Here is a 57,671-nt window from a genome sequence, read left to right on the forward strand (position 1 = left end):
CGGGTGATCATCCGGGCGGCGCGTGTGGGCTCGTATCGGGTCGTGGTCGGAGCCGCGGACGCTTCCGGCGAGATCACGGATACGTTCCTGGTGACCATTGAGGATCACGCGATCCACCATGCTCCCCGGTTCGAATCCATCTCGAACCTCACCGTGGATCAGGGCGCGAGGGCGAGCGAAACGCTCGTAGCGACGGACGCCGACGGCGACGATCTTCGAATCGAGCTCGTTCGCGGCCCGCGCTATGTCGGGCTCGGTTCGCCGCGGTACACGCCGGGGAGGGCGGAGCGCGACATCGGCGCAACCCCGGGAGGCATGGACGTGAGCGGCACGGCGCTCGTCCGGTGCACCGATGGGCTTATCGAAACCCAGGACTCGCTGCAGGTGGTCGTCAACGACGTCAACTTCGCTCCGAGGTTCGAGTGGCGTCCCAGCTCGGAATCGTGCGCGGCGCAGGGCGAGAACGGCTGGGTCGACCTTCCGTTCTTCGATGCCGACGGGGACTCCATGGCCCTGAGTACGGAGGGCCTTCCGCCGTGGGCTCGCGCGGAATGCTTCACGTTTCCCCGCATTCCGTTGGGCTACGTGTCCCTGTATCTGCAGCCGCAGCGTGCGGACAGCCTGGGCCGATATCCGGTACGGGTGCGGATCCTCGACCCGGCCGGTCGGTCTGCCGAAGCCTCCGTAACGATCGTGCTGGAGCCGCCTGGAAGTTGCGGCGGAAATGAGCCTCCGGTCTGTCCGATCTGCGCATCGTCCCCGTTGCCACCGACCGCGGTGGTGGGGGGCCCCTACAAGGGCGTGGCCGGAGTCCCGATTTCGTTCGACGGCAGGCAGTCGCATTCGGACGGCGCGATCCAATACCGCTGGGATTTCGGAGACGGTGCGAAGGCATCAGGTCCCAACCCCACCCATGTGTACTCGAGCGGCGGGGACTTCCGTGTCCTGTTGAGTGTTTGGAATCCGGGAGGCGTGAGCAGCGATTCGGCTCTGGTTCGGGTGGCCGCCGGGTACCCGGTGCGTGCCTTCCTGAGCCCGGCGGGCCGGCCGCTCGTGTCCGTTGCCGGCAACGAGCGATTCCCCGTCTTCGTCGAATCCCCCGAGAGCACGTATACCGCGCAGGAGATCGATCCGGCCTCCATCGTCGTCGGACGATCCGAGACGTTCCCGGGAGCAGGTGTCGTGAACGGGCGCGACGCCCGTCTGGGTGATTCGGACAAGAACGGCGTGCCGGATCTCGAAGTCGCCTTGTCGGGCGATGCGCTGCGCTCCTTGGTCGCATCCGCAAGCGGGAGGAGCGAACTGGACCTGAACGTCGAGGGACGGCTCACGGGCGGGGGTCACCTGGTTGGCAGCCTGCGGCTGACCGCTCTGGGGACGCCGGCGAAGTCCGGTCGCGCGGTCGTCGGGCCCAACCCGATGAATCCCGCGGGCACGTTCTACTTCGACGTGCCCCGGAGCGGGCCTGTGAGCGTTCGAATCTACGAGGTGGGCGGGCGGCTCGTGCGCACCCTGGTGGATGCCACCGTGCCGGCCGGTCCGATGACGGTTTCGTTCAACGGCCGCGACGGGAAGGGACGGGAGCTGGCGACCGGGATCTACTTCTATCGTATCGAAACAACGGGAGGGCGCCAGGTAGGACGGATTTCACTTCTCAAGTGAGATAAGGCGGCCCCGAACGGCAGAGGGTCAGCGCTCCCAGACGGGAGCCCAGTCGTCGGTGCGGATCAGGGTGCCGGCGACGATGCCGAGCACCAATCCTGAGCCGGCGCCGGCCGCCCCGTAGATGACCGTGGCGACCCATTGATCCCGGCCATTCTCCTCGGAGGTGCTGATCAGCGCTCCGATGCCGGCGCCCAGGACCAGCCCCAGGAACGCTCCGGCGAGCGTGTGGCCGTGACTGCCGGAGCGGCGGTCGAGACCCTCGATCGCCTTGAACTCCAGACGGGATTCGTGACGCAGCCGCCTGTCAGATGCGAGATACAGCGTCTCCGGCGTGGCCGCGAGGAAGCGGGCGCGGAAGGAATCGTCGGAGCGCAGTCGGACGCGGATGGGATCGCCGCGCTGGAGGTCCATGAACGGGGAAGAGGTTCGGAGCACGGTCTCCGGGTCCTCGGCCCGTGCGAGGGTCGCGAGACCACAAAAGAGAACGAGCCCCAATCCGGCGCAGATCAGGGCTCGCGTCCAAACGAATATGGGCACCGCTACCGGGCGACCTTGACGGGATACGCCTCCAGCGCGCCCTTGAGGATTTCCATCGCCTTCCGCAGCGCGCCCTCCTCGAGCACGTACGCGAAGCGGATCTCGTTCTTGCCCCGGCCGGGCGTGGCGTAGAAGCCGTCGCCGGGCGCGACCATGACGGTCGCCTTGTCCTTCCGGTAATTCTGAAGTAACCAGATCACGAACTCCTCGGCGTCCGGAACGGGGAGCTCGGCCATCAGGTAGAAGGCGCCCTCGGGCTTGCGCGCGAACGCGCCGGGGATGTGCGACAGCCCCTCCATCACCAGGTCGCGGCGCTTCTTGAACTCGGCCACGACGCCGTCCGTGTAGGACTTCGGCACCTGGTCGATCACGGCGGCGGCGTACTGCCCGATGCTCGGCGGGGACAGGCGCGCCTGCGCGAACTTCAAGCAGGCGTCGCGCACGCCGGCATTCTTGGAGACCAGCGTCCCCACGCGGGCCCCGCACATGTTGAGCCGCTTGGAGATCGAATCCACCAGCACCACGCGTTCCGCGGCCTTGGCGCGCGTCATCGGCGACTCGTGCCGGGCGCCGTCGTAGATGAACTCGCGATAGGCCTCGTCGGTGATGATCCAGAGGTCGTGCTTCATCGCGAGGTCGACGATGGCGTCGATCTCGGCCGCGGTGTAGGCCGTGCCGGTCGGGTTCGACGGCGCGCAGATCAGGATGCCGCGGGTCTTGGGCCCGATGGCCCGCTCGATCGCCTCGACCGGCGGCAGGTGGTAGCCGGTGCGGCCGTCGCAGGGGATCGGCTTCACGCCGACGCCTGCGACCAGCGCCATGGTCGCGTAGTTCGTGTAGAACGGCTCGAAGACGATGCACTCTTCACCCGGCTCGAAGAGCGCCCAGAACGCGAACTGGAGCGCCTCACTCCCGCCCACGGTGGTAAGCACCTCGGCCGGGGAGACGTCGAGTCCGACGCTCTTGTAGTAGCGCGACATCCCTTCGCGGAATTCGGGAATGCCGGGCGACGGTGCGTACGGCACGTACTTCCCGGGGTAGTTCCGGATCCGCTCCATCACGATCTCCGGCGTGGGGAGATCGGGCTGGCCGATGTTCAGCTGGTAGACTTTCACGCCCTGGCGCGTGGCCTCCTCCGCGTACGGCGCGAGCCGCCGGATGGGGGAAGCCTGCGCGTCGCGGCCCCGTGTCGAAATCTTCATGTCCGCCCTCCTCGTTTCGTCCGCCCAGCGCCCGCGCGCGCCTTGGTCTTGGTTCGCTTGCTCTTGGACCGTTCGCCGGCCGCGCCGCCGGCCCCTTCGAGGATCGCGGCGATCAGCGCCGCCGTCTGCTCCAGATCGGTCGCGTGGACCAGCGATCCGACGCCTCCCGTCCGTCGCGCGGGGATCGCGATGACCGCGGTCGGGACGCCGCTCCGGGCCGCGCGCACGGCGCGGGCGTCGCTTCCCTCCCCCTCGCGGATCAGGTACTGGAGCGGGACGCGCGCGGCGCGCGCCGCCTTGCGGACCCGCTCCAGCATCTCCGGGTGCGCCAGGAATCCCTGCTCCTTGAGCGTGACGCAGGGTCCCTTGCCGAGCGAGAAGCCGCTGGTCTCCTTGGGCTCACCCAGGTGCGCCACGTCCACGACGACCGCCATCTCGGGGTCGATCCCGAAGGTGCCGGTCGTGGCGCCGCGGGCGCCCAGGTCCGATTGCGCCGTGAAGACCGCATGCACATCGTAACGCACCCGCCGGGCGCGCGTGAGGGCGTGGACCAGCGCGGCGCAGCCGGCACGGTCGTCGAGGTTGGCCGAGCACCAGTAGTCGCCGAGGCGCGCTGGCCGGTCGTCGATGGCGGCCACGTCGCCCACGTCGAGCGGGCGGCTCCCATTCGCGCGCGTCGCGCGACGCCCGGCGGCCCTGCCGACTCCGGTCTCGACCAGAAGCTGGTCCATCTCGGGGTCGGCGCCCTCCTTCCGGTCCCAGCTCACGATCGCGGCGCGGCCGTCCTCGAAGCGGAGCGGCGCGCCCACCAGCTCGGCCGGCCTCCGGCCGCCCAGGATCGACAGGCGCGCCTGTCCCGTCTCGCCGTCGAGCCTCGTGACGATGATCCCGGGCGCGTCCATGTGCGCGGCGAGCAGGAGCCGCGGCCCCTCGCCGGCGCGGTGCAGATGCAGATTCCCGATCGCGTCCTCCTCCCACGTTCCGGCGCCGCGCAACAGGCGCCGCAGCACGGAGCGGACCGCGGACTCACGGCCCGGAGGTCCATAGGCGGCGAGCAGCGGCTGGAGCAGGGAATCCAGGGCCGCGGCGGATTTCAGGGAAGCGGGGCTCATGATTCCGACCACTCCTTTCCGATCGCGCGCAGGGCGTGCCAGACGAGCTCCACCGTGCGCCGGGCGTCGCGCACGTCGAGGTATGCGGCGGGCGCATGGATGTAACGGCAGGGAACCGAGACGACCGCCGAGGGAACGCCGGCCCCGGAGAGCGCGATCCTTCCCGCGTCGGTGCCGCCGATGCCGGGCCGCTTCCACTGGGTCGGGATGCGCCGCTCCGCCGCCGTGCGGCGAAGCAGGTCGACCAGCCGCGCGTCGGCCATGAGGCTCCGGTCGTGCACGGTCAGCGTGGGTCCACCCCCCATGCGCGGGGCGCTCTCCTCGGGGCCGGCGCCGGGCGTCTCGCCGGACGCGGTGCCTTCGAGCACGATCGCCAAGTCGGGCGCGACCCGGCGCGCCGCGGCCGTGGCGCCGCGCAGGCCGACCTCCTCCTGGACCGACCAGACCGCGGTCACCGGGACCGGGGGCCGCTCCTGGACCAGGCTCGCGAGCACCGCGCACCCCGCGCGGTCGTCGAAGGCCTTCCCCTTGCGAACCGACCCCCAGGCCTCGTAGGTGGTGTCGAACACGGCGGTGTCGCCGATCGCGACGTGCCGCATCGCGTCCTCGCGCGACGAGGCGCCGATGTCGATGTAGAGGTCGTCGGCCGCGATGACCTTGTCCTCCTCGGTATGCGACACCAGATGGGGGGGCAGGATTCCGGTCACGCCGCGAACGCCGGCGCCGCCCACCCGGAACACCTGTCCCACGAGGACGCGCGGGTCGATGCCGCCCGCGCGCCGGAAGCGGAGGCGGCCTTCCTTCTCGATGGCGGTGATCATGAAGCCCACTTCGTCCATGTGGGCGCAGAGCATCACGTGGGGAAGACGTCCCTTCCGGGCCGAGCCGTTCGTCCGCGCGTTTCCGTTCCGGACGCCGGCGCCCTCGACCCCGATGCGCGCGACGAGGCTGCCCATCGCGTCCACCTCGAGCGTGTCCACCCGGTCGCGCACGGCGGCCGCGACGATCTCGCGCACGCGATGCTCGTCGCCGCTCACGCCGGCCGCGTTGGAGAGCGATTCCAGGAAGTCCTCGCGGAAGGCCGGGGCCGCGCCGCGAGCGCCGTTCGCGCTCACTTGAGCACCTCGGTCACGCTCCAGTCGGACGCCAATCCGGCGACGTAGCCGGCGAGGAGACGCGCGCACGCGTCCACATCGCGAGGCTCCACCGTCTCGACGCCGCTGTGCATGTAGCGGCAGGGAATGCCGAGCACCGCGGTGGGGATCCCCTCCCGCGCGATCTGGATGTCCATGGCGTCGGTGCCCGACGAGGCGGGATAGGCCTCGACGTGATAGGGGATCTTGAGCGAGCGCGCCGTGGCGCGGAGCCCCTCGAAGACGCGAGGATGCACGTTCGAGCCCACGGTGAGGCCGGGGCCGCCGCCGAGCGGGATCGTGTCCGCCTCGCGGGCGCCGAGCATGTCGCCGTGGCTCACGTCGATCGCGATGCCGAGCCTCGGGTCCACGCGCTCGGTCGCGGTGCGGGCGCCCAGGAACACGGTGCCGAACTCCTCTTCGATGGTGGCCACGCCGACCACGTCCCATTCCGGGCGGCGGTCGCGCAGCAGCTCGAGCGTCCGGATCACGACGACGACGCCCGCGCGGTCGTCCATGCCGGGGGAAGCGATCCTCCCGTTCAGGAGATCCACGGGCGGCTGGCGCAGCGTGACCATGGTGCCGATCGGGACGCGCCGCCGCACCTCGGCCTCGGGGCGTCCCGTATCCAGGTAGAGCTCGTGCAGCGGCACCACCTTCTCCGACTCGCCGCGCGCCTGGAGATGGGGCGGCTTGGTTCCGAAGAGCGCCGGCATCGGCGGCTTGGAGTGCACCATCACCTCCTTGCCGGGCAGCGTGCGCGGATCGAAGCCGCCGACCGAGGTGACGCGGAGAAAACCCCCCTTCTCGATCCGCTTCACGAGGAACCCGATCCGGTCCATGTGGGCGGCGAGAAGCGCGCGCGGCCGCGGCGTTTCGCCCGTGCCGTCGATCCACCCGTAGACGTTCCCGATCGGATCGCGCGTCACGCGATCGGCGAACTGGCCGAAGACGCGCGCGATCTCCGGGGCGGCGGCGTGCTCGTGTCCGGGAACGCCGGGGAGCGACGTGATGTGCCGGAGCCAGTCGGCCGTGGATCCGTGGCGCACATCGATCGCGGTGGGCATAGAAGCCAGAATTTAGTCCACCCCTCCCATGCAGGCAACGTAAACTCCGCGCCCACATGGACCGTCTGCGGATCGCCGTGGCGCTCCCGCATCTCGGGGTCTACGGCGGCGTCCGCCGTTTCCTCGAGCTGGGCCGGGTCTGGTCGGAGCGGGGGCACGAGGTCGCCCTGGCCACGCCCCCCGGCGCGCGGGAGGCCGCCCCGTGGCTTCCGTTTCCGGGCCGCGTCACCTCGCTGGAGGCGCTGCCGGCCGAGCGCTGGGACGTCCTCCTCTCGCCCGACCCGCGGCTCTTTCAGGAAGTCCGGCTACCGGGCGCCTTGCGCGTCTTCTACGCGGTGCTCGAATGGGCGCCCGGCGCGATCCACGCGTGGCGTGGCGCCGACCTCGTGCTCGCCAATTCCGAGGGGATGGCGCGCCACCTCCGCCGCAGGCGCGTCCGCGCCGTGCACGCGCCGGGGGGCGTGAACTTCGCGACGTTCCATCCTCCCGCGGAGGATCCGCGACCGAGGGGTCCCGTGGACGAGCCGGTGCGGGCGCTGGTCTACGGGAGGCTCTCGCGGCGGCGCAAGGGGACGCTGGCCGCGGCGCAGGCCGTGGACCGCGCGGCGCGGCGGACCGGCGTGCGCGTGTCGCTCACGCTCTTCGACGCGCCCCCCTCGGGAGCCGCCCCGCCGAGCGAGCCGCTGCCGATTTCGGTGCCGCACCGCTGGGTCCTCCACCCCTCCCAGGAGACGCTGGTCGCGCTGTACGGCGAGGCCGATCTCTTCGTGAGCGCGGAGCGCCGCGCGGGGTGGTGCAACACGGCGGCGGAAGCGATGGCCTGCGGCGCGGCGGTGGTCTGCACGCGGAGCGGCACGCTCGACTTCGCGCGACACGGCGACACGGCTCTCGTCTCGCGATTTCCGTGGAGCTGGACGCTGGCGCGTCACGCCGAGGCCCTGCTGCGCGATCCGGAGCGGCGCGGGGCGATCGCCGCGCGCGGGCGGGCGCGCATCGCGGAGTTTCCCTGGGAGCGCACCGCGGCGATCATCGAGACGGCGATTCTGGACCGCCTGGGCACCGGCCGCGGACATCGTGACGGAGCCCCGGAGGAGGGACGATGAGCGTCGGACGACGGCTGGCGATGGGATCGGGGATGGCGGTCGTGATCCTCTCGGCCTATCCGAGGCGTCTCGCGGCGGAGCGCGCCGCCCGCGCCCTCGTGCGCGAAGGCCTCCTTGCCTGTGCCACGGTGACGCCCGGGGCGCGCGCCTTCTATCGCTGGAAGGGGAAGGACCGAGCCGCATCGACCACGCTCCTCTGGGGAAAGACGACCCGCGCCAAGGCAAGTGCCGCGGTGCGCGCCATCCACGAGAGTCATCCCGACGAGGTGCCGGAGATCCTGATCCTTCCGGTCGTGGGCGGACACGAACCCTACCTCGCCTGGGTTGAGAGCGAGGTGAAGGGGCCATGACCCCCGCGCGCAGGCCGCCTCCCGCCCGCCCGGTTCGACGCGGGCGCGACGAGGCCGGAGAGCTTCTCTTCCACAACGGACGCCTCGTCGACGCGCGACGTGCCGCCCGGCTTCCCGCGCCCGGACACGCGCGTCCGCTCCCGCGCGGCGGCGGAGAAGCCGTCTGGGTGCGGGGCGGCAGGATCGAGGCGGTCGGAACCTACGGCGCGCTCCGACGGCGCGCGGGCCGCTCGGCGCGCGGCATCGATCTCCGGGGCGGCACGCTCACTCCCGGCTTCACCGACGCCCACATCCATCTCATCACCTGGCGGCGCGCGCTGGACGAGCCGTGGCTGGAGGCGCAGACGCCCGAGGCGGTCGAGCGGGCGGTGGCGGCGCGCCTCGCCGAGGCCGGGGCACAGGAATGGATCCTGGTGCGCGGCTGGGTGCCTCGGGAGTGGCCCGCGGAGCGCCGGCGGCGCGCGATGCTCGACCGGCTCGCGCCCGGCCGCCCGCTCGTGCTCCAGGCGGTGGACGGGCACTCGGTCTGGGCGAATGGGGAGGCGCTGACCCGCGCCGGGATCGACGGAAGCACGCCCGATCCCTCCGGCGGGCGGATCGAGCGGGACGCCTCGGGAGGTCTCACCGGCATCCTCGTCGAGGCCGCCGACCGCCCGGTGCGCTCGGCGGTCGTGCATGGAGAGGACCCGGCCGTGACGCTGGGGCGGGCCCTGGCGCGCGCCCGCGCGCTCGGCATCACCAGCGCGCACGACTTCGACCGCTCGGCCACCTGGCGCGCGGCCCAGGATCTGGAGCGCAAGGGTTCGCTCGGGTTCCGGCTCCTGCTTTCGATCCCGCTCATCGCGCTCGACCAGGCGCTCGCGCTGGGTCTCCGGAGCGGCTTCGGGACCGAGCGCCTCCGGATCGGTCCCGTGAAGATGTTCGCCGACGGAACGCTGGGGTCGGCGACGGCGCTCCTCGAGGCGCCCTACGAGGGGTCGACCGATGCGGGGATCGAGGTCACCGATGCCGGCGCGCTGGCCGAGGGCTGCCGGCGGGCCGCCGAGGGCGGCCTCTCCGTCGCCATTCACGCGATCGGAGACCGGGCGGTCCGGCACGCGCTGGACGCCATCGAGACTCCCCTGAACGCCGGCCTCAGCTACCCGCTGCCGCCCCGGATCGAGCACGTCCAGCTCTTGCGATTCGAAGATCTTTCGAGATTTCGTTCCAGCGGTACTCTAGCTTCGGTCCAGCCCATCCACCAGGTGACCGACCGCACCGTCGCACGCGCCAAGTGGGGTGAGCGGACCGGACGTTCGTATGCCTACCGAGCGCTTCTCGGCGCCGGCGCCCCGCTCCTCTTCGGCTCGGACGCGCCGTTCGACCGCGCGGGGCCGCTGCTCGCGATCCAGGCCGCGCTCTCGCGGCGCGAGGCGGGGGAGGCGGACGCGATGTCGTATCATCCGGAGCAGCGGCTCCGGCTGACCCAGGCGCTCCGCGCGCACCTCGAGTCGTCGCACCTGGCCGCGGGGTGGGCGACGCCGCTCGGGAGGATCGAGGCCGGCTACGGAGCCGACCTGGTCCGTTTCGACCAGGATTTATGGTCCGTTCCGACCGATTCCTGGCACCAGGCGAGGGTCACCGGTGTTTGGGTGGGCGGAAGGCCGGAACCTATCGAAAAAATGTAGTTTTACGCGTCTCTCTTCTTGTCCCGGGACATCGTGCGCTGGTAGAATGTTTCTCGCGTCTCCCACCAGTCGTCGTCTCGCCGGGCGGACTCATCCGAAGGCCGCTCTTGAATGAAAACTGAACGTCTCGTCGGGCTCATCTCAGCGCTGCTTCTCGTCGTCGTCGCCGCACGTCCCGCTGCCGCGCAGTACTACGCCTTCGGCAAGAACAAGGTGCAGTACGAATCCTTCCAGTGGCACACGCTCCAGGGCGCCCACGTCGAGATCTACTACTACCCGGAGGAAGAGCCGCTCGCCCGGCTCGCTCTGGTGCTGGCCGAGCAGAGCTACGAGGACCTGACGAAGAAGTTCCAGCACGAGGTCGACCGGCCCGTGCCGATGATCGTCTTCGCCTCCCACCACCACTTCGAGCAGAACAACGTAAGTCCTTTCGTCATGCCCGAAGGCGTCCAGGGCTTCACGGAATACCTGAAGGGCCGCGTGGTCCTGCCCTACACCGGCTCCTACGCCGAATTCCGGCACGTGATCCATCACGAGATGGTGCACGTCTTCCAGTTCTCGATTCTCGACGAGGTCTACAAGAAGCACCGGAAGAGCACCTACCTCGTCCCGCCGCTCTGGTTCTCGGAGGGGCTCGCCGAGTACTGGTCGACCGAGTGGGACGCGCAGGGGACGATGGTCCTCTCCGACATGGTCCTCGAGGGACAGCTTCCGACGATCAACGAGCTCTGGCGCTACAACGGCACCTTCACGATCTACAAGCTGGGACAGTCGATCTGCCAGTACATCGGGGAGACGTACGGGCAGGACGCGCTTCGCCGCCTCTACACCGACGCCTACAAGGACGACCGCTTCGAGAAGCTGATCGGCCGGGTCACTGGCACTTCGGTGCAGAAGGTCTCCGAAGACTGGATCTACGCGATGAAGCGCCGCTACTACCCCGAGGTGAAGGATCACGTCTCGCTCGCTTCGGCCGCCGAGGAGCGCGCCGTCTCGCAGGGGGTCAACCTCAAGCCGGTGGCGGTGCCCGACTCGACGATCCTGGGCGGCTACCGCTACCTCTTCATGTCCGCCCGGAGCGGCTACACGAACATCTACTCGGCTTCGTGGAAGGGGCGCGAGCGCGACGTGAAGTCGGTCGTGCGCGGCCAGCGGACGGCGCAGTTCGAGTCGTTCCACCCCTTCCAGAGCCGGATCGACGCCAACCGGAAGGGCGAGCTGGCCTTCGTCTCCAAGTGGAACGAGGGGGACGCCCTCTTCGTGATGGATCTCGCCACGAAGAAGGTGACGATCAAGAAGCGCTTCGAGGGACTGACGACGCTGGCCTCGCCCGCGTGGTCGCCCGACGGCTCCGCCATCGCGTTCGCCGGGATCACGCCCTCGGGACAATCCGATCTGTATCTCTTCCGTCCGGCCACGGGCGAGCTGCAGCGGCTGACCCATGACGATTACGCCGACGCCGACCCCACCTGGTCGCCCGACGGCAAGACGATCGCGTTCGCCTCGGACCGCACCCGCTACGGCAAGGACGGGCACCAGAACCTGTTCCTCCTCGACGTGGCGAGCGGCGGCGTCCGCTACCTGACCTGCGGCCCCTGGATCGACCAGTCGCCGCGGTGGTCGCCCGACGGGAAGCGGATCGCGTTCGCGTCCGACCGCGACGGCGGCTTCAACCTGTACGCCGTCGACCCGCAGGGAAACGGCGCGCGCCTGACGAAGCTCCTCGGCACCGCGCTCGACCCGGCGTGGACGCCCGACGGCCGTTCGCTTCTCTTCACCGGCTTCCGGAAGCAGGGATTCGGGATCTACCAGCTCCCGGTCGAACCTGCCGCCCTTCCGGGCCCGTCCGCTCCGACGGCGTCGGCGCGCCCCTCGGCCCCGGGGACGTCCGCGAGCCTCGCTCCGGGCGCCATGGTGGCCGCCAATCCCGCTCCCGCGGCCTCCGGCGGCACGGATGCCTCGGCCAAGGCGGATCCCAAGTCCGCGGCCTCTGACGATCCAAAGCCCGCGGTCTCCGCCGACCCGAAGCCCGCGGCCGTGGCGGCCACGACGCCGGCCGCGCCGGCCGATTCCTTCCAGCTCGTGATGGAATCCGCCCCGCCGCAGTGGGGCTGGGACGAGACGCTGGCCCAGGCGACGCAGAAGCCCTCGACCTACGAGCCGCACTACGGGCTGGACCTGGTTTCGGGCGGCCTCTCCTTCACGCCCAGCGAGAACGGCGGCGAAGGGTTCGTGGGAGCCTTCAGCGACCTCCTCGGCAACCGCACCTTCGTCTTCCAGGTGGGGAACACGGCGGAGACGGCGGGGGACATCCTCTCGCGCATGAACGCGGGGGCCTGGTACATCAACCGCCAGCACCGCTGGAACTACGGCGTCGGGATCTTCCACCTCGCCGCCAACTACCGCGACGCCCTCGATCTCGACTACTTCGAGCGGAGGGCCGGCGGCTCGCTGGTCGCCTCCTATCCCTTCTCCCGGTTCAGCCGGGTCGAAGGGACGGCCGAAGCGTTCTACGATCAGAAGGAGCGCGAGGACGGCTCGATGCGCGAAGGGTTCCTCACGAGCCACTCGATCTCGCTCATCCGCGACAACACCCTCTGGTTCGCGACCGGCCCGCGCGACGGCTCCCGCTACAACCTGACCGGCTCGCTCACCACCAACTGGCGCACCGGCCACGCCGAGAACCTGACGCTGAGCGCAGACTACCGGCGCTACCTGCGCGTGAGCCAGTGGACGACGCTGGCGATGCGGGTGCAGGGGCGGGAATCGAACGGGGCCGACCCCGAGCGCTTCGTGATGGGCGGCACGCATTCGCTCCGCGGCTACGGCCGGCGCAGCATCTTCGGAACGAGGATGTACCTGGCCAATCTGGAGTACCGGTTCCCCCTCTTCGATCGCCTCGTGCTGGGGGCTCCGATCCGCGGCCTCGAGCTGCCGGGCGTGGAGGGCGCCGTGTTCGCCGACGCCGGGAACGCGTGGGAGAAGTTCGAGCCGTTCCCGAGCCCGAAGGGCTCCATGGGTTTGAGCCTTCGCATGAGCCTGGGCGGGTATATGGTTCTTCGCTATGACCTCGCCCGCCGCACCGATTTCAAGACCGTCCGACCGGGTTGGGAGAAGGAGTTCTATCTCGGGTTCGACTTCTGACCCGCGCGCGGCCCAGGGAAGGGCGTCCCGGCTCCGCCTCGTTCTCGTCCTTCTGACGCTCCCCGTCGCGCTCGCCGCGGCGGGGAGCGCGCGCGCCGGCTCCACGCTGCTTCCGGAGAGCGCCCGCCCCGATTCCGCGGTCGCGTCGCTCCGCGTCTCGACGAAGCCCGAGGGCCTCGTCGTGCTCGTGGACGGCGTGCGGGTGGGGCGCGCCCCGGTGGGGCCGCTCTGGGTGCCCGCCAAGGCCATCCTCGTCCAGGCCCTCTCCGACGACCCGCGCCGCTTCGAGCCGGGACGCGACACCCAGCTGGTGACGCCCAAGGCGGGGGACGCCCTCGCCGTCACGATCGACCTACGCCCCTCGGTGCTGCTGCGCACCGAGCCCGAACCGGCCGACCTCTTCCTGCGCTCGGGGGGGGATTCGCTCCTCGGAACGACGCCGCTGCGCCTGCTCCCGTCGCGCCTCGAGGGGCGCGAATTCCGGATCGCCGCCCCCGAGCATGCCGACACCCTCCTCGCCGGCGACGCGCTGCTCGCCCTCGCTCCCTCGGGCGGGCCCGCGAGCGTGCGCTTGAGGCGGGTCGCGCCGCATATCCTTCCGGCGGCGCCCAAGGCTCCCCCCGTCTTCCGGCGCCGGTGGTTCCAGCTCGCGATGATCGGAACGGGCGCGGCCCTGACCGGCACGTCGGCGGCGCTCCGGCACCGCGCGGACCAGTGGTACGAGCGTTATCTCCAGTCGTCCGACTCGCGCGAGATCCCGGGGCTCTACGACCGGACCGTGCACTACGACCGTCTCGCGGGGGGGACGCTGGCGTCGGGACAGGTGCTGCTCACCGCGGGAATCTTCCTGCTCGTGACGAGCGCCCATCGGTGACCCGCCCCCGCATTCCAGCCGCGGCGCTCGCCTTCGCGCTGCTCGCGGCCGCGCTCGGCGCCGGCGGCGGATGCGCCCTGCGGGACCGCTCCAATCCGCTCGACCCGAAGAACCGGAGCGGCACGCACGGCCTGCTCGGCGGCTTCAACGCGGTGGCGGGGGACAACGTGGTCCTCCTGCGCTGGACCCCGGTCGCGCAAGCGGGCGTCGAGGGCTATCGCGTCGATCGCTGGCGGCCGGGTGAGCCGCCCCAGCCGCTTCCGGGAGCGTTCTATCCGCCCTACACCACTTCGGCCGAGGACCTCTCGGCGCGGAACGACTCCGCCTACGTCTATCGGGTCGTGGCCCGGTTCGCCTCCGGGGACAGCGTCGCCAGCCTTCCCGACAGCGCGACGCCGGGCACGCGCCGCATCATGGTGCTCGTGGCCGATCTTCCCGGCGTCGCCGGGCTCGCGCCGGACGCGCGGGACATCGTCTACGACGACGTCGCCTCCGAGCCCTACGACGAGATCGACCTCGATTCCACGCGCGGCGTCTTCTGGCTCAGCCAGTACGACCGGGGCGTCATCGCCAGCCGCCGCTTCGAGTCGCTGAGCGGCGGCATCGAGTTCCAGTCCTACCATCCGACCGACATCGCGATCACGACGCAGCGCCCCACGATCTGGGCCGCCCAGCCCGAGCTGTCCCAGGTCTCCCGGCTGCTCGCGGGCGACAGCACGGGGAGCGCGATCTCCGGGGTGGGGCCGGCCCGAGCCGTGGAGTCGAACAGCGCGAACGCGACGCTCTGGATTGGGGCCGACGACGGCGGCCTCTACCACGCGAGCGCGGCGACGCTCGACACGCTCCAGTCCTGGCGCTTCTCCGGGCGGGTGGGCCCGATCGCGGTGGACGTCGCCTCGGACGAGGCCTGGGTCGCGGTCCGCTCGAGCGATCTCTTCGATCTCTACCTCGTCACCGCCGGAAATCCCGTGCCGCTGCGGCTGCGGACGGGACTGCTCAACGTGACCGACATCGAGGTGGAGGCGGCGACCCGAACGGCGTGGGTCAGCGAGCGCGGCGCGCCGCTCGCCGGAAACGGGCGGCTCTCGCGCATTGACCGCGACGGGACGGTGCTCGCGAGGCTCATCGGCATCGAGCCGTACGCGCTCGCGGTCGAGCCTCGGTCGAGCGAGGTCTGGGTGACCGACATCCGCTCCGACCGCCTGATCGAGGTGTCCCCGGCCGGAGCGATCCTCCGGCGCTCGCCCCCGATGGGGGTTCCCTACGGCGTGCGCGTCTACCGCCCGTAATCCCGTGGCACACCGGTTGCAGCGTGGCTCTCACGACGCCGGCCCGGAAGGGATCGAGCCGGCCTCGGAAATGGGAAGCATCTACCGGTCGCTCAACCGGATAGCGATGGCGGCGCGCACCGCGCGAACGAGGTGCAAGCCGTCGCTCGATGTCGCTTCTGGCCATGCACTGGTGGCGAATCGTGCACTCTGCATCATTCAGGAGGATGAGGAGAATGCCACGCACCCGCCAGAAACTCGCCACGCTGGACGCCGTCGAAGAAATCGCGCGGCGGGTCCCCGGCTACAAGGGATACCAGGAGCTGTCGCAGCGCCGCGAGGACGACCGGCGATTCCGGAGCAGCATCGCCGAGCACCTCGCCGGTGAGGCGCATCGCCTGGAGCGGATCGAGAGCCATCAGTTCCGTGACGACTTCTCCGACCTGCTGGAAGAGGTGGACGCCGGCGCGCGCAAGCTGGAGTTCCTGGCCGACGCCATCGCCATGCCCTCTCCCGCGCAGAAGGGAACCTTCTCCGACGAGGCCGCGGAGGGCGCGGGGGCCATCGACCGGCAGATCCTGGACGAGCTGGACCGCCTCCACCGGCTGGTGCACGAGCTGGAGAAGGCCTACGTTCATGACGAGCGCTTCGAGATGAACCTGGCGGAGCTCCGCGGACTCACGGAGTCGATCGCCGACCTGATCGAGCAGCGGAACATGGCGCTGACCCGCTGACGCGGCGCCACGCTCCATCGAGGCGCGGCCCGGCCTCGCGCGGTTCGAGGCTCCCCGATTGCCGTACGGGGAGCCTCCTTGTATTCTCGACCCACCGTCTCCCATCGCCCGGTCCGAGGAACGCTCCTTCTTGACCCGTCGCCTCTACTACGAAGATTCCCGACGCGACCAGTTCGAAGCCGTCGTCCTGAGCGCGCGCCCCGACGAGGGGGGAACGCGCGTGGTCCTGGACGCGACCGCGTTCTACCCGGGCGGCGGCGGCCAGCCCTCCGACCGGGGGGTGCTGGGCGGCCGCGCCGTCCTGGAGGTCGGGCTCGAGGGCGACGAGCTCTGGCACCGCGTCGAGGGACCGCTGGAATCGGGCGCGCGCGTCCAAGGCCGGCTGGACTGGGCTCGCCGCTTCGACCACATGCAGCAGCACACCGGTCAGCACATCCTCTCCCGCGCCTTCGTCGAGGTGGCCCGGGCCGACACGCGCTCCTTCCACCTGGGCGAGGCGGTCGTGACCATCGACGTGGACCATCCCGGCCCGGACGCCGCCCTCCTCCGCAAGGTCGAGGATCGCGCCAACGCCATCGTGTGGGAGGACCGGCCGGTCGCGACCCACGTCGTCTCCCTCGATCGCGCGCGGGAATTTCCGCTGCGCAAGGCGCCGGATGTGGAAGGAGAGGTGCGCGTCGTCGAGGTGGAGGGATTCGACTGGTCGGCGTGCGGCGGGACCCACGTCGCGCGCTCGGGGCAGGTCGGGATGATCGCCCTCCTCGGCACGGAGAAGTACAAGAACGGGACCCGCGTCGCCTTCGCCTGCGGGGGCCGCGCGCTGGAGCGGCTCCGGGAGGCATCGGGCGTCCTGCGCGGGCTCTGTCTCGAATTCACGGCGGGAGAAGCGGATCTTCCGCGCGCCATCGCGCGTCTCAAGGGGGAGGTCCGCCGCCTCGAATCGCGCCTGAAGCCGCTCCTCGCCGAGTCGCTGGTCCGGGAAGCCGAGACCTTGCTGGCCGAAGCCGAGCGGGGTAGCGCGGGCCCGGTGGTCGCCCGGTATTTCCCCGACCGGGACCCCTCCGAGCTCGCGGGGATCGCGGCGCACGTCGCCGGCCGGGGCGGAATCGCGCTGCTCGCGGCGGGACGCGACATCGCGCGGGCGCACTTTTCGGCTCCGAAAGGTACAATATCCGTAGGCGCCCTCTTCGCCGACCTCTCCAACGCCTTCGGCGCGAAGGGGGGCGGGCGCCCCGAGGCGGCGCAGGGAGCGATCCCCGCCGACCGCGCGGAAGAGGCGATTGACGCGGCGCGCCGGGCCGCACTGGCCGGAACGAACCAGGGGTGAATGGATGACCCGACATCACGATCGGCGCGCCGGATCCGTCGTTCACGGCGGGACGCTTTCGCGCGCCGCCGCTCTGCTCCTTCTTCTCGCCCTGGCCTCCTCGCCCCCCGCGGCGCGAGCGCAGTCCTTCGGCCAGAACAAGGTCCAGTACAAGGACTTCCATTGGAAGGTGCTCCGCACGGAGCACTTCGACGTCTATCACTACCAGGGGACCGAGCGCGCGGTGCAAGACGCCGCCGTCATGGCCGAGCGCGGCTACCAGCGCTTGAGCCGCGTCCTCCAGCACCAGATCAAGGCGCGCGTCCCGCTCGTCCTCTACGCTTCGCACACCGACTTCGAGCAGACCAACATCACGCCGGAGCTCCTCGGGATCGGCACCGGCGGCGTCACCGAGTTCCTGAAGCGGCGCGTCTTCCTTCCGTTCACCGGCTCCTACGCCGAGCTGGACCACGTTCTCACGCACGAGCTGGTGCACGCGTTCCAGGTGGACATCCTCTTCGGCGACCGGCCGGGAATCGTGGGGAACCCCTTTGCCAGCGTGCCCCCCGGCTGGTTCATGGAGGGGATGGCGGAATACCTGTCGGTGGGCGAGATCGACACGAACACGCAGTCCTGGCTGCGGGACGCCTCCCTCGAGGGCTATCTCATCCCGATCAGCACGCTGGCCTACGTGGGCGACATCCGCGTCTACCGTTTCGGACAGTCGATCTTCGAGTTCATCGCCGACACCTACGGGATCCAGAAGATCGGCGACATCCTGAAGCGGACCCGGCGCATGGGGAGCATGGAGCGGGCCCTCGAGGCCTCCACCGGCCTCACCGTCGACGTCCTCTCCAAGAAGTGGCAGGAGTCGGTCCGCAAGCAGTACCTGCCGCAGATCGCCGACTACGACAAGGCGGACGCGATCGCCTCGAAGCTCACCGACGCCCAGCACGACCGGTCCAACTTCAACGTCGCGGTGGGCGTCTCGCCCTCGGGGATGCAGATGGTCTACATCTCCGACAAGAGCATGTACAACAACGTCTATCTCGCCTCCGCGCTCGACGGGAAGAACTTCAAGAAGCTGGTCGAGGGAGAGCGCACGCCCTCCTTCGAGACGCTCCGTTTCTTCAACACGTCGATCGCCTGGTCGCCCGACGAGAAGATGATCGCCCTTCCCGCGAAAGTGGGCGGCGAGGACGCGATCTACCTGATCGAGGTTCCCTCCGGACACGTGAAGCGGAAGCTCAAGTTCGGGCTCGACGCGATCTACTCCCCGACCTGGTCGCCGGACGGAAAGCAGATCGCCTTCGTGGGGATCGACCACGGCTGGTCGCACCTGATCGTGTCGGACACCAACGGCAAGAATCGCCGGGAGCTGATCAGCGGGCCGTACTCGGTCCGCGAGCCGGTGTGGTCCCCCGACGGGACGAAGATCGCCTACGCGACCGACCAGGGGGAGGGGACCGACGTCTCGCGGCTCATCTTCGGCAAGCTCCGCCTGGCGACCTTCGACGTGGCGACGCATCAGGTCACGGTGCTCCCGCGGCAGAGCGGATCCAACTTCTCGCCGCAGTGGCTGCCCGACGGCAAGTCGCTCCTCTTCGTGTCCGATCGCGCCGGGATTCCGAACATCTATCGCTACGATCTCGTCACGGGCGACTCCTTCCGTCTCTCGAACCTGCTCACGGGGGTCTCCGGCGTCGTGGCCGACGCGCCCTGCATCTCGCTCTCGGCCGACGGCAAGCGGCTCCTCTTCACCTCCTTCACGCGCGGCGGGTGGGACATCTACTCGGTGCGTGACGTGCGCAAGTTCCTCGCTCCCGCCACCGGCGTTCTGGCCGAGCGCTCCATGCCGCTCGCCCCGCTCGCCCCGCTCGGCCGGGTCGAAGCCGCGGCCGGCGTCACCGAGGCGTCGAGCTCCGATCCGGACGGCGATCGCGATCCCGCCGTCCCGCCACCGGCTCCCGCCGACTCGGCCGCGGCGCGCATGGCCGCATCGCGCCCGCCGTCGCTGCCGGGACCGGCGCCCAGTCTCCACGACACGGTGACCGCCGGCGGCATCCAGCCGGCCGTGGCGCTTCGCGATACCTCGGCCGTCGCCGACACGACCCTCGCCATGTACGTGCAGCAGGTCTACCGCGAGCCGCTGACCGACAGCACGACGTTCCTGCGTCTGCCGTACAAGGCCCGGTTCTCGCGCGACTACATCTCGGGCGGGGCGCTCTTCGCCTCGAATGTCGGCTTCGCGGGGTCGAGCGTCATCTCCTTCAGCGACGTGCTCGGGAATCACAACGTCCTCGCCGTGCTGAACCTGTACGGCGACCTGACGCAGTCGGACATCTACCTGGCCTACACCAATCTCGCGAAGCGCACGAACTACGGCTTCGCGGTCTTCCAGTACCGGAACGACCTGCTGCTCCTCTCGGCGCCCTCCAGCGACGACGTGGAGAGCCAGATCTATCGCGGGGGCGCGGTCTTCTTCTCGCGGCCGTTCAACCGCTTCCGGCGAATCGAGTACGGGGTCGAGGCGGCGGTGCTGAACGAGCGGGTGCTCCGCTACAACTACGACCTGGGGCAGATCTCGACGCTGGCGAACAACGGGGACTTCTTCTACGTCGCGCCGAACATCGGACTGGTGGCGGACAACGCGCTCTACGGCACCACCGGGCCGATCAACGGCGGGCGCTCCCGCTACACGGTGGAGTACGCCCTGGGCGACGTGCACTACACGACCGGTCTCATGGACTGGCGGCGCTACACGAACATCCACCAGAACTTCTCGATCGCGCAGCGCTTCATCGCCGGCGCCTCGACCGGGCGCGACCCGCAGCTCTTCCGCTTCGGCGGGGCGTTCACCTACCGCGGCGTGGACTACGGCGACCTGGTGGGCACGCGCGTGCTCCTGGGGAACCTCGAGTTCCGCTTCCCGCTGATCGAGCAGCTCCGCCTGGGATGGCCGCTCGCGATCAACCTGGGCGGCATCAACGGCGTCCTCTTCACCGACGCCGCGACCGCCTGGGAGGACGGGCACGAGCCGGTCTTCTTCTCGAACGTGGGCGGGCTCCGCACCAAGGACCTGCACCTCGCGTTCGGGTTCGGGGCGCGCGTCAACCTGGGCTACTTCATCCTCCGCTACGACTACGCGCGGGAGCACAAGCTCGATGGCGGCATCGGCAAGCCCCGGCACTTCGTGACCTTCGGCGCCGAGTTCTAGCCCCGGCGCCGTGGGGCACGCATGGGACGTCGCGCTCTTCCGCGCGGTCCATCTCGGGTGGCATCAGGCCTGGCTCGACCCGATCCTGCGGGCCCTCTCCAGCCCCGGCGTGTTCAAGATTCCGCTCCTCGTCCTCCTCGGCGCGGCGTTTCTGCTGCGCGGCCGGCGCGGAAGGCTGGGGGTCCTGGTCCTGGCGCTGGCGATCGCCTGCTCCGACCAGCTCTCCTCCAAGGTGCTGAAGCCGATCGTCGGCCGCACCCGTCCCTCGGTGGAGATCGCCGACGCGAGGCCGCTCTTCGGCGTGCGGCACAGCCGCTCCTTCCCGTCGTCGCACGCCGTGAACTTCTTCACCGCGGCGCCGATCGTGGGGTACGTGTTCCCGGAAGCCCGGGTCGCGGCGTACGTGGTGGCGGGGGCGGTTTCCTTCTCGCGCGTTTACGTGGGGGACCACTGGCCGTCGGACGTCCTGGCCGGCGCGGCGCTCGGCCTCCTGCTGGGGTTCACCTGGCGGAAAGCGCTGAGGCGGCTGGAGCGGACCCTCAGCGCGCGGGCGGAGCCAGCCGGAGCAGCATCCAGTGGCGCCCCGTCGTCCCACGGTCCCGGCGATGGGAGTAGAACCGCTCCGGCAGGCACGCGGTACACTCGGACGCGATCGCGATCCGGGCGGGAGGAACCCCCGCCCCGGTCAGGGACGCGGCGATCGCTCCCGGCAGATCGAGGGCGAAGCCGCCGCTCGCATGGGGTTGAATGAGGAACGCCGGGAAGCGACCGGCCGTCTCGGGACCCACGGGGTAGCAGCAGGCATGGATGCACGGACCGATCACGACGTGAAGCGATTCCGGCGGGGAGCCGCTCCGCTCCAGGGCGAGCGCCGCGCGCACGGCGATGCCGTCGAGCGTGCCGCGCCAGCCCGAGTGCACCAGCGCGCCGCGCGCTCCATCCTCCGCGACCAGGGCCACCGCCGCGCAGTCGGCCACGCTGACCGCGGCCCAGGGATCCCCGGCCGCGAGCAGGATGCCGTCCGCCCGCGGGAGGAGGTCGCCCGCGGCCGCCTCCGCGAGATCGGTGCCGTGCACCTGGCGCACCCGCACCGGCTCCCGCGCGTCCATGCCGAGGGCGCCGCGGATCCGCCGGACGTTTTCGAGCACCGACTCCTCGCGGTCGCCGACCCGGAGGCCGACGTTGAGCTCGGCGTAGGGCCCGCGGCTCACGCCGCCGACGCGTGTCGTCATGACGAGCGCCGCTCCGGCGGGGAGCGCCCCCGGCGGCGCCGTCCAGAAGACCGGGTCGGTCCCGGCGCCCTTCGCGCGCTCGATCGCTTCCGTTTCCATCCCCGTCACTCTGCCGTCCTCCGCGCGCTGGCGCAAGCGGGTTGCGTCGCGATGCTGGCCCTGGCGGGATGCGGCAAGGCTCCGGTCTCGCTCACCGGCGGTCCCTCCGGCTCGGGGGATAAGGCGCGCGCGCTCTTCCTCCAGGAATTCGCCAGGACGGAGGCGGCCTCGCGGGGATCGGGAGCGATCTCGCTCAAGCGCGGGGGCGCCAGCGAGGGATCGATGGACGTGCGCTGGGCCACCGAGGCGGACAGCCTCGTCGTCGTGGGCTACGTCGGCCCCATCCGCGCGCTGGACGCTTCCTACCTGGGGGACTCGCTCTACGTGGCGCTTCGCCCGATGGATCTCGGTCTTGCCGGGCAGGTCCTGGGCGAGGACGGGCTCGGGCCGCACGGGCTCCGGTTCCTCGCGCGCCCCTGGGACTTCAGTCCCGGCTGGATCCGCGCCGCCATCGAGCACGGAACGGTGGAGCCCTGGGGGGACGGATGGCGGGTGGCGGGTGTGTTCGTGGGCGAGGCGACGAATCCCTTCGGCCTCGAGCTGAGCGCGAAGGGGGAGCCGCGGCGGCTCCGGATCGGCGGCGCCGGCGGGCGCGGTACGCTCGTCACCATCCGCTACGGCGATCCGAAGAGCTATCGCGGCGGGACGCTGCCGCGCTCGGTGGAATGGGAGCGCGGCCCCGCGGTGGTGCGGCTGGACATCGACGAATACGCGCGTCCGGGCCCATCCAGGCTGCGCCACCTGCCTCCGGCCGATCCCGAGTGGACGATGCTCTCCCTGGACGATCCGCGGAGCCGCGCCCTGCTCCGCCGCTTTCTCGGGATCGGCGAAGAGGGCATGGACGGAGCGGAGCCTTGAGCGCGCGTCGCGGGCTGGCCGCCTCGGCGGCGGGACTCCTGGTGCTGGCGCTCGTCGTGCTGCCGCGCGCGCTCCGGGGAGCGGACGCGGCCGAGGAGGAGGTCCGCGCCTCCTTCCGCCGGGTGCTCGCCGCGCCCGAGGCCAAGGCGCTGATGGCGATCGAGCGCAGCGATCCGTTCGGCGGCGAGCCCTCGCGCGAGAACGGATCGGTCTGGATCCTTCCCGGGCGCGGCCTCCGGTACCGCTCCGCCGCGAGCGGCGGCCAGGAGATCGTCATCGACCGGCAGAAGGAGCTCTTCCTCCTCTATAGCCCCTCGGAGCGCACTGTCTATCGGGCGCCCTATGCGCGCGCTCCGGCGCGCCTCCGCCGCCTGGTCGCCGAGCCGGAGCAGTTCCTTCGCGCGCGTCTCGACGCCCGCGCGGAGGCTCGGGCCGTCCGCGGTCGCATGCGGGACGGCTACCGCCTGCACGGCGGCTCGCTCGGCGATTCGCTCCCCGAGGTCTCGGTGTGGATGTCGCGCGACCGGGGTACGGGACTGCCGCACTGGGTCTCGATCGCTTCGCCCACCGACACCGTCTGGATCGAGTTCCGGAACTGGAATCTCGCGTCCCGGGCGCGCCCGGCCGACCTCGCCCTCTCGGCTCCTCCCGGCACCCAGGAGGCGCCGCTCGACCCCCGCGAGCTGCTCGAGCGCGGGGGAGGATCGGGCGAATCCCGTTGACGCTGGTTCGCGGCCGCTGGTAGGGTCCGGCCGTGACCGCAGAAGGTCGCGCCTCCCAGCGGGTTAACGCCGCACGATCAGGACTTCGATGATCGCGGGCTTCTTCCAATTCTCCCCCGAGCGGGGGCGGCCGGAACGGAACGCCGCTCGGTTGGAGGAGGCGCTCCGATCCACGAGGACCGATCTCCTCGTCTGTCCCGAGCTGGCCACCACCGGATATCTCTACTTCGACAAGGAAGCGCTGCGCGCGGTGGCCGAGCCCGTTCCGTCGGGCCCGACCGTGACGCGCCTCGCCGCGGCCGCGCGCGAGACCGGACGCGCGATCGTGTTCGGCATCGCCGAGCGCGCGGAGACGAAGATCTACAACAGCGCGGTGGCGATCCAACCCGAGGGTCCGGTCGTGTGCTACCGGAAAGCGCACCTCTTCGACACCGAGAAGGAGGTCTTCGACCGCGCGGGCGCTTCGCCGCGACACGCCCGGGCGGCCGGCGCCGACGTGGGGATCATGATCTGCTTCGACTGGCGCTTTCCCGAGATGGCCCGCGTCCTGGCGCTGGAAGGGGCGGAGGTGATCGCGCACCCCGCGAATCTCGTCCATCCCTATTGCCAGGAGGCGATGATCACGCGCTCCCTCGAGAACCGGGTCTTCACGATCACGGCGAGCCGCACGGGGAGTGAGACCGTGGAGGGGGCCACGCTCACGTTCACGGGGCGGAGCCAGATCGTCTCGCCCCGGGGCGAGCGCCTCGCGGCGGCGGGTCCCGAGGAGGAGTGCGTCCGCACCGCGGAGATCGACCCGCTCCTTGCGCGCGACAAGAGGGTGACGCCGCGGAACGATCTGTTCGCCGACCGGCGGCCGGAGCTCTATCGCGCTCTCGACCGCCCGGAGCGCGCGTCGTGAGCCGCCGGCTGATCGCCTACATCGCCATCGTGTCCGGCCTTGGCGCCGTCGTGCTCGCGCTCTCGCTCCATGCGCTCGCGGCGGTCGGCTGGATGCAGGTCGGCGTGTGGGTCCTGGTCAGCCTGCTCGCCGAGAGCCTCTGGATTCCGACGCTCACCGGCAAGGCGATGGAGAGCATGGCCTCGGCCGTCGACCTGAGCCTCCTCGTGCTGCTGGGCTTCATGCCGTCGGTCTGGATCGTCGCCGTCGCCTTCGCGCTCGCGAACCTCTTCTTCTCGGGACGGAAGTGGTACAAGGCGGTCTTCAACGCGGGGCAGAACGTGCTCTCGCTCGCCGCGGCCGGACTGGTGTTCGAGGCGCTCGGGGGCGCGCCGCTCGTGCGCGCGGGCGGGCTCCCGGCCTTCCACGGGATCGCCCTGATCGTTCCCTGGGCCACGGCGACGATCGTCTACTTCCTCGTGAACACCCTGTTCGTCTCGGGCGCGGTCGCGCTCTCGAGCGGGCGGCGACTCCTGAACACCTGGCGCGAGGAGTACCTCTATCCCATCTCGCTCCTCGGATCGGCGGCGCTCTTCTTCCTCTCGCCCCTCGTGGTGGTGTCGTACCTGGCGCTCGGCTTCTTCGGGCTCATCTTCTTCTTCGTGCCGCTCCTCCTGATCAAGGAGGCGGGCGCGCGCTACATCGCCCTCGAGAAGGCCAAGGACGAGCTGGTCTCCTCGGAGCGCCTCGCCGCGAAGGGGGAAATGGCGGCGGAGATCGCGCACGAGCTGAACAACTATCTCGCCGCGATCTCCGGGCGGGCGCAGCTCCTGCTGATGGGCATCGGGAAGCAGCCGGTGGAGAAGACCGAGGAGAGCGCGCGGATCATCGCCGAGCAGGCGCGCAACATGGGCGTGCTCGTGAAGGGGCTCCTCGATTTCTCGCACAAGGAGATCCGGAAGCAGCCGACCCGCCTGAACGACCTCGTGCGGCGCACGGTGGAGTTCATCGTCCCGCAGAACAAGTACGAGCGGATCGCGTTCGACCTGGACCTGGCGCCCGACCTGCCCGAGGCGTCGCTGGATCCCGGTCAGATCCAGCAGGTGCTGATGAACCTCTTCTCGAACGCGGCCGACTCGATGAACGCCGCCGGCCGCGGCGACCCGCGCATCACGGTCCGGACGCGCGTCCTCCGGGAGGAGATCCGCCTCGTCGTGGAGGACACCGGGCCGGGCATCGCCGCCGAGGTCATCAACAAGCTGTTCGAGCCCTCGGTGACGACCAAGCCGGAGGGGCACGGCTTCGGCCTCTCCACCTGCTACCGGATCATCTCGAACCACGGCGGGAGGATCACGGCGGAGAACGGGCCGCGCGGCGCCGTGTTCACGCTGACGATCCCGCTCGAGCGGAAGCGCCTGGCGGCCTAGCGCCGTCGCGGCCGCCGCGCGGCGGCGCTAGGCGTCCTTCAGCGATCGGCGGCCGCCACGATCAGCACCCCCGCGAGGGCGCCGAGGAGATCAGCTCCCAGGTCCTTCCGGCTCGCCCCCCGTCCCAGGCGCCGCGGCTTCAGGGTCGCGTCGTACAGCTCCTTCGCCACGCCGATCACCGCCGTCCCGGCGACCGATTCCAGCCGCGAGCGCCCCTCGACGCGAAGCGACGCCGCGATCGCGAGCGATGCCGCGAAATGGACCTGTCGGTCGGGCGCGGCCCACGATCCCTCGCGCGAGCAGGGGATCAGGAAGGGGTCGGCCGCGGCCGGCGCCGCGCCGGCGACCGCGGCGATCGCGCCGAAGGCCAGGGCGGCGAGGAGACGCGGAGGGCCGGGGAGTCGGAGCGCGCGCATGGGGCGAGCCTAGCGGCTCCCCGCGCGGGCCGCAACGCCCGCGCGCTCTGGTACCATCGAGAGCGCCATGACTCCTCGTCCCCTCGATCCGAGCCGGGTGCCTCCGCCCGTCCGCGACCTGATCCTCCGCCTCCAGGGGGAGGGGAATCGCGCGTGCCTGGTGGGGGGATGCGTGCGGGATCTCATCCGCGGAACCCCGGTGCTCGACTGGGACGTGGGGACCGGCGCCGTTCCCGAGCGCGTGCTGGCGCTCTTCCCCGAAGCGATCCCGACGGGGCTGAAGCACGGGACGGTCACCGTGCCGCTCCCGAGCGGTCCCTGCGAGGTGACCACCTTTCGCATCGAATCCGGCTATTCGGACGCGCGGAGGCCCGACCGGGTCACGTTCACCGGCGACGTGGAGCGGGATCTCGCGCGCCGCGATTTCACGGTGAACGCCATCGCGTGGGACCCGATCGCGCGGGCGGAGTGGGATCCGTTCGGCGGCCGCGACGATCTCGCGCGGCGGATCCTGCGCGCCGTGGGGGATCCCGCGACGCGCTTTCGCGAGGACGGGCTCCGGCCGGTGCGCGCCGCGCGCTTCGCGGCCACGCTCGAATTCGAGGTCGAGCCGGAGACCTTCGCCGCGCTCGCCGTGGCGCGGGACCAGGTCGCGCGCGTCGCGGCCGAGCGGATCCGCGAAGAGCTTCTGAAGATGCTGCAGGCGCGCGAGCCGTCGCGCGGCTTCGAGGTGCTGCGCCGCGCGGGCCTCCTCGAGATCGTCCTTCCCGAGCTGGCCGCCTGCGTGGCCGTGCCGCAGAACCGGTACCACGCCTACGACGTCTACTTCCACACGCTCTACTCGACCGACGCCGCGCCCCCGGCCAAGCCCGCGGTGCGCCTGGCGGCGCTCTTCCACGACGTGGGCAAGCCCGCCACGCGCGCCGAGAAGGAGAACGGCGACGCCACCTTCTACAACCACCAGTTCGAGAGCGCGCGGCTGACCGAGGCGGCGATGGCCCGGCTCCGCTTCTCCCGGGATCTCACCGACCGGGTGGTGCATCTCGTGAAGAACCACATGTTCGACTACCGGCCGGAGTGGACCGACGCCACGGTGCGCCGCTTCGTCCGCACGGTCGGCATCGAGAACGTGGCCGACCTCTTCGACCTCCGGATCGCGGACAACCTGGGAAACGGGCTGAAGACCGGCTTCCCGCACTACCTGGGGGAGCTCACCGAGCGGATCGGGAGGGTGGTCGAGGCGCAGGAGGCCCTCTCGGTGCGGGATCTCAAGGTGGACGGCGCCGACGTGATGCGCGAGCTCGGGCTTCCGCCCGGTCCCGAGGTGGGGCGCATCCTGGACCGGCTGCTCGAGGAGGTGACCGAAGACCCCTCCCTGAACGAGCGGAAGCGGCTCCTGCGCCGCCTGTCCCAGGGCATGGCGATTGACACGGCGGGCCCTCCCGCCTAGACTGGCGCGTCCGCAAGGAACGGGCCCCCATGAAACTAGGAGTGAATTGACCCGAACGAGCCAGAGTCCCGCGCGGCCGAACCCCGAAGAACCCACGCTCGCCTCGATCCGAGAGCCGATCGCCGAGGCGTTCGAGCGCTTTCAGGAGCGGCTCGACGACGCCTTTCTCTGCGACGTCTCCCTGGTGGGCGCGGTCGGCGCGCACCTCCACCGTGCCTTCGGGAAGCGCTTCCGTCCCACGCTCCTCCTGCTCGCCACGCGCGGCTTCGGCGCGGTCAGCGACGAGTCGGTGCTGGGCGCGGTGGTCGTGGAGCTGATCCACACGGCCACCCTGATCCACGACGACAGCGTCGACAAGAGCCTGGTCCGCCGCGGCCTGCCCACGGTGAACAGCGCCTGGAACAACGACGTCGCGATCCTCATGGGCGACTATCTCTATTCCAAGGCGTTCTCCATCCTGGTCAAGAACCGCATGTACGAGGCGATGGATCTCCTGGCCGAGGCGACGCATCGGATGAGCCAGGGCGAGTTGCGGCAGATCGAGCAGAAGAACCGTCTCGACCTGACCGAGGCGGAGTACATGCGCGTCATCGAAGAGAAGACCGCCTGCCTCATCTCGGCCGGCTGCGAGTTCGGAGCCTTCTCGGGCGGCGCTGACCCCGAGGCGCGCCAGGCGATGTTCCGCTACGGCCGCGCCGTCGGCCTCGCGTTCCAGATCACTGACGACATCTTCGACTACCTGGGCTCCGAGAACGTGATGGGGAAGGCGATGGGGAGCGACCTCGAGGGGGGGAAGATCACGCTGCCGCTCATCACCGCGCTCCGGAACGCTTCCGATCCGGCGCGGCGCGAGATGCGCGCGATGATCCAGAACCGCGAGTTCCGGAACGGCCACTGGGGCGACGTGGTCCGCTTCGTCACCGAGAACGGAGGCGTCGAAGTCAGCGAGGAGCGCTCCTCCGCGCTGGCGCGCGAGGCCGAAGCCGAGCTGGACCATGTGAAGGACGACGTCGCCCGCACGGCGCTGACCGACGCGGTCCGCTACGCCGTGACGCGCCGCCGGTGAAGCAGCCCGAGCCCGAGCCTGCGCCGCGCGACGCGCAGCGGCACTCCGATTCCCAGGCCCTCGCGCGCACGGCCGCCCGACTCACGCTGACCAAGCGCGCCGAGGACGTGATGATCCTCGACCTGCGCGAGCTGGACGGCGTCTGCGACTTCTTCGTGCTGGCGACGGGAAGCTCCGAAGTCCAGGTGCGCGCCATCGCCGACGCGGTGGACGACGGGCTCCGCGCCGACGGGATGAAGCCCTGGCACGTCGAGGGCTACGAGGCGCGCCGCTGGATCCTCCTCGACTACGTGGACGTCGTCGTGCACGTCTTCCATGCCAAGGCCCGCGAATACTATCTCCTCGACAAGCTCTGGGGTGACGCCCGACGTGAACTCGTGGCCGATTGAAGCCTACCTGACCGAGCGCCTCGCGGCCGCGGTCGGGAAGGCGGGGTTCACGCTGCCCGAGGGGACCGCGGTCGAGGTCGAGGTGCCGCGCGAGGGGAGCCACGGCGACTGGGCGTCGGCGGTGGCGCTCTCCCTGGCCAAGGCCTCCCGGCGTCCGCCGCGCGAGGTGGCGAACGCGATCGTGGCCGCGCTGGACGTCGAGGGGGGCGTGCTCGACAAGGTCGAGCTCGCCGGGCCCGGCTTCATCAATTTCCGCCTCGCCGCTCCGTGGCTCCAGGACGCGGTGCGCCGGATCCTCGGCGACCCCGCCGGCTACGGCGCCTCGGAGTCGGGGCGCGGAGAGCGGATCCTCGTCGAATACGTCAGCGCCAATCCCACCGGCCCGCTCAACATCGTGAGCGCGCGCGCCGCCTCCTTCGGCGACTCCCTGATCCGCATCCTGAACGCGGCGGGCTACCGCGCCGACGGGGAGTTCTACGTGAACGACTCGGGGCTCCAGGCCGAGCTCTTCGGGGCCTCGGTGCGCACGCGCTACTGCGAGGCGCGGGGGCTGCCCGCGCCGGAGATCCCGGAGGAGGGCTACGCGGGCGGCTACGTCGCCGAGGTGGCCGCGCGGCTGGAGGAGGCCCCGGCGTCGGAATGGCTGAAGCTTCCGGAGCGGGAGCAGCGCGCCGCCTTCGGCGCCGCCGCGATCGATCTCATGGTCGCGCGGCAGAGGGCGCAGCTCGAGCAGTTCGGCGTGCGGATGGAGCGGTGGTTCCGGGAATCGGAGCTCCACCGGGAGGGGCGCGTCCTGGCCGAGCTGGAGCGGCTCCGCGCGAGCGGGCACGTCTACGAGAAGGACGGCGCCGTCTGGTTCCGGTCCACTTCGTTCGGCGATCAGGAGGACCGGGTGATCGTCCGCTCGAACGGCATCCCGACCTATTTCCTCCCGGACATCGCCTACCACGACGACAAGCTCTCGCGGGGCTATTCGCGCGCCATCGATTTGTGGGGGCCCGACCACCACGGCCACATCCAGCGGATGAAGGCGGCGCTCCAGTCGCTGGGGTACGGCCCCGAGCGCTTCGACGTGATCACGCTCCAGTGGGTGAAGCTGATGCGCGGCGGCGAGGTCGTGAAGATGTCCAAGCGCGCCGGCGAGTTCGTCACCATGGAGGAGCTGGTCGAGGAGGTCGGCGTGGACGCCGCGCGCTTCTTCTTCCTCATGCGGCGGGCCGAGAGCCCGATGGATTTCGACCTGGAGCTGGCGGTCAAGCGGAGCGAGGAGAATCCGGTCTACTACGTCCAGTACGCGCACGCCCGGATCTTCCACGTGCTCGAGTACGCCCAGCACCAGGGCGTGCCCGAGCCCGACGTCGCCCAGGCCCGCCTCGAGCTCCTGTGCGAGCCCGAGACCGAGGCGCTCCTCCGCGCGCTCGCCTCTTTTCCCTCGCTGCTGGCCGCCGCGGCCCGGACCCGGGAGCCTCACCGGGTTCCGCAGTACCTGAAGGAGCTGGCGGCGAAATTCCATGCGTTCTACCACTTCCATCGCGTGGTCGGGACCGATCCCGACACGACCGCGGCGCGCCTGCTCCTCACCCGGGCGACGGGCGCCGTGCTGAAGCGCGGGCTCTCCCTGATGGGCGTGAGCGCGCCGGAGGCGATGTAGTGGGCATCGCGGTCGTCGGCTCGCTGGGTCTCGACACGATCCAGACACCCAAGGGCAGGGTGGAGGAGGTGCTCGGCGGCTCGGCCGCCTACTTCGCGCTGGCGGCCCGGCATTTCGCGCCGGTGCACCTCGTGGCCGTCGTGGGCTCCGACTTCCCGGCCGAGGCCCGCGCGGCGCTCACCCTGCCGGACCTGGACCTCTCCGGCCTCGAGATCGCCCCCGGGCGCACCTTCCGGTGGGAAGGGGTCTACAGCGAGGACATGAACACGCGGCGCACGGTGCGCACCGAGCTCAACGTCTTCGAGCACTTCCGGCCCGAGCTGCCCGCCGCCGTGCGGCAGCTGCGCGACGTCTTCCTCGCCAACATCGATCCGGTCCTCCAGCGCGACGTCCTGGCGCAGTTCACGAGCCCGCGCCTCGTCCTGGCCGACACCATGAACTACTGGATCGCGAACAAGCGCGACGAGCTCCTCGAGACGCTGAAGCGCGTCCGCATCCTCCTGATCAACGAGGAGGAGGCGCGCGAGCTCACGGGCGAGTCGCTCACCCACAAGGCCGCGCGCGCGATCCTCGCGCTCGGGCCCGAGACGGTGGTGGTCAAGATGGGGGAGCACGGCGCCTTTCTCCAGAGCCGGGGGGAGTACTTCGCCTGTCCGGCGTTTCCCCTGGAGACGGTGGTGGACCCGACCGGCGCGGGGGACACGTTCGCCGGCGGCTTCATGGGCGCGCTCACGCGGATGGGACGGCTCACCGAGGCCAATCTCCGACGCGCCGTGGTCTACGGCTGCGTGCTCGCGTCGTACGCCGTCGAGGAGTTCAGCGTCGGCGCGCTCCTGCGCGTGGAGCGCGGCGAAGTGCTGCGCCGCGCCGAGGCGATCACGGCGATGACACGCGTCAGCCTGGACAACACGGCGCGCGTCCTGCGGTGACCTCCGGGCCGCGCGCGACCCGGCCCGAAGCGCCGGAGAACGCCCGCTCCGACGCCGACGGCGCCTCGACGCCGCCCGCGCGCGTCGCGCTCCGCGCTCCCTGCTTCCGCTCCCGCGCCCGACACGCGTTAGCTCTTTATACGGACGGTGCGCGCTGGCACACTCGTTGCGGTTCGCCAATCCCTTGCACCGCCGAAACCAACGAACGCGAGGACCACCGATGCACGTGATCACGTCGCTTCCGTCCTCCACGGCATTCGCTCGCTCGCGCTCCATCGCCGCGCGCGTCGCCTGGTTCGTCGTCCCGTCGTTCCTGGCCGCGCTCCCGGTGCTGCTCGCGCTCTTCGGCGGCCCCGAGGTGAAGCAGACGCGGCCCGACCTGCTGGGCGTCGTGGTCTGGTTCGTGCTCCTCGTCGTGGCCGAGTCGCACCCCGTCCCGCTGCCGCGCGGCGGCACCATCACGATCGCCTCGGTGCTCGACGTGGGCGCCATCCTGCTGTTCGGTCCGTGGGTGGCGGGCGCGCTCGATCTCCTCACCGCCATCCCGGCGCAGCTCTTCCTCCTGCGCGAGCGGCCCGCGGCCGCCATGCTCAACGGAGGCATCTACGCCTCGACCACCATTCTGGCCGGATCGGCGTATCTCGCGGCGGGCGGCGCCCTGGGCGCGCCGCGGCTCCACGATTTCCTCCCGATCCTGATCGCGGGAGCCCTCTACTACGCGGTCAACACGGGGTGGGTGAGCCTCCTCGTCGGCGCGAACACGCAGGAGTCGCCCCGGACCATCTGGCGGCAGCAGTTCCGGGACGGGCTCCTCCAGCACGCGCTGGCGATCGGGTTCGGGCTCCTCTTCGCGCAGGTGCGGGTCGTGGCCGGCATCCCGGGCGTGCTCCTCCTCACGGTCCCGCTCTTCCTGGCCCGCTACGCGCTCCGGCTCTACGCCGACCTGCGCGAGGACCTGGTCGGATTCGTGCGGGCGCTCTCCACGGCGCTGGATGCGGTCGACCCCTACACGCACCGCCACTCGGTGCGGGTCGCGGGCTATTCGGTGCGCGTGGCGCGCCACCTCGCGCTTCCCGAATCGGAAGTCGAGATGATCCACTACGCGGCGCTGGTGCACGACATCGGGAAGATCGCGCAGCGCCCCGACGTCATCCGCAAGCCGACCCCGCTCACCGAGGAGGAGCGGCTGCTCATGATGCGCCACCCCGAGGCGGGGGCGAAGATCGTGGAGCAGATCCGCGCGCTCCGCTCCGCGGCCGAGATGGTGCGCACGCATCACTGGCGGCCCGACGGGCAGGGGTATCCGTCGGGGCTCACCGAGGCGGAAGTGCCGCTGGGGGCCCGCATCATTCACGTGTGCGACGCGTTCGACGCGATGACCTCGGACCGCTCCTACCGCCGCGGCCTTCCGGTCGCGTGCGCGCTGGCCGAGCTCTCGGCCAAGGCGGGGACCGAATTCGACGAGGAGATCGTGGCCGCGCTCGTGCAGCTCCACGAGGGGGGCGCGCTCGAGGGGGTGCGCGAGGCGGGGGAGCACGCCGACGAGATCTTCCTTCCCGAAGCCGAGCCCGAGCCTCGATGAGCCGCTACGAGGACGCCGGCGTCAACATCCGGAAGGGAGAGGAAGCGGTCGCGCGCATCCGGGACCTCTGCCGCTCCACCTTCGGTCCCGGGGTTCTGGGCGACGTGGGGCTCTTCGCGGGCGCGTACCGGGTTCCGGGGATGCCCGGACAGGTGCTGCTCTCCAGCATCGACGGGGTCGGCACCAAGCTCAAGGTCGCGATCCTCTGCGACCGCCACGACACGGTCGGGTACGACCTCGTCTGCCACTCCGCAAACGACATCCTCGTGCACGGCGCCACGCCGCTCTTCTTCCTCGACTACATCGCCATGGGGGCTCTCGATCCGGTCCGTGTCGAGCGCCTCGTCCAGGGCCTCGCGCGCGGATGCCGCGAGGTCGGCTGCGCCCTGATCGGCGGGGAGACGGCTGAGATGCCGGGGCTCTACGCGGCGGGCGACTACGACCTCGCGGGGGCGATCGTCGGCATCGCCGCCGAGCGCGACCTGGTTCGCGGCGAGGGGATCGCGCCGGGGGACGTCGTGCTCGGCCTGCCGAGCGCGGGCCTCCATACGAACGGCTACTCGCTCGCGCGGAAGATCCTCTTCGAGACGCTGCACCTCCGCGCGGGAGACCGCTTTCCGGGCGCCGAGGAGTCGGTGGGAGAGCTGCTGCTCGCGCCGCACCTCTACTACGGCACCGACGTGAGGATCGCGCGCGCCGCGGGGACGGTGCGCGGGATGGCGCACGTCACCGGCGGCGGCATTCCGGGAAACCTGGTCCGCATCCTCCCCGAGGGGGCCCGCGCGGAGATCAAGCTCGGATCGTGGACCGTGCCGCACGTCTTCCGCGCGCTCGTCGAAGCGGGAGGGGTCCCCGATGCCGAAGCGTACGAAGTGTGGAACATGGGGCTGGGGCTGCTGCTCGTGGTCCCGGAGGCCGATGCGAACGCGATCGAGCGGGCGCTCGCGCGCGAGCACCGCGCCTGCCGGCGTGTCGGCTCCATCGCCGCCGGCCCGCGCGAGGTGCGCCTGATTTCGTAGGCTTCGGATCCGAGAGGGAGCGGGTGGAGGGGAGCGTGGTGGAACCTATCCAAGTCGAGGCGGACCGGCCCCTGCCGCTTCCCGCGCTCGCGCCCGGCGGACCCGGGCCCTACGCCGCCGCCCTCGGGATCGTCGGCTCGAGCGCGGCGCTCCGCGCCCTCTGCGAGCGGATCGCCGCGCACGCGCGGAGCAGCGCGACCGTGCTCATCCGCGGCGAGACCGGCTCGGGCAAGGAGCTCGTGGCCCGCGCCCTCCACCGCTTGAGCCCGCGCGCCGGACGCGCCTTCCTGCCGCACAACTTCGCCTCCATTCCCGACTCGCTCGTGGAGAGCGAGCTCTTCGGGCACGCGCGCGGAGCGTTCACCGGGGCGCACGCCGACCGGCCGGGGCTGTTCGAGCTGGCGGACGGCGGCACCCTTTTCCTCGACGAGATCGGCGACGCGAGCCCATCGGTCCAGAGCCGGCTGCTCCGCGTCCTCCAGGAAGGGGAAGTGCGGCGGGTGGGGGACGGGAGGTCGCGCCGCGTGGACGTGCGGATCGTCGCCGCCACGCACCGCGATCTCGCGGCCGAAGCGCGCGCCGGCCGCTTCCGCGCCGATCTCTACTACCGGCTGCACGTCCTGGCGCTGGACGTGCCGCCGCTTCGCGATCGCCGCTCGGACGTGCCGGCCCTGGCGGCGCACATCTTGGAGTCCCTCGCGCGCCGCGACGCGCTCGCCGTCCGCGGCGTCCATCCGGCCGCGCTCGAGCTCCTGCTCGCCCACGACTGGCCGGGAAACGTGCGCGAGCTGGAGGCGGTGCTGACCCGCGCCGCCCACGGCGCCGGCTCCGGCGGCGTGATCGGGCCCGAGGCGCTCGGTCCCGAGATCGGCCAGCGCCCCCTCCTGGTGCGCGAGCGGCACGCCACGCTGCGCGGCCGCACGCTCGCGTACGAAGCGGAGCTGATCCGCACCGCGCTCGACGCGCATCGCGGGAACCGCTCGCGGGCCGCGCGCTCGCTCGGTCTCACGCGGCAGGGACTGTGGAAGAAGATGCGCCGGCTCGGGGTGCGCGCGAACGGAGATCCGATCGAAGCGGCCGATTGACCTTGATTTCGCCGGTCGCATTTCTATACTCGCGCGACATCGTCGTTTCCCTTTCGTCCGCCGCCAGCTCGCACCGCGCGGCGGGCGCTCCTCGGGAGGAAACCCTTGGCCAAGCGTCCCCTGCGGATCGGCGTGATCGGGGCCGGCCTCGTCACGCAGATCAATCATCTCCCGGCGCTCAAGAAGCGCCGCGACGCCGAAGTGGTCGCGGTCTGCGACGACGACGGGGAAAAGGCCCGCATGGTCGCGCGGCACTTCGGCATCGCCCGCACGCTCACCGACTACGAGACGCTGCTCCGGAGCGACGAGGTCGAGGCGGTGATCGTCGCGACCCCGAACCATCTGCACGCGCCGATGGTGCTGGCCGCGATGGGCTACGGCAAGCACGTCCTCTGCGAGAAGCCGCCGGCCCGCACCGCCGCCGAGGCGGAGCAGATGGCGGAGGCCGCGCGCCGCTCCGGCTGCATCCTGATGTACGCGATGAACAATCGGTTCCGCACCGACGTCCAGCTCCTCCGGGGCTACATGGAGCGGCGCGAATTCGGCACCATCTTCTACGCGAAGACCGGCTGGCTGCGGCGGCGCACGGCGCAGCGCGGCCCCGCGTGGTACCAGAACAAGCGCAGCTCGGGAGGCGGCGTCCTCATGGACCTCGGCGTCCAGATGCTCGATCTCTCCCTGTGGCTCCTGGGGAATCCCCAGGTGGCGTCCGTCACGGCCACCAAGTACGTGACCGATCCGCGCGAGGACGTCGAGGACACGGTCGCGGCGTTCCTGGTGCTGGACAGCGGGGCGGCGCTGACGCTCGAGGTGAGCTGGGCGCTCCTGCTGGAGAAGAACTTCCCCTATCTGAACCTGTTCGGCACGCACGGCGCGGCCCTCCTGAACCCCTTCCGGGTGCACAAGGAGCTGGGGGGGAACCTCCTCGACGTGACGCCGCCCCTGGAGTCGAAGAACGTCTACAAACAGTCGTACGAAGCGGAGCTCGACCACTTCATCCGATGCGTCACGCAGGGCGAGCGGCCCGTGGGCACGCCCGAAGAAGGTCTCCAGCTCATGCGGGTCATCGACGCCATCTACCAGTCCGCTGAGAGCCGCCGCGAGGTCCGCCTCCATTAGATCGGCGCGCGCGCCCCTGGCCGCGGCCGCGTCGGGCATCCTCGCCAGCCTCGCCTTCCCCTCGGCATCGCTCTGGCCGCTGATCTTCGTCGCGCTGGTGCCGCTGTTCCTGGTGCTGGCTACGGGCTCGCCCGGGCCGCGCGATCCCGAACCCGCCTCCCGCGGCGTGCGCTGGGCGCCGTGGCTCATGGGGACCGTCTTCTACGCGCTCACGTTCTGGTGGATCGTCCGCCTGCCGGTCGCGGCGATGACGCATCCCTGGCTCATCTACCCGGGCCTGCTCGCGCTGGGACTCTACCTCGGCCTCTACGTCGCGCTCTTCGGCTGGCTGGTGCGCTTCGTGCGGCGCCGGCTCGGCTGGCCGGTGCTCGCGCTGGCGCCGTTCGCCTGGTGCGTGGCGGAGTGGCTCAAGTCCTCGGGAGAGCTGGGGTGTCCCTGGGGGAACTTGGGAACCGCGCTCGCCGAGCATCCGGCCTGGATCCAGGGCGCCTCCATCGCCGGGGCTCCGGGGCTCTCCTTCTGGGTCGTCTCGGTAAACGCGCTGGTCGCGGCCATCCTCCTCGCGCGCCGCTGGTCCTCGCGGATCGGGCTCGCGATGATCCTCACGGCCGCCGTCGGCGTCCCCGTGTTCTGGGGAGCCGCGCGGCTCAAGACGCAGCCCCCGCCGCCGCTGGTGCAGGTCGCCATCGTGCAGCCGAACGTGGGGAGCCATGAGAAGTGGGTCCCGGCGCTTCAAGACTCGGTCACCGCGCGCGTGGAGCGGCTCACGCGCGAGGCGGCGGCGGCCGTCCCGGCGCCGACCGTCATCCTCTGGCCCGAGACGGCGCTTCCGTACTACGTGCGGGTGGAGCCGCTCAAGCTGCAGCGGCTGATCGCCCTCGCGAAGGAGGTGAAGCGCCCCATCCTGGCCGGCTATCCCGACGCGAAGCTGAACGCGCAGGGTGACGTGCTCACCTACAACGCGGCGGGCCTCGTCCTGCCGGCGGGGGCGATCGTCGGGCAGTACGAGAAGATCCACCTCGTTCCCTTCGGAGAGCGCATCCCGTTCCAGGGCTTCTTTCCGTTCCTGGGATCGATCGACCTGGGCCAGGCGGAGTGGACGCCGGGAACGCGCCCGTTCGTCTTCCGCCGCGCGGGACCGGCGTTCGGCGTGCTCATCTGCTTCGAGTCGATCTTCCCGGATCACACCCGCCGCTATGCGCTCGAGGGGGCGCAGTACCTGGTCAACATCACGAACGACGAGTGGTTCGGGCGGACGGCCGGGCCGATCCAGCACGCCGACCTGGCGATCCTCCGTTCGGTCGAGCTGGGGATGGGTCTCGCGCGCGCGGCGAACACCGGCGTCTCGATGCTCATCGATCCCTACGGTCGCGTCGAGGCGCGCACGCCGCTCTTCGCCGAGGCGGTGCTGGCCGGCACCGTGAAGACCGGGATCGGGCCCACGACCTTCACGCGCTGGGGCGATTGGATCTCGATGCTCTCGCTCGCGGTGACGCTGATCTTGGTCGCGGTCGCGTGGTTCCGGGGCGTTGACAGGCGGACCAGGCTCCGGTAGGGTGGGGCTTCAGGTGGGGCGCGCGAGCGCATCCGCCTCCGACGGCACGCCAAGTCCAGAGGAACGGCAAGCGACAGTGCCCGGCTCGCCCGAGTCCGAAGCCACGAAACCGAAATCGACGTCCCGCGCGCGACGGCCGCTCCATCCCGGCGCGGGGCTCTTCGTCTGCGCGGCCCTGGGCGTGGGCTTCTCGCTCACGCCGTCGCCCGCCCTGCTCGCCGCCGGAGCGGCCCTTCTCCTGATCGCCGCCATGCGCACCGAGCGCCGGCCGCTCCGCGCCGAGGCGCCGCTCCTCCTCCTCGCGCTCGTCCTGTTCGCGGCGCATCTCCTCCTGGCCGGCCGGCCGCCGCGCGAGGCGCTTCTTCCCTCGGGGCTGATCGCCCTTCGCCTCTTGGCCCTGGTGTATCTGACGCGGTGGGCGGCCCGCGCCGTCCTTCCGCGGGCGGCCCGCTGGCTCTTCGGCCGCGGCGGCATCGCGCGGCCGCGACCGCTGGCGCTCCTGATCGAGAGCGGGCGGATGACCCTGGCGCTCCTGCCGCTCGCGCTCGCCGAGGCGGAGCGGCAGCACACGGCGCTCCGGGCCCGCGCGATCCGTCCGGGACGCGGCCTGGGCGGCCGGGCGCGCTACCTCGCCGCGTGGCTTCTTCCGTACCTGGGGACGATGCTCCGCGTCGGCGACAGCTACGGCGAGGCGCTGCACGCGCGCGGCTACGCGCTCGGGGCGCGGCGCCGGGGATCGACTTCGTACCGGTGGGGCGCTCCCGAGGCGGCGGGCGCCCTCCTGTCCGCGGCGGCGGCCGCCTGGCTCGTCCGTGCTCGATGAACGGAAGGAGCGGGAGGAAACGCTCCGGATCGGGGTGGAATACGACGGGACCGCGTTCAGCGGCTGGCAGCGCCAGCCCCGGGCGCGGACCGTTCAGGGGGAGCTGGAGAAGGCCGTGGAGCGGATCGTGGGCGCCAAGGTCACGGTGAACGGGGCGGGGAGAACCGACGCGGGGTGCCACGCCGCGGGGCAGGTGGCTTCCTTCACGGCGGTCACGAGGCTCGCCCCGGAGCGGCTCCGCATGGCGATGAACGCGCACCTGCCTCCCGACGTCCGGGTGGTCGAGGCGGCGTTCGCGCCGAGGGGCTTCCACGCGCGCTTCCGCGCCATGCGCCGGAGCTATCGCTACCTCATCGTTCCGGAGCCGGCGGCGATCCGAAGGCGGCTGGCCTGGGCGCGCCGGATGCGCGCCGGGGCCGCGGAGCTGAACGAGGCGGTCGCGCCGCTCCTGGGGGAGCACGACTTCACGACCTTTTCGCGGCAGGGCGGGGACGAGACGTCGCCGGTCTGCCGCGTGACCCGCGCGGTGTGGAGCGGTTCCAAGGGCGCCCTCCGCTTCGACATCGAGGCGGACCGGTTCCTGTACACTATGGTACGCCGCATCGTATCGACCGCGATCGCCGCCGCCGAGCAGGGCGGCGGGCCGGCCGCCGTTCGAACGGCGCTCGAATCGAGGCGCCGGCGTCTGGGGGCGCCGCCGGCCCCGGCGCACGGCCTCTATCTCATGCGGGTCCGCTATCCCGGACTCGGATGGCTTCCGAAGGAGCGAATGCATGTCGTCGCTTGAAGCGGCGCCGCGGGCCGCGAAACCCCGGGGCCGCTGGCCGATTTCCACGCTGGGCGCGGGAGTGCTCTTCGGCGCGCTCCTGCTCGCCGCGCTCGTGCTCGCGACGCAGCGGCCCAAGGACCGCGCCGCCGAGACGGACGGCAAGCCGCTGTACGGAGGGCCGGGGAACGAGGTGAACCTGGCCGCCGCGGCGGGCTCCGACTCGGTCGGCGCCGCGCCCGCCTCGCTCGACACCTCCCGGCGCACGGCGATCGTCGCGGCCGCCGAGAAGGTCGGCCCCTCCGTGGTCACGCTGAGCGTGGTCCAGACCCAGGTGGTCCAGACCTCCCCCATCCCCTTCGGCGACGATTTCTTCGAGCCCTTCTTCCGCGACATGATCCCGCAGTATCGCTACCGCGAGCAGATCCCCAGCATGGGCTCGGGCTTCATCATCTCGTCGAACGGCTACGTGCTCACGAACGAGCACGTCGTGCGCAACGCCGAGAAGATCACGGTGATCCTCCCCGACGGGCGCCGGTTCGAGGGCAAGGTGCTCGGAAGCCATCCGCAGTACGACCTCGCCGTGGTGAAGATCGAGGGGAAGGACCTGCCCGTCGCCAAGCTCGGGACCTCGAGCGATCTCATGGTGGGCGAGTGGGCGCTGGCCATCGGAAACCCGTTCGGGTTCCTGTTGAACGACACCCAGCCGACCGTGACCGCGGGGGTCGTGAGCGCGACGCATCGCGACATCAAGTCGCAGGCCTCGAGTGCCGGGATCTACAAGAACATGATCCAGACCGACGCGGCCATCAACCCGGGGAACTCGGGCGGCCCCCTCGTGAACGCCAAAGGCGAGGTCGTCGGCATCAACACCTTCATCTTCACGAAGAGCGGCGGCTCGGAGGGGATCGGCTTCGCCATCCCGATCGACGCCGCGAAGAAGGTGGTGGACGAGCTGCTCAAGTACGGCAAGGTGCGGAACGTCTGGATCGGCGTCCGGACCTGGGAGCTCACCCCCTACGTCGCCGAGCGGCTCGGGACCAAGGACCGGAACGGGCTCTACGTCTCGGTGATCGAGAAGGGGAGCCCCGCGGACAAGGCGGGCATCAAGGTGGGCGACATCATCCGCAAGGTGAACGGGACCCCGATCCGGGACGTGGACGAGGCCTACCGCGCGCTCTTCGGAGCCAACGTCGGCGACACCATCTCCCTCACCGTCGAGCGCGACGGCAAGCTCCTCACGATGAGCCTCGCGCTCACCGAGCTGCCCGAGTGATCGCGCGCTACAGCCGTCCCGCGATGGCGGGGCTCTTCGACGACCGGGCGCGCTACGCGACCTGGCTCGACGTCGAGCTGGCGGTGACGCGCGCGCTGGAGCGCCGCGGGGAAGCGCCCGCGGGCGCTTCGGCGCGGATCGCGGCGGCGGCGCGCATCGACCCCGCGCGGATCGACGAGCTGGAAGCCACGCTCCGCCACGACGTGATCGCCTTCCTGACGCAGGTGGGGGAGACCGCCGGCGCCGACGCGCGCTACCTGCACCTGGGGATGACCTCCTCCGATCTCGTGGACACCGCCCTCGCGCTCACGCTGGTGCGCGCGACCGACCTGCTCCTGCCCGAGGTGGACGCGCTCCGGGAGGAGACGCGCCGTCTCGCGCTCCGCCACAAGGACACGGTGATGGTGGGGCGCACGCACGGCATCCACGCCGAGCCGATCACGTTCGGGCTCAAGGCGCTCGTCTGGTACGAGGAGCTGGGGCGCGCGCGGGAACGGCTCCAGCGCGCGCGCGCGACCATCGCCGTGGGGAAGCTCTCCGGCGCGGTCGGCACGCTGGCCCACCTGACCCCCGCTCTCGAAGAGGAGGTGCTCGCCTCGCTGGGCCTCCGCCCCGAGCCGGCCGCCACCCAGGTCGTGCAGCGCGACCGCCACGCCGAATTGCTCCAGATGCTCGCCCTGCTCGGCGCGTCGCTCGAGAAGATCGCGATGGAGATCCGCCACCTGCAGCGCACCGAGGTGCTCGAGGTCGAGGAGCCCTTCCGCGAGGGGCAGAAGGGCTCGTCGGCGATGCCACACAAGCGGAACCCGGTGAACTGCGAGCGGGTGTGCGGCCTCGCGCGGATCCTGCGCGCGAACGCGCACGCGGCGACCGAGGACGTGGCGCTCTGGCACGAGCGGGACATCAGCCACTCCAGCGTGGAGCGCGTGATTCTCCCCGACTCCTTCCTGCTCGCCGACTTCATGACGGCGCAGATGCGGGAGATCCTGGCCGGTCTGCACGTCTACCCCGACCGCATGCGCGCGAACCTCGAGGCGACGCGTGGACTGGTCTACTCTCAGCGAGCGCTCCTCGCCCTGACCGCGGCGGGGCTCTCGCGCGAGGACGCCTACGCACTGGTGCAGCGCCACGCGATGGCGGCGTGGAAGGAGCCGCCCGGCCTCCTGGCGAGACTGCAGGCCGATCCGGCCGCCACGAAGGCGCTCGATCCCGAGGCGCTGGCCCGCTGCTTCGAACCGGCCCACTTCCTGCGACACGTAAACCAAATCTTCGATCGCGTTCTGGGAGCTACCGTTGCAGCGGCTCGCTGACGCCCCGACGATCCCCCTCCGGGAGGCCGATCCGGCCCGCCGGAAGGCGCTGCTCGAGGCCGAAGGGCTGCGGCTCACGGCCGACGAGGCGGCGCGCATGCTCGAGCTGTTGGGACGCGACCCCACGCGCGTCGAGGCGACCATCTTCGACACGATGTGGAGCGAGCACTGCTCCTACAAGAGCAGCCGACGCGTGCTCCAGGCGCACCTTCCCACGAAGAGCCCCGACGTGATCCTGGGTCCGGGGGAGGACGCCGGCGTCGTGCGCTTCGGCGCCTGGAAGGGCGTCGAGTACGCGCTCGTGTTCGCGCACGAGAGCCACAACCATCCCTCCCAGGTCGTTCCGGTCGAGGGGGCCGCCACCGGCATCGGCGGCATCGTGCGCGACGTGAACTGCATGGGCGCCGAGGTGATCGGCGTCATGGACGCGCTCCGCTTCGGCGATCCCGAAGGTCCGCGCGCCTCCTCGGTGCGCGAGATCGTGCGCGGCGTCGTGGACGGGATCTGGCAGTACGCGAACGCCCTGGGCGTCCCCAACCTCGGCGGGGATGTCTTTTTCTCGCCGCGCTTCGACGAGAACTGTCTCGTGAACGTCGTGGCGCTGGGGCTGGTGCGCGCCGACCGGATCGTGCGGAGCCGCGTGCCGGAGGCGGCCTCGCGCGAGCCGTACGTCTTCGTGCTGGTGGGGAAGCCGACCGACGAGACCGGGTTCGGTGGCGCCTCCTTCGCCTCGGCCATCCTCGAGGAGAACACCGAAGGGCAGCGGGGCCACGTGCAGGTCCCCGACCCCTTCCTGAAGCGGGTGCTCTTCGAAGCCAACCGGGCCGCGCTCGACTGGCTGGACGCGCAGGGCGCGGCCTTCGGCTTCAAGGACCTCGGCGCCGGGGGGATCGCGTGCGCCTCGAGCGAGCTGGCCGCGGCCGGCGGGTTCGGGATGGACGTCGACCTGGACCAGATCCCCACGGCGCCCGGCGACTATCCGGCCGAAGTGATCGCCTGCTCCGAGACGCAGGAGCGCTTCGCGCTCGTGGTCCCGGAGCGGCTCGCCGGGGGACTCCTCCGGATCTACAACGAGGACTACGCGCTCCCGCTCGTCTATCACGGCGCGCGCGCCGCGGTGGCGGGACGGGTGCGCACCGACGGGCGCTACCGGATCCTGCGCGGCGGCCAGCCCGTGGCGGAGGCTCCGGTCGAGGTGATCACCGCGGGCATCGAGCACGACCGCCCGCGCCGTCCTCGCCACGCCGAGCCGCCCGAGACGCCGCTTCCGCCGGTGCGGGACCACGGCGCCCTCTTCCGCTCCATGATCGCGTCGCCGAACGTCGCCTCGCGCGCGCCGATCCTCCGCTATTACGACACCGAGGTGCAGGCGCGCGTCGTGATCCGCGCCGGCGAGGCCGACGCGTCGGTGCTCGCTCCGGTGCCCGGCGCGCCGCTCGGCTGCGCCCTCACCGTGGACGGCAATCCGTGGTACGTCGCGGCCGATCCCTACTGGGGGACGGCGCACGTCGTGCTGGAGGCGCTCCGGAATCTCGCCTGCGTCGGAGCGCGCCCCGTCGCGCTCACCGACTGTCTCAACTTCGGGAATCCCGAAGACCCCGAGGTCTTCGACGAGTTCGTGCGCAGCGTGCGCGGACTGGGCGACGCCGCGCGCGAGCTCGCGCCCGGGGGACCCTCGGGCCCGCCGGTGGCCGTGGTCTCGGGCAACGTCTCCTTCTACAACGAGTCGGCGACGGGGCGCTCCATCGAACCCTCGCCGATCGTGGCCGCGCTCGGCGTCCTGGAGGATTACAGCGTCGCCGTCTCGTCGGCCCTCCGCGCCCATCCGGGCGTGCTCGTGCTGAGCGGGCCGCGCGGCACGGCGACCGGCGCCTCGCAGCTCCGGCACCTCCTCACCGGCGAGACCGGCGGCGCGCTTCCCCCGCTCGATTTCGACCTCGAGCGGCGGCGGCTGAACGCCGTGCGCGAGGCGGTGCGGCGGGGGCTGGTCCGCTCCTGCCACGACATCTCCGAAGGCGGGCTGGCGGTCGCGGCGCTCGAGATGGCGCTCGGCGGCTTCGCTTCGGGCGGCTTCGGGCTCCAGATCCCGATCTCGGCGCTCGGCGACACGCCGGCCGAGATCCGGCTCTATGCCGAGGCGCCGGGATTCCTGATGGAGGCGTCGAACGACGCGCTGGGCGCGCTGCTCGATCTCTTCGCCAAGCAGGGGGTGGACGCGACGATGATCGGCCGCACGCTTCCCGAGCCGAAGCTCCGCTTCATGGACGGCGGCACGACCCTGATCGAGGCGGACCTCGCCGAGCTGCGCGATCTCTACGGCGGCGCGCTCCGCCCCTACGTGGAGGCGTGACCATGGCGCGCGCGGCGGTCATCCAGATTCCGGGCGTCAACTGCGAGTACGAGAGCGCTCGGGCCCTGGAGCGCGTCGGCATCGAAGCGTCGATCCTCCGCTTCAACGAGCCCGCGTCGGTGCTCTCCGAGTTCGACGCCTATCTCCTGCCGGGCGGCTTCGCGTTCCAGGACCGAATCCGCGCCGGGGCGGTCGCCGCCAAGCTCCCCGCCGTCGAGCGGATCGCGGCCGAATCGGAGCGGGGGAAGATCGTGGTCGGAATCTGCAACGGAGCGCAGGTGCTGGTCGAAGCGGGGCTCGTCCCCGGGATCCGTCCAGGCCGCGTGGAGCTCGCGCTCGCGCCCAACAAGGCGCCGCGGCGCCAGGGCTATCTCTGCCGCTGGATCTGGGTGCGGGCCGAAGAGGGTCCCGGGCGCGACGCCTTCACCGCCGCGCTCGAGCCCGGCGCGGTGGTGCCGCTCCCGATGGCGCACGGCGAAGGGCGCTTCGAGACCGCCGACCCCGACGTGCGCCGCGCGATCGAGTCGGAGGGGCTCGCCCTTCTTCGCTACGTCGCGCCCGGCGGCGCGCCCGCGCGCGGGTGGCCGGACGATCCCAACGGGGCGATGCTCCACGCCGCCGGCATCACCAACCGGGGCGGAAACGTGCTGGCGTTCATGCCGCACCCCGAGCGGGCAAACGCCCTGAAGCACGTCCCGCTCGACCTGCCCGGCACCTGGGGCGAGGCGAGGCGCCGCGCGGTGGGAACCTGGGAGGCGCTGGAAGGGGACGGCCCGGGAGCCTTCCTCTTCCGCTCCCTCGCCGCGCGGCTGGGCGCCGCCACGCCGGCGGGAAGGTCGCGATGAGCTCGGTTCTTCTCATACGGCTCAAGATCCCCGATCTCACCGCCTTGACCGCGCTCGACGCCGGGCGCGCGCTCCTTCCGGCGGGCCAGGAGCTCATGCGGCTGGTGCGGGAAGAGGTGGTCCTCTTCGAGCCGGCCGGGGAGTCGCGAGCTCCGGGATCGGCCGCCGCCCGGGAGCTGGACGCGAAACTCCTGAAAGCGGTGGAGACCAGCAACTTCTTCGTGAATCCAAACAAGGAGCGCTACCGGCTGATCGCCGCCTCCGAGCGGGGGGAGGCCTGGACGCCGCCCGAGGGGAGCTGGGGCATCCTGACGCGCCCGCGCGGAGATACGCGGGACGCCGGGCTCCTCGAGCGCCTGCAGCGGGAGCACCCGCTGGCGGGGCTTTCGGCGATCCGGCGGGGGCGCGTCTGGTGGCTCTGGACCCGCGGGGCCGACGGAAGCGCGGGCAGGGAAGGGGCGCTGGAGGCGCTGGGACCGGTGGAGCACGCCGGCCGGGGGCTCCTGGTGAATCCCCATTCCGAGTCGTGGCTCGTTCTTCCGGGTCCCATTCCCTGGACCCGCATCGAAACGTTTCTCGCGGCGCCGGAGCCGGCGGCCGCGGCCACCACCACCTGAGAGGAGCGATCGTGGACGAAGCCCAGGACGACCGGCTGCGGGAGGAATGCGGCGTGTTCGGCATCTGGGGCGCGGAGAACGCGGCGCGCCTCGCCTACGCCGGACTCTACGCCCTCCAGCATCGCGGGCAGGAGAGCGCCGGGATCGTGGCCAGCGACGGAAAGGAGTTCCACGCCCACCGCGGCCTGGGCCTCGTCTCCGACGTCTTCGCCGGAGGCGTCCTCGACCGTCTGACGGGCCACGTCGCGATCGGACACAACCGCTACTCCACCACGGGCCGGAACCACCCCCAGAACGCCCAGCCGCTCGTCGTGAACTACCGCGAGGGGGACCTCGCGATCGGCCACAACGGGAATCTTGTGAACGCGCTCGCGCTGCGCCGCGAGATGGAAGAGCAGGGCTCCATCTTCCAGACCACCAGCGACACCGAGGTGATCCTCCACCTGATCGCGCGCTCCAAGGCGACGGAGCTGGAGCGGATGATCCCCGAGGCGCTGGCGCGCTGCCAGGGGGCCTACTCGCTCGTGATCCTCGCGGGCGAGACCCTCGTCGGCGTGCGCGATCCGCGCGGCTTCCGACCGCTCTGCCTGGGACGGCGCGGCACGGCGCACGTGCTCGCGAGCGAAACCTGCGCGCTCGACATCGTCGGCGCCGACTTCGTCCGCGAGATCGATCCGGGGGAGATGGTGGTCATCGACCGGGACGGGGTGCGCTCGTTCCGGATCCTCGCGCCCGAGCCGCAGCGCGCCTGCGTCTTCGAGCTGATCTACTTCTCCCGCCCCGACAGCGTCGTCTTCGGCGTGAGCGTGGACTCGGTGCGGCGCAAGCTGGGACGCCGCCTGGCCGAGGAGCATCCCGCTGACGCCGACATCGTCATCTCGGTGCCGGACTCCAGCAACTCCGCCGCCCTGGGATTCGCCGAGGCGTCGGGTCTCCCCTTCGAGCTGGGCCTGATCCGGAACCACTACGTCGGGCGCACCTTCATCGCCCCCGAGCAGATCACGCGCTCCTTCGGCGTGAACATGAAGTTCAACGCCGTGCGCCGCATCCTGGACGGCAAGCGCGTCGTGGTCGTGGACGACTCGATCGTGCGCGGCACGACCAGCCGGAGCCTCGTCATGATGCTCCGCGCCGCCGGCGCGAAGGAGGTCCACTTCCGGGTCTCCAGCCCGCCGATCGGCTGGTCCTGCTACTACGGCATCGACACGCCGAACCGCCGCGAGCTGATCGCCTCGTCGCACACGATTGAGGAGATCCGGAACTACCTGCACGTCGACTCCCTGGGCTATCTCTCCATGGAGGGGCTGCGCTCCTGCGTGGAGACGCCGGACGCGCACTGCTACGCCTGCTTCAACGGCGACTACTCGGTGCGGTTCGGCGAGGAGATGGACAAGTTGGCGATGGAACGCCCGGCTGTGAAGAACGGCGGCGCCAAGGCGTAACGCACTCGACGGCCGTGCCTACGGGCGGCCGAGCGCACTGCGTTTGGCGCGAGGGGAGACAGCCATTCGGGCGGCCGCCCTCCGGCCCGACTCTCTCCACTTGTTTGGGAAACACCTCGGCGGGCCTCCGGGAGGCGCCCTCCGCGGCTGCCTCCCCTCGCGTCCACGGATCGCGTCTCGACCTGCCGACCACTGCTCTCCCACGATCTAATCGAGGCGAGATCCCTGGCTAACTTTTTACCGTCGCTAGCGGCGGTGAATCGATGGGCAAGTGTCTTCATGGATTGACGCGACAGAACGTCCTTACGTTGTCACCGGAGAGCGCAGGTGGGTCCGGGCGATGAGGTCAGGTCGCACGGACCTTTGTGCCGCTGGTCAGCTCTCGACCGCTCCTCGCCGAGGCTGACCGCTTTTATCCGTTTCAAACTCCGGCCTCGCCGCCCGCCGAAAACCCTAAGCCGAAGAATCGTCTTCGCTTTGGCCGGAGTAGATCCGGCGTCTTCCGTGGCACGCCGATTGCCCTTTCGGTCGCGGCCGGAACCCGTCCGGGGCCGGCGCCACCCTGGAGATCGACGGTGACCGAGAGCAAGCGGAAGAAGGTGGGGGAGTACCTCCTCGAGGCGGGCCTCATCACGGAGGACCAGCTCAAGGAAGCGCTCCGCCGTCAGCGGCAGACGAAGGAGCCCCTGGGACAGATCCTGGCGCGCGCGGGCTTCGTCGACGAGGGAGACGTCTGTCGTGTCCTTCACCAGCAGCTCGGGCTTCCGATCGTGGACCTCCAGGCCCTCGCCATCGACGAGGCGGTGATCGCCCTGGTCAAGGAGGAGCTGGCCAAGCGCTACACCGCGATCCCGGTCGGCAAGGAGAATCAGAACACGATCCGGGTCGCGATGGCCGATCCGCTGAACGTCTCGGCCATGGAGGACATCCGCTTCCAGAGCGGCTACTTCGTGCGCCCGGTCCTGGCACCCCCCACGGACATCCTCGAAGCGATCACGCGCTACTACCATCTCGACGACTCGGTCGGGGAGGTGCTCGAGAACATCATCCGGAGCGACCCGGGGCGGGAAGTGCGCGAGCTGGTCGAGGACGCGCAGGAGGAGTCGCTGACGGCGAACGCGGCCGAGCTGGCTGCCGGCTCGCCGATCGTGCGCCTGGCGAACTGGATCATCGCCCGCGCGGTCGAGCTCCGCGCGAGCGACATCCACATCGAGCCGCAGGACAAGGGCGTGGGCGTGCGCGTGCGCGTGGACGGCCTGCTGCAAGACCTGGAGCGGATGCCGAAGTGGACGCAGGGAGCCCTGATCTCGCGCATCAAGATCCTCGCCGCCCTCGACATCGCCGAAAAGCGCATCCCGCAGGATGGCCGCTTCCGCGTGGAGTCGGAGGGACGCCGCATCGATCTCCGCGTCTCCACGCTTCCGACCCTGCACGGCGAAAAGATCGTGATCCGCATCGTCGACCAGGAGCGCACCGCGCTCCGGCTGGACACGCTGGGGCTGACGCCGCAGAGCCTGGCCGACATCCGGGAGTTCGCCGGAAGACCGCAGGGGATCCTGATCGTCACCGGGCCGACGGGAAGCGGCAAGACGACGCTCCTCTATTCCATCCTCGAGCAGATCCACTCGGTCACGAAGAACATCATCACGGCCGAGGACCCGATCGAGCACCAGGTCCCGGGCGTGAACCAGGTGCAGGTGGACGAGAAGAGCAAGAAGACCTTCGCCTCGGTGCTCCGCGCCATGCTGCGCCAGGACCCGGACGTCATGATGGTGGGCGAGGTGCGCGACGCCGAGACGGCGCAGATCGCGTTTCGCGCCTCGATCACGGGGCACCTGGTGCTCTCGACGGTGCACACCAACGATGCCGCCTCCGCCGTGACCCGTCTGGTCGACCTGGGGCTCGCCCCCTACATGGTCTCCTCGGCGCTGATCGCGGTGATCTCGATGCGCCTGGTGCGGACGCTCTGTCCCAAGTGCAAGGACGCCTACGTCCCCTCGGCCGACCTGCTGCGCTCGGCGGGCCTCTCCGGAAGCGACGCGCGGCGCCTGGTGCTCTATCGCCCCGCCGGGTGCGAGGCGTGCAACGGCACCGGCTATCGCGGGCGCACGGGCATCTACGAGATCCTCGAGATGAAGGAATCGCTCCGCCGGCTGGTCACCTCGGGCGGCACCGAGGCGATGATCCGCGCCGCCGCCGTCGAGGCGGGCATGGTGCCGATCGGACAGGACGGGCTCTCCAAGGCGCTCGCGGGGGAGACGACGATCGACGAGCTGCGCCGCGTGATCTACACGCCCGACGAGTCGGGACGCATCTGCGGCGGCTGTCACGCCACCATCTCGTCCGACTTCTCCTTCTGTCCGGAGTGCGGGACGCGCGCCGAGCTGGCGTGCGGGCAGTGCGGCAAGCGCGTCGCGCCCGAGTGGTCGTACTGCACGGGATGCGGGCACCCGCGGGCGGGCGCCGTCAGCGACGTCGAGCCCGGCGCGCTTGACCCATCCTCGTTCGCTCCCTAGAATCCCCCGACTTCCCGCCCGCTGCGGCAACGAGCCGCGCCCGGAGGCGGCGGGAGCGAACACGATCGCGGGAGCCCCGTGTCCATTCAGGAAGTCCGCCGCGCGAAGCTCCAGGCGCTCCAGGAGCGCGGGATCCAGCCGTACGCCTACCGATACGACGCCACGCACCGCTCCGCCGCGATCCGCGCGCAGCACGCCGCCCTGGAAGCTTCCGGTGAGGCGGTGCGCGTCGCCGGGCGCCTGATGACGAAGCGGGGCCACGGCAAGGCCTCGTTCGCCCACATCAAGGACGAGGACGGGCTTCTCCAGATCTATCTCCGCGAGGACGCGCTCGGCCCGGAGGCCTACGCCGAGGCGCTGGACTTCGACCTCGGCGACTGGGTCGGCATCGAGGGGTCGGTGTTCCGGACCAAGACGGGCGAGATCACGGTCAAGGCCGCGGCGGTGACGCTCCTCTCCAAGTCGCTCCACCCGCTTCCGGAGAAGTGGCACGGGCTGACCGACGTCGAGATCCGCTACCGCCAGCGCTACACCGATCTCGTCGTGAACGACGAGGTCCGCGCCGTGTTCAAGGCGCGCGCCCGCCTGATCCGCTCGATCCGGGAATTTCTCGACGCCCGGGGGTATCTGGAGGTGGAGACGCCCGTGCTGCAGCCGCTCTACGGCGGGGCCGCGGCGCGCCCCTTCACGACGCATCACAACGCGCTCGACATGCCGCTCTACCTGCGGATCGCGGATGAGCTGTATCTCAAGCGCCTCATCGTCGGGGGCTTCGAGCGCGTCTACGAGATCGCGAAGGACTTCCGGAACGAGGGGATCGACCGGAGCCACAACCCCGAGTTCACCATGCTCGAGTTCTACCAGGCCTATGCGGACTACGAGACGATGATGGAAGTGACGCAGGACCTGATCGTGCACGCGGCGCGGACCCTCCACGGTGGCACCCTGGTGCCGCACGAGGGGAGGACGATCGATTTCGCGCCTCCCTGGAACCGGCTCCGCTACAAGGAGGCCGCGGCGAAGGCGCTCGGCGTCGCCGCCCTCCCGGAAGGGGAGGAGGATCTCCGCGCGCTGGCCGGGCGCGCCGGCTTGAAGCTCGATCCCGCATTCGGGTGGGGGCGGATCCTGGACGAGGTGGTCTCGGAGAAGGTGCAGCCCGGCCTGGAGCGGCCGACGTTCCTTCTCGACCATCCCAGGGACGTGTCGCCGCTCGCCAAGACGCGCCGCGGCGACCCCACCGTCGTGGAGCGCTTCGAGCTGATCGTCGCGGGGATGGAGGTCGCGAACAGCTTTTCGGAGCAGAACGACCCGCTGGAGCAGCGCCGCGCCTTCGAGGCGCAGATGCGCCAGCGGGAGCGCGGCGACGACGAGGCGCAGATGCTGGACGAGGACTACCTGCGCGCCCTGGAGCTGGGCATGCCGCCGACGGGGGGCGTGGGGATCGGGGTCGACCGGCTGATCATGCTGCTCGCCGACCAGCGGAGCATTCGCGACGTGATCCTCTTCCCGCAGATGCGCCCCGAAGAACGCGCCGGCGAGGAGGGCGCCTAGCGCTCCGCCCGGAGCGGCGGCCCGGCACCCACGGATGGGCTACGTCTGGATCATCGCCTCGCGCTACCTGCGCTCGAAGCGGCGGCTCAACTTCATCACGCTCGTGAGCCTGCTGGCCATCGGCGGCGTCTTCGTTGGCACCGCGGCCCTGACGATCGTCCTCTCGGTCATGAACGGGTTCGAGGACCAGGTGCAGCGGCGGATCGCGGGCACGAACGCGCACATCGCCGTCCTCTCCGGCGACGACCGGCCGATGCGGGAAAATCCCGATCTCGTCCGCGCGATCCGGAAGACGCTGCCCACGGCCCAGGTCGCGCCGTTCGTCTACGGCAAGGTGATGGTGGCCTCGCGCCACGGGATCGACGGCATGGTGCTGAAGGGGGTGGACCCGCCCGCCGAGGCGCGCGTGACCGACATCCTCGCGCACCTGACGCCCACCCGCGACGCGTTCGAGGGGGGCGATCTGCCGGGCATCGCGCTCGGCCGCGAGCTGGCCTCGCGCCTCCGCGTGGCGACCGGCGACGTGATCCTGATCAGCCTGCCCACGGAGGAGCCGGGAGGGGTTCTGGGCGGCGTGCCGCGCACGACGCGGCTCCGCGTGACCTCGATCTTCGAGTCGGGGCTCTACGAGTACGACTCCTCCTTCGGCGTGGTCCTCGCGCCGACGGCCGCGTCCTTCTTCCGCCTCGACGGCGAGATCACCGGCTACCAGCTTCGCATTCCCGACATGTTCCGAGCGGCCGAGGACTCGCGGGCGCTGGAGCAGGCGCTCGGGCCCTCCTACCGGGTGACGAACTGGATCGACCTCAACCGGAATCTGTTCGCCTGGATGCGCATCGAGAAGGCGGTGATGTTCACGATCCTGATCCTCATCGTGATCGTGGCGGCCGTGAACATCGTCTCGAGCCTGGTCATGCTCGTTCTTGAGAAACGCCGCGACATCGGTGTTCTACGCACCATGGGGGTGACTCCGAGGGGCATCCTCCAGATCTTCCTGCTCCAGGGGACCCTGGTGGGGCTGTGCGGCACGGCGCTCGGGCTGGGCGCGGGCGTTGCCGTCTCGTATGCGCTGGGCCGCTGGAAGCTGCTCCATCTTCCCGGGGAGATCTACTTCATCGACACCCTGCCCGTGAAAATGGAATGGCACGACATCGTCTTCGTGGCGGTGGCGGCGACGGTGACCTGCTTCCTCGCGAGCCTCTATCCCGCGTGGCAGGCCGCGCGGCTTGCCCCGGTCCAGACGATCCGGTATGAATGAGCCGGGTGAGGGCGAAGCACCCCTGCTCGAAGCGGAAGGCCTGGCCAAGACTTACGACGAAGGGATCGCGCCGGTCGTGGTGTTGCGCGACGTCTCCCTCCGGGTGATGCCGGGGGAGATGGTCGCGGTGGTGGGAGCCTCGGGCTCCGGAAAGTCGACGCTGCTCCACCTGCTGGGGGGGCTCGACCGGCCCACCGCCGGCACCGTGCGGGTCGCAGGCGTCGCGATGTCGTCCCTCGACGAGGAGGGGCGCTCGAAGCTACGCGGCCGGTCGGTGGGGTTCGTGTTCCAGTTCCACCAGCTCCTCCCCGAATTCACCGCGCTGGAGAACGCGATGATGCCGGGGTGGATCGCGGGAAGACCGGCGCCCCAGGTGCGGAAACGGGCCGAGAGCCTGCTTCGGGACCTCGGCCTGGGCGGACGGCTGGAGCACAAGCCCTCCGAGCTTTCGGGCGGGGAGCAGCAGCGCGTGGCCGTGGCGCGAGCCTTGCATCTGCAACCGGCAGTGCTGCTTGCGGACGAGCCGACCGGCAATCTGGACCGTCCGGCCACCATGGCGCTGCTGGAGATTCTGGAGCGGTACCGGCAGGAAGAATCCCAAGCCATTGTGATCGCGACGCATAATGCGGAAGTGGCCGGTGCGGCGGGACGGGTCCTGAGCCTACAGGATGGACGACTCCAGCCGATGAAAGTGATGCCGACCCGCATCTAAACGGCGAGGGACCGTCAGGAGGGAAGAGCGGCCATGCAGTGCCAGCTGTGCGGGAAGCGACCCGCGATCGTCCATTTCACGGAAATCGTGAACAACAAGAAGTCGGAATACCACGTCTGCGAGAAGTGCGCCGAAGAGCGGGGCTACAGCGTGCCCCTCCTGAAAACAAAGTTTTCAGTCGGCGATCTCCTCGCGGGCATGGTGGACCAGACCGGCGTCGGCGAGGAGGCCAAGGTCGGGCGCGTGCAGTGTCCGCGCTGCGGCATGGTCTATTCGAGTTTCCGGGAGACGGGCCGCCTCGGCTGCTCCGAGTGCTACGTGACGTTCCGCACCCAGCTCCGGCCGCTCCTGCGCCGGATCCACGGAAGCACGAAGCACGTCGGCAAGGCGCCGCGGCGGGACGACGCGCGCACGAACCTGCGCCACGAGATCCAGCGCCTCCACGAAGAGATGCAACGCGCGATCGAGCGGGAGGAATTCGAGACCGCCGCCAGCCTCCGCGACCAGATCCGCGCCATGGAAGGGCAGGAGACGACGGAGACGACCGGGGAGGGGGCGGCGTGAAGCTGACCACGCTGGCGCGATCGCTGGGCCGCTGGCTGGACGGGACGGGGCCGTCGTCGGACATCGTCCTCTCCACGCGCGTCCGGCTCGCGCGCAACATGAAGGACGTCCCCTTCACCCACCGGGCGCGCGAAGAGCAGCTCGCGATGGTCTACTCCAGCGCGATCACCGCCGTGCGCAAGACGCCGCCGCTCGCGCACTCGTCGGCGTTCCAGATGCGCGATCTGACGCCGCTCGACCGGCAGTTCCTGGTCGAGCGCCATCTGATCTCGAACGATCTGGCCGACAACGGGAAGCTTCGCGGGCTGCTCGTGATGCCCGACGAGAGCGTGGCCGTGATGGTGAACGAAGAGGACCATCTTCGCCTGCAGGCGCTGGCGTCGGGGTTCCAGCTCCGCTCGGCCTGGGAGGCGGTCAACGCCATCGATGATGAATTGGCGCAGGACCTCGACTATGCTTTCAGCGACGAGCTCGGCTATTTGACGGCGTGCCCGACGAATGCGGGCACCGGCATGCGCGCCTCGGTGCTGATCCACCTGCCCTCGCTCGTCCTGACCAAGCAGATCGGCAAAGTGCTCCAGGGCATCACGCAGGTGGGTCTCGCCGTGCGCGGCTTCTACGGCGAGGGCTCGCAGATCATGGGGAACTTCTTCCAGATCTCGAACCAGACGACGCTGGGTCAGAGCGAGCGGGAGACGATCGACAGTCTGGAGCGGGTGACGCGACAGATCATCGACTACGAGCAGCGGGCGCGGGACGAGCTGGTCAAGGACGCCCGCGTGCAGATCGAAGACAAGATCTGGAGGGCCTACGGGACCCTGCGGCACAGCCGCGTGATCTCGTCCCAGGAAGTGATCAACCTCTCCTCGGCGGTGCGCTTCGGCGTGGCGCTGAACATGGAGGGGCTGACCGACGTGCCGACATTGAACGAAATGTTGATCCGCACCCAGCCGGCGCACCTGCAGCTCTTCACGGGGCGCGAGATGGAGCAGCGCGAACGGAACGTGGTCCGCGCCGACTACGTCCGCCACCTCCTCGAAGGCGGCGGGGACGATGCGGTGCGCTCGAATTAGGGCGAGGCGGGAGGCTCGCAGCTGATGCATGACAAGTTCACGGAACGCGTGCGCAAGGTGATGTACCTCGCCCGCGAGGAGGCGGCCCGGCTCCAGCACGACTACATCGGGACCGAGCACCTTCTCCTGGGCGTCATCCGCGAAGGAGAGGGAATCGCCGCCACGGTGCTGAACAATCTGGGCCTCGACCTGGACGCCATCCGCCAGGCGGTCGAGAGCATGGTCGCCTCCACCGGAGGCACGCTCACGATCGGCGAGATCCCGTTCACGCCGCGGGCGAAGCGGGTGCTCGAGCTGTCGGTGGACGAAGCGCGCCAGCTCGGCCACAACTACGTCGGCACCGAGCATCTCCTCCTGGGGCTGATCCGGGAAGGGGAGGGCGTCGCCGCGCGCGTCCTGCTCGAGCTGGGCGTGGACCGGAAGAAGGTGCGCGAGGAGACCCTGAAGCTCCTGGGCGGCACGCCGTCGGCGTCGCAGCCGGAGCGCGAGGGGAAGGTCGAGACGCCGGCGCTGAACCAGTTCGGCCGCGACCTGACCGCCCTGGCCCGGGAGAACAAGCTCGACCCCATCATCGGGCGCGAGTCCGAGATCGAGCGCGTCATCCAGGTGCTCTCCCGCCGGAAGAAGAACAACCCGATCCTGATCGGGGAGCCCGGCGTGGGGAAGACCGCCATCGCCGAGGGGCTGGCCGAGCGGATCGTCGAGAACCGGGTCCCGGAGACCCTCAAGGACAAGCGGATCGTTACGTTGGACCTCGCGGCGGTGGTCGCGGGTACCAAGTATCGCGGCCAGTTCGAAGAGCGCCTCAAGGCGGTCATGAACGAGATCCGGGAATCCAAGGACACCATCATCTTCATCGACGAGCTCCATACCATCGTCGGGGCGGGCGGCGCCGAGGGCGCCATCGACGCCTCGAACATGCTGAAGCCGGCGCTGGCGCGCGGCGAGCTCCAGTGCATCGGGGCCACCACGCTCGACGAGTTCCGGAAGTACATCGAGAAGGACGGGGCCCTGGAGCGGCGCTTCCAGCCGATCATGGTCGACCCCCCCTCGGTGGACGAGACGATCCAGATCATCATGGGGCTGCGCGACAAGTACGAGGCGCACCACGGCTCCAAGTACACGGACGACGCCATCGTCGCGGCGGTGAAGCTGGCCGACCGCTACATCAACGACCGCTTCCTCCCGGACAAGGCCATCGACGTGATCGACGAGGCGGGCGCCTGCGCGCGCCTCTCGATGTCGGCCATTCCCTCCGAGGTGCGCGAGCTGGAGAAGCAGGTCGAGGAAGTGGCCAAGGAGAAGGAAGCCTCGATCCAGCAGCAGGAGTTCGAGAAGGCGGCCCGCTTCCGCGACAAGGAGAAGGAGCTCCGCGCGAAGCTCCGCGAGCACAAGAAGAACTGGAACGAGATCAAGCACGAGACCGAGGTCAAGGTGGACGCCGACCTCATCGCGCAGGTCATCTCGCGCATGACCGGCATCCCGATCTCGCGCATCGAGGAAAAGGAATCGGAGAAGCTCCTCCGCATGGAGGAGGAGATCCGGAAGTCGATCGTCGGGCAGGACGAGGCCGTCGCGGCCGTCTCCCGCGCCATCCGGCGGAACCGGGCCGGGCTCAGGGATCCGCGGCGTCCCATCGGCTCCTTCATCTTCCTCGGCCCGACCGGCGTGGGGAAGACCGAGCTGGCGCGCGTGCTCGCGCGGTTCCTCTTCGACGACCCGGACGCGCTCATCCGGATCGACATGTCGGAGTACATGGAGAAGTTCTCGGTCTCGCGGCTGATCGGCGCCCCGCCGGGGTACGTGGGCCACGAGGAGGGCGGGCAGCTGACGGAGAAGGTCCGCCGGAAGCCCTACTCGGTGGTGCTCCTCGACGAGATCGAGAAGGCCCATCCCGACGTGTTCAACATCCTGCTCCAAGTGCTGGACGACGGGCAGCTCACCGACAGCCTGCGGCGCCGCGTCGATTTCAAGAACACGGTGCTGATCATGACGTCGAACCTCGGAGCCCGGCAGATCAAGGGGCAGCGCGCGCTGGGCTTCGGCGAGCGTACCGAGGACTCGACCTACGACAACATGAAGCGGACGATCCTCGAGGAGCTGAAGCGCAACTTCAATCCGGAGTTCCTGAACCGGATCGACGAGGCGATCGTCTTCCACCCGCTGTCGCGCCCGCAGATGGAGCAGATCACCGGCATCCTGCTGCAGCAGGTGTCCGAGCGGCTGCGCCAGAGCGGCGTCAAGGTCACGTTCGAGCCCTCGGTCGTCGACCTCCTCATCGAGAAGGGGTTCGACGCCGCGCTGGGAGCCCGTCCGCTCAAGCGCGCCATCCAGAAGCTCATCGAAGACCCCCTCTCCGAGCACGTGCTGCGCGGCCAGCTGAAAGAAGGCAGCGACGTGCTCATCTCCCGTGCCGGTGACGAGCTGACCTTTGCGTCCTGATGCCTGACGCCATTCGAGCCGCGGCGCCCCGAAGGGGGGGCCGCGGTCTCGCGGCCCGCGCCGCGATCCCGTGCTTCGCGGCGCTTTTCCTGACGCTCGGACCCGGGACGCCCGGCGCGAGCGCCCAGATCGCCAACCCGCCCTCGTCCTCGCCGTTCGACACCACGTCGGCGCCCGCGACGCCGCTGCCCGAGCCTCCCGCGGCTCCGGCGCCGTCGCCCTCGGGTCCGGCGGTCGTCCACTCGGTCCGGGCCTCAGGCTTCGCCAA

The 57,671-nt window shown here is 70.7% G+C and carries 48 protein-coding genes (1 of these 48 running past the window's edge); 40 read left to right on the forward strand and 8 right to left on the reverse strand.

Annotated elements, in window-relative coordinates:
* Window positions 1–1,662, forward strand: a 1,662-nt coding sequence (locus tag VE326_03675; GenBank protein HYJ32294.1) for a PKD domain-containing protein, incomplete at its 5' end; no start/stop codon positions are given.
* 27 nt (window positions 1,663–1,689) lie between these two features.
* On the opposite strand, the gene VE326_03680 is transcribed toward VE326_03675, so the two are convergent.
* From VE326_03680 to VE326_03700, 5 genes are all read right to left on the reverse strand, one after another.
* On the reverse strand, window positions 1,690–2,100 hold the full coding sequence (locus VE326_03680; protein HYJ32295.1) for a hypothetical protein: 411 nt from the start codon (window positions 2,098–2,100) through the stop codon (window positions 1,690–1,692).
* A gap of 104 nt (window positions 2,101–2,204) precedes the next feature.
* Window positions 2,205–3,404: a pyridoxal phosphate-dependent aminotransferase gene (locus VE326_03685; GenBank protein ID HYJ32296.1), complete on the reverse strand. Its 1,200-nt coding sequence runs from the start codon at window positions 3,402–3,404 to the stop codon at window positions 2,205–2,207.
* Window positions 3,401–4,516 (reverse strand): hypothetical protein, encoded by a 1,116-nt coding sequence (locus tag VE326_03690; GenBank protein HYJ32297.1) that lies wholly within the window; start codon window positions 4,514–4,516, stop codon window positions 3,401–3,403. The genes VE326_03685 and VE326_03690 overlap by 4 nt, the downstream gene beginning before the upstream one ends.
* Window positions 4,513–5,631 carry a M20/M25/M40 family metallo-hydrolase gene (locus tag VE326_03695; GenBank protein HYJ32298.1) on the reverse strand — a complete coding sequence of 373 codons (1,119 nt, stop codon included), beginning with the start codon at window positions 5,629–5,631 and terminating at the stop codon, window positions 4,513–4,515. Before VE326_03695 ends, VE326_03690 begins: the two co-directional genes overlap by 4 nt.
* Window positions 5,628–6,716 carry a M42 family peptidase gene (locus VE326_03700; protein HYJ32299.1) on the reverse strand — a complete coding sequence of 363 codons (1,089 nt, stop codon included), beginning with the start codon at window positions 6,714–6,716 and terminating at the stop codon, window positions 5,628–5,630. Before VE326_03700 ends, VE326_03695 begins: the two co-directional genes overlap by 4 nt.
* Window positions 6,717–6,772: 56 nt before the next feature.
* Here VE326_03700 and VE326_03705 point away from each other — a divergent pair, with 56 nt between their 5' ends.
* The 9 genes from VE326_03705 (at window position 6,773) to VE326_03745 (ending at window position 20,379) form a co-directional block, all read left to right on the forward strand.
* Window positions 6,773–7,819, forward strand: coding sequence for a glycosyltransferase (locus VE326_03705; GenBank protein ID HYJ32300.1), 1,047 nt, complete (start codon window positions 6,773–6,775; stop codon window positions 7,817–7,819).
* Window positions 7,816–8,169, forward strand: coding sequence for a divalent-cation tolerance protein CutA (cutA, locus tag VE326_03710; protein HYJ32301.1), 354 nt, complete (start codon window positions 7,816–7,818; stop codon window positions 8,167–8,169). Before VE326_03705 ends, cutA begins: the two co-directional genes overlap by 4 nt.
* Entirely contained in the window at window positions 8,166–9,836 is a 1,671-nt protein-coding gene (locus VE326_03715; GenBank protein ID HYJ32302.1) for an amidohydrolase, read from the forward strand. The genes cutA and VE326_03715 overlap by 4 nt, the downstream gene beginning before the upstream one ends.
* Window positions 9,837–9,947: 111 nt before the next feature.
* The gene (locus VE326_03720) at window positions 9,948–12,980 is read left to right on the forward strand and encodes a BamA/TamA family outer membrane protein (GenBank protein HYJ32303.1); all 3,033 of its coding nucleotides are present in this window, start codon (window positions 9,948–9,950) and stop codon (window positions 12,978–12,980) included.
* Window positions 12,901–13,854 (forward strand): hypothetical protein, encoded by a 954-nt coding sequence (locus VE326_03725; GenBank protein ID HYJ32304.1) that lies wholly within the window; start codon window positions 12,901–12,903, stop codon window positions 13,852–13,854. Before VE326_03720 ends, VE326_03725 begins: the two co-directional genes overlap by 80 nt.
* The gene (locus VE326_03730) at window positions 13,851–15,143 is read left to right on the forward strand and encodes a hypothetical protein (protein HYJ32305.1); all 1,293 of its coding nucleotides are present in this window, start codon (window positions 13,851–13,853) and stop codon (window positions 15,141–15,143) included. The genes VE326_03725 and VE326_03730 overlap by 4 nt, the downstream gene beginning before the upstream one ends.
* Before the next feature lie 215 nt (window positions 15,144–15,358).
* A complete protein-coding gene (locus VE326_03735; GenBank protein ID HYJ32306.1) occupies window positions 15,359–15,856 on the forward strand; it encodes a hypothetical protein in 498 nt (165 codons plus the stop codon).
* 130 nt (window positions 15,857–15,986) lie between these two features.
* Window positions 15,987–17,183: a DHHA1 domain-containing protein gene (locus VE326_03740; GenBank protein HYJ32307.1), complete on the forward strand. Its 1,197-nt coding sequence runs from the start codon at window positions 15,987–15,989 to the stop codon at window positions 17,181–17,183.
* Window positions 17,184–17,187: 4 nt separating this feature from the next.
* On the forward strand, window positions 17,188–20,379 hold the full coding sequence (locus tag VE326_03745; protein HYJ32308.1) for a hypothetical protein: 3,192 nt from the start codon (window positions 17,188–17,190) through the stop codon (window positions 20,377–20,379).
* Window positions 20,380–20,442: 63 nt separating this feature from the next.
* On the opposite strand, the gene VE326_03750 is transcribed toward VE326_03745, so the two are convergent.
* Window positions 20,443–20,730 carry a hypothetical protein gene (locus VE326_03750; protein HYJ32309.1) on the reverse strand — a complete coding sequence of 96 codons (288 nt, stop codon included), beginning with the start codon at window positions 20,728–20,730 and terminating at the stop codon, window positions 20,443–20,445.
* A gap of 188 nt (window positions 20,731–20,918) precedes the next feature.
* On the reverse strand, window positions 20,919–21,710 hold the full coding sequence (locus tag VE326_03755; GenBank protein ID HYJ32310.1) for a polyphenol oxidase family protein: 792 nt from the start codon (window positions 21,708–21,710) through the stop codon (window positions 20,919–20,921).
* Between the two features lie 51 nt (window positions 21,711–21,761).
* Between VE326_03755 and VE326_03760 the strand changes: the two genes are divergently transcribed.
* The 4 genes from VE326_03760 (at window position 21,762) to VE326_03775 (ending at window position 25,597) form a co-directional block, all read left to right on the forward strand.
* Entirely contained in the window at window positions 21,762–22,568 is an 807-nt protein-coding gene (locus VE326_03760; GenBank protein ID HYJ32311.1) for a hypothetical protein, read from the forward strand.
* Window positions 22,565–23,290: a hypothetical protein gene (locus VE326_03765; protein ID HYJ32312.1), complete on the forward strand. Its 726-nt coding sequence runs from the start codon at window positions 22,565–22,567 to the stop codon at window positions 23,288–23,290. The genes VE326_03760 and VE326_03765 overlap by 4 nt, the downstream gene beginning before the upstream one ends.
* Before the next feature lie 88 nt (window positions 23,291–23,378).
* Window positions 23,379–24,191 carry a nitrilase-related carbon-nitrogen hydrolase gene (locus tag VE326_03770; protein ID HYJ32313.1) on the forward strand — a complete coding sequence of 271 codons (813 nt, stop codon included), beginning with the start codon at window positions 23,379–23,381 and terminating at the stop codon, window positions 24,189–24,191.
* A complete protein-coding gene (locus VE326_03775) occupies window positions 24,188–25,597 on the forward strand; it encodes an ATP-binding protein (protein HYJ32314.1) in 1,410 nt (469 codons plus the stop codon). Before VE326_03770 ends, VE326_03775 begins: the two co-directional genes overlap by 4 nt.
* A gap of 38 nt (window positions 25,598–25,635) precedes the next feature.
* On the opposite strand, the gene VE326_03780 is transcribed toward VE326_03775, so the two are convergent.
* Window positions 25,636–26,013, reverse strand: a complete 378-nt coding sequence (locus VE326_03780) for a hypothetical protein (GenBank protein ID HYJ32315.1) — start codon at window positions 26,011–26,013, stop codon at window positions 25,636–25,638.
* 67 nt (window positions 26,014–26,080) lie between these two features.
* Here VE326_03780 and VE326_03785 point away from each other — a divergent pair, with 67 nt between their 5' ends.
* The 26 genes from VE326_03785 to bamA all read left to right on the forward strand — a co-directional run.
* A complete protein-coding gene (locus VE326_03785; protein HYJ32316.1) occupies window positions 26,081–27,463 on the forward strand; it encodes an HD domain-containing protein in 1,383 nt (460 codons plus the stop codon).
* Window positions 27,464–27,509: 46 nt separating this feature from the next.
* A complete protein-coding gene (locus tag VE326_03790; GenBank protein ID HYJ32317.1) occupies window positions 27,510–28,529 on the forward strand; it encodes a polyprenyl synthetase family protein in 1,020 nt (339 codons plus the stop codon).
* Entirely contained in the window at window positions 28,526–28,918 is a 393-nt protein-coding gene (rsfS, locus tag VE326_03795) for a ribosome silencing factor (protein ID HYJ32318.1), read from the forward strand. The genes VE326_03790 and rsfS overlap by 4 nt, the downstream gene beginning before the upstream one ends.
* Window positions 28,887–30,569, forward strand: a complete 1,683-nt coding sequence (gene argS / locus VE326_03800; protein ID HYJ32319.1) for an arginine--tRNA ligase — start codon at window positions 28,887–28,889, stop codon at window positions 30,567–30,569. Before rsfS ends, argS begins: the two co-directional genes overlap by 32 nt.
* On the forward strand, window positions 30,569–31,498 hold the full coding sequence (locus VE326_03805) for a PfkB family carbohydrate kinase (protein ID HYJ32320.1): 930 nt from the start codon (window positions 30,569–30,571) through the stop codon (window positions 31,496–31,498). The genes argS and VE326_03805 overlap by 1 nt, the downstream gene beginning before the upstream one ends.
* A 220-nt stretch (window positions 31,499–31,718) precedes the next feature.
* The gene (locus tag VE326_03810; protein HYJ32321.1) at window positions 31,719–33,080 is read left to right on the forward strand and encodes an HD-GYP domain-containing protein; all 1,362 of its coding nucleotides are present in this window, start codon (window positions 31,719–31,721) and stop codon (window positions 33,078–33,080) included.
* Window positions 33,077–34,099 (forward strand): phosphoribosylformylglycinamidine cyclo-ligase, encoded by a 1,023-nt coding sequence (gene purM, locus VE326_03815; GenBank protein ID HYJ32322.1) that lies wholly within the window; start codon window positions 33,077–33,079, stop codon window positions 34,097–34,099. The genes VE326_03810 and purM overlap by 4 nt, the downstream gene beginning before the upstream one ends.
* A 38-nt stretch (window positions 34,100–34,137) precedes the next feature.
* A complete protein-coding gene (locus tag VE326_03820; protein HYJ32323.1) occupies window positions 34,138–35,184 on the forward strand; it encodes a sigma 54-interacting transcriptional regulator in 1,047 nt (348 codons plus the stop codon).
* A 105-nt stretch (window positions 35,185–35,289) separates the two neighbouring features.
* On the forward strand, window positions 35,290–36,303 hold the full coding sequence (locus tag VE326_03825) for a Gfo/Idh/MocA family oxidoreductase (protein HYJ32324.1): 1,014 nt from the start codon (window positions 35,290–35,292) through the stop codon (window positions 36,301–36,303).
* 37 nt (window positions 36,304–36,340) lie between these two features.
* Entirely contained in the window at window positions 36,341–37,858 is a 1,518-nt protein-coding gene (gene lnt / locus VE326_03830) for an apolipoprotein N-acyltransferase (GenBank protein HYJ32325.1), read from the forward strand.
* A gap of 76 nt (window positions 37,859–37,934) precedes the next feature.
* Window positions 37,935–38,681, forward strand: coding sequence for a hypothetical protein (locus tag VE326_03835; GenBank protein HYJ32326.1), 747 nt, complete (start codon window positions 37,935–37,937; stop codon window positions 38,679–38,681).
* Window positions 38,671–39,468, forward strand: a complete 798-nt coding sequence (gene truA / locus VE326_03840; GenBank protein ID HYJ32327.1) for a tRNA pseudouridine(38-40) synthase TruA — start codon at window positions 38,671–38,673, stop codon at window positions 39,466–39,468. Before VE326_03835 ends, truA begins: the two co-directional genes overlap by 11 nt.
* On the forward strand, window positions 39,455–40,723 hold the full coding sequence (locus VE326_03845; protein HYJ32328.1) for a trypsin-like peptidase domain-containing protein: 1,269 nt from the start codon (window positions 39,455–39,457) through the stop codon (window positions 40,721–40,723). Before truA ends, VE326_03845 begins: the two co-directional genes overlap by 14 nt.
* On the forward strand, window positions 40,720–42,033 hold the full coding sequence (gene purB, locus VE326_03850) for an adenylosuccinate lyase (GenBank protein HYJ32329.1): 1,314 nt from the start codon (window positions 40,720–40,722) through the stop codon (window positions 42,031–42,033). The genes VE326_03845 and purB overlap by 4 nt, the downstream gene beginning before the upstream one ends.
* Window positions 42,017–44,383, forward strand: coding sequence for a phosphoribosylformylglycinamidine synthase subunit PurL (gene purL / locus VE326_03855; protein HYJ32330.1), 2,367 nt, complete (start codon window positions 42,017–42,019; stop codon window positions 44,381–44,383). The genes purB and purL overlap by 17 nt, the downstream gene beginning before the upstream one ends.
* Before the next feature lie 2 nt (window positions 44,384–44,385).
* Complete coding sequence (gene purQ / locus VE326_03860; protein ID HYJ32331.1) at window positions 44,386–45,228, forward strand: phosphoribosylformylglycinamidine synthase I; 843 nt, start codon at window positions 44,386–44,388, stop codon at window positions 45,226–45,228.
* Window positions 45,225–45,845 carry a hypothetical protein gene (locus VE326_03865; GenBank protein HYJ32332.1) on the forward strand — a complete coding sequence of 207 codons (621 nt, stop codon included), beginning with the start codon at window positions 45,225–45,227 and terminating at the stop codon, window positions 45,843–45,845. The genes purQ and VE326_03865 overlap by 4 nt, the downstream gene beginning before the upstream one ends.
* Before the next feature lie 11 nt (window positions 45,846–45,856).
* Window positions 45,857–47,287 (forward strand): amidophosphoribosyltransferase, encoded by a 1,431-nt coding sequence (purF, locus tag VE326_03870; protein HYJ32333.1) that lies wholly within the window; start codon window positions 45,857–45,859, stop codon window positions 47,285–47,287.
* Between the two features lie 575 nt (window positions 47,288–47,862).
* On the forward strand, window positions 47,863–49,803 hold the full coding sequence (locus tag VE326_03875) for an ATPase, T2SS/T4P/T4SS family (protein ID HYJ32334.1): 1,941 nt from the start codon (window positions 47,863–47,865) through the stop codon (window positions 49,801–49,803).
* Between the two features lie 78 nt (window positions 49,804–49,881).
* Window positions 49,882–51,354, forward strand: coding sequence for a lysine--tRNA ligase (gene lysS, locus VE326_03880; protein ID HYJ32335.1), 1,473 nt, complete (start codon window positions 49,882–49,884; stop codon window positions 51,352–51,354).
* A gap of 34 nt (window positions 51,355–51,388) precedes the next feature.
* Window positions 51,389–52,612, forward strand: a complete 1,224-nt coding sequence (locus tag VE326_03885; protein HYJ32336.1) for an ABC transporter permease — start codon at window positions 51,389–51,391, stop codon at window positions 52,610–52,612.
* Window positions 52,605–53,324 (forward strand): ABC transporter ATP-binding protein, encoded by a 720-nt coding sequence (locus tag VE326_03890; protein HYJ32337.1) that lies wholly within the window; start codon window positions 52,605–52,607, stop codon window positions 53,322–53,324. The genes VE326_03885 and VE326_03890 overlap by 8 nt, the downstream gene beginning before the upstream one ends.
* 33 nt (window positions 53,325–53,357) lie before the next feature.
* Entirely contained in the window at window positions 53,358–53,888 is a 531-nt protein-coding gene (locus tag VE326_03895; protein HYJ32338.1) for a UvrB/UvrC motif-containing protein, read from the forward strand.
* The gene (locus VE326_03900; protein HYJ32339.1) at window positions 53,885–54,961 is read left to right on the forward strand and encodes a protein arginine kinase; all 1,077 of its coding nucleotides are present in this window, start codon (window positions 53,885–53,887) and stop codon (window positions 54,959–54,961) included. The genes VE326_03895 and VE326_03900 overlap by 4 nt, the downstream gene beginning before the upstream one ends.
* A gap of 24 nt (window positions 54,962–54,985) precedes the next feature.
* Window positions 54,986–57,403, forward strand: a complete 2,418-nt coding sequence (locus VE326_03905; protein ID HYJ32340.1) for an ATP-dependent Clp protease ATP-binding subunit — start codon at window positions 54,986–54,988, stop codon at window positions 57,401–57,403.
* Window positions 57,403–57,671, forward strand: partial view of an outer membrane protein assembly factor BamA gene (gene bamA / locus VE326_03910; GenBank protein ID HYJ32341.1) — the beginning only. The gene runs 2,170 nt beyond the window's last position; 269 of the gene's 2,439 nt are visible here — the first part of the coding sequence; the start codon lies at window positions 57,403–57,405; its stop codon lies off the right edge, out of view. Before VE326_03905 ends, bamA begins: the two co-directional genes overlap by 1 nt.

It is taken from the genome of Candidatus Binatia bacterium, assembly GCA_035631035.1.
In the GTDB taxonomy this organism is placed as follows: domain Bacteria; phylum Eisenbacteria; class RBG-16-71-46; order SZUA-252; family SZUA-252; genus DASQJL01.

Excerpts from the sequence above, each read along its gene's own strand:
- VE326_03685 (HYJ32296.1), bottom strand. The coding sequence starts at position 3,404 with ATGAAGATTTCGACACGGGGCCGCGACGCGCAGGCTTCCCCCATCCGG.
- VE326_03690 (HYJ32297.1), bottom strand. The coding sequence starts at position 4,516 with ATGAGCCCCGCTTCCCTGAAATCCGCCGCGGCCCTGGATTCCCTGCTC.
- VE326_03700 (HYJ32299.1), bottom strand. The coding sequence starts at position 6,716 with ATGCCCACCGCGATCGATGTGCGCCACGGATCCACGGCCGACTGGCTC.
- VE326_03705 (HYJ32300.1), top strand. The coding sequence starts at position 6,773 with ATGGACCGTCTGCGGATCGCCGTGGCGCTCCCGCATCTCGGGGTCTAC.
- cutA (HYJ32301.1), top strand. The coding sequence starts at position 7,816 with ATGAGCGTCGGACGACGGCTGGCGATGGGATCGGGGATGGCGGTCGTG.
- VE326_03715 (HYJ32302.1), top strand. The coding sequence starts at position 8,166 with ATGACCCCCGCGCGCAGGCCGCCTCCCGCCCGCCCGGTTCGACGCGGG.
- VE326_03720 (HYJ32303.1), top strand. The coding sequence starts at position 9,948 with ATGAAAACTGAACGTCTCGTCGGGCTCATCTCAGCGCTGCTTCTCGTC.
- VE326_03725 (HYJ32304.1), top strand. The coding sequence starts at position 12,901 with ATGACCTCGCCCGCCGCACCGATTTCAAGACCGTCCGACCGGGTTGGG.
- VE326_03735 (HYJ32306.1), top strand. The coding sequence starts at position 15,359 with ATGCCACGCACCCGCCAGAAACTCGCCACGCTGGACGCCGTCGAAGAA.
- VE326_03745 (HYJ32308.1), top strand. The coding sequence starts at position 17,188 with ATGACCCGACATCACGATCGGCGCGCCGGATCCGTCGTTCACGGCGGG.
- VE326_03755 (HYJ32310.1), bottom strand. The coding sequence starts at position 21,710 with ATGGAAACGGAAGCGATCGAGCGCGCGAAGGGCGCCGGGACCGACCCG.
- VE326_03760 (HYJ32311.1), top strand. The coding sequence starts at position 21,762 with ATGCTGGCCCTGGCGGGATGCGGCAAGGCTCCGGTCTCGCTCACCGGC.
- VE326_03770 (HYJ32313.1), top strand. The coding sequence starts at position 23,379 with ATGATCGCGGGCTTCTTCCAATTCTCCCCCGAGCGGGGGCGGCCGGAA.
- VE326_03780 (HYJ32315.1), bottom strand. The coding sequence starts at position 26,013 with ATGCGCGCGCTCCGACTCCCCGGCCCTCCGCGTCTCCTCGCCGCCCTG.
- VE326_03785 (HYJ32316.1), top strand. The coding sequence starts at position 26,081 with ATGACTCCTCGTCCCCTCGATCCGAGCCGGGTGCCTCCGCCCGTCCGC.
- VE326_03810 (HYJ32321.1), top strand. The coding sequence starts at position 31,719 with ATGCACGTGATCACGTCGCTTCCGTCCTCCACGGCATTCGCTCGCTCG.
- purM (HYJ32322.1), top strand. The coding sequence starts at position 33,077 with ATGAGCCGCTACGAGGACGCCGGCGTCAACATCCGGAAGGGAGAGGAA.
- VE326_03845 (HYJ32328.1), top strand. The coding sequence starts at position 39,455 with ATGTCGTCGCTTGAAGCGGCGCCGCGGGCCGCGAAACCCCGGGGCCGC.
- purQ (HYJ32331.1), top strand. The coding sequence starts at position 44,386 with ATGGCGCGCGCGGCGGTCATCCAGATTCCGGGCGTCAACTGCGAGTAC.
- VE326_03865 (HYJ32332.1), top strand. The coding sequence starts at position 45,225 with ATGAGCTCGGTTCTTCTCATACGGCTCAAGATCCCCGATCTCACCGCC.
- VE326_03885 (HYJ32336.1), top strand. The coding sequence starts at position 51,389 with ATGGGCTACGTCTGGATCATCGCCTCGCGCTACCTGCGCTCGAAGCGG.
- VE326_03890 (HYJ32337.1), top strand. The coding sequence starts at position 52,605 with ATGAATGAGCCGGGTGAGGGCGAAGCACCCCTGCTCGAAGCGGAAGGC.
- VE326_03895 (HYJ32338.1), top strand. The coding sequence starts at position 53,358 with ATGCAGTGCCAGCTGTGCGGGAAGCGACCCGCGATCGTCCATTTCACG.
- VE326_03905 (HYJ32340.1), top strand. The coding sequence starts at position 54,986 with ATGCATGACAAGTTCACGGAACGCGTGCGCAAGGTGATGTACCTCGCC.